Raw genomic sequence first — 56652 nt, forward strand, 5'->3', positions numbered from 1 at the left:
CGCCGCCGCTCTAGAAGAGCTCGAGGAGCATCGCTTTAATCACCAAGGCGAACTCATCGACCTGCTCCAGGAGAAGGGGCACCTCAGGGCAGACATCCCCTACGACCTGATCAAAAGAGGGTTCTGGCTGATGGCGGGACCCGAAACGGTCATTAAAGCCATCAAGGCCGGGTGGGATCTCGACACCTACAGCGCCTGGTTGCAGGCATCTCTGCCCAGCCTGTTACTCCCCTGCACCCACACGTCCTGACGATTGGCATACAAGACCGGTCCTGCCCGGACATACTCGGTAGCCGTCGCGCAGATGTGGGGCAGGGTTGTGGTTCTCTCGATCGCCCCTGGTCTGGTTCCAGTAATGACACGTACTCAAAGGCTCTCTATCTGACCTATGGGCACCAGTAGGGGACCAGCGAGCCTTTCAGGGCGTCCGCACAACGACCTCAAGAAAGCCGAAAACCCCTGCGCAGGAGGCTGTCGCAGCCACCCTGGCCATCGCCACCTGGAAGTCAGACCAGTCGGAGACGAATCAGGATAGCTGACCGAACGTCAAGGCCCCCCTTCGTCGGATTCTCGGCGGTCGAGAGACTCCAACGTTCGTATGAGTCGAACGTCCGGCCGTGATTGAATCGACGATCCGCTCGGCCGGGGTTTGGCCCTCTAGAGCAACCCGAGAAGTCAGTGACAAGTCGGAATCACGATGGCCGTGGCCAGGGCTGGTGCCCAACCGCCGAATCCTGATGCTGGAACCAACCCCGGACCCTCACGCCGAATCATGAGAACCACAAGGGATTCTGCGGGCACCGCCTCGGCACCAGTCCACTCTCCAACCCGACGAGCGGACGCGTTTGCGAAGTTCTCCCTAAGCAGAAAACCCCTGTTCAGCAGGGGTTTTCTGGTAGTAGCGGGGGCGGGATTTGAACCCGCGACCTTCGGGTTATGAGCCCTACGAGTGGCCCTCCAGGGAGGTTGATAGCTGTCGATCAGCGATAGTCAACGTCGTCATGCTGTCGAATGTCTGCCAACGGGTGATGGGCGGTGCCGGGCTGTGCCAGGGCGTTGGGCATCAGTCTGGCATCAGTCGACCCGCGCGTGCCTCCAACTCGTGGCCCTACTGGTCGGCCACTCTCCGTGACCTCGACATTTTCAACGACGGGTGGGGGTCGCAACGATCAGGTACATAGCGTGGCTCCATAGGTGCGGTTTCGCGACCAGAACTCCGATGGTCGACCCTTGGTTCGCCATCGACTTCTCTGGGTGTGGCGGTGACCAGAGGGGCGTCGTTCGGTTCGGTGCCCCGTTCGCTCAGGAGGATGGGCCACGGGATCCTGTGTCGATATGTTGAGGTGACGTGACAGCGGCGACGCATGAGGCACCACGGGGTGTGTCAGGCACCTGGTGCCGTGCAGCTCTTGAGGAGGTAGAGCTGACATTCCTCCTCCGTGAAAGTGCGAGTAAGACGTGACTTCGCGATCTCCATGAGCTCATCGGTGTCGAGCGTGTGGATGGCGACCTGGCTATCGCCAACAGTCACGTATAGCCACGGCTCGGTCGGATGGAAAGCGGCAGCCGGAGGTAAGTTGGTAGCGGGATCTTGTGTTCCGAACTCACCAAGCAGTTCACCGGTGTCGACGTCCCAGAGCTTGACCGGCTCATCCCAGGCGCGGCTGAAAATCTTGGACCCATCCGGTGAGACGACCGCGGAAACGACGAATGCTGTGTGGGCCGGGATGCGGCGCACAGCGGCCTGCTCTTCGTCGACGCCAGACCGGAGTTCTGCGAAGTCAAAAATCGTGACGTGACCTTCGTATCCTCCAACAATCAACTTGGTGCCGTCGGGGCTGAACACGCTCCTATACCCACCGAGCGAACCGATGCTCCCGAGAAGCCTTCCGCCGTCGACTTCGAAGATCCGGATACCTGGATAATCCGTGCCATTGTTATTGGTTACGACGAACCTCAGGTCTGAAGAGAAGACCGCCTCGTGAACCGGAAACCCTGCATCCATCTCGGCGACGAGAGTCCCGTCAGCGGTTCTGACGACTCGGGTGGAGGTACCGTCGATGACAGCCAGCGTCCCGTTGTCCGAGACACCAGGAATCCGCCAACCTTCGGGCGCCACGAGAAGGACACGTCCGTCTGAGTTCGACCAAAGAACCGACCGACCTTCCGCGTCGGTGCCTACAGCAAACCTCCCGTTTGTCGACCTGATCGATTCGGTTCCTGGAAAGCGCGCTTTTCTTTCACCGGTTACTGCGTCGATGAGGGCACCCGATTGTGAATCGCCTCCATCTACTGCCCATAGGTCGGCGCCGTCGTCGGTAAATCCCATGAAGTCGATTTGCGAAATCGAGGAGGTGAAACCTCCAACTTCGCCTCGTGCCGGTCCGAGATCGAACATGATGGTGGCGTTGTCGTCTTCTCCGGCGGAGACGATCGTCTCCGCCCCGGGGAGCTCGGCATACGAAAAGGTGCCCCCCCGGTGCCCGGGCAGGATTCGTATTACCTCGCCGGACATGGCGTCCACCAGTGCAGGCACACTCTCCCCCCCGACCAACAGACGAGTCCCGCCGGAGATCCAAAGGGGCGGGCCGACTCTGGAGAGGGCGCCGCTCCGCCACGCAGTGGCCCCGGTCGCCAGGTCGATCAACGCCAGTTTGGATTCGCCGGCGATTGCCAAGCGCGTGCCTTCTGGGGAAAATGCCAGCCACTCGGGTTCGAAGTCGACGTCGAGGCTTAATGCCCCCAGGTCGGCACCGGTATCGGCGGCCAGGATCCGCACCGACACCGATCCCTCGGAGCCATACTCGAAGAAGGCGAGCCGATCGTCCGAAGAGAAAGAAACGTTTCGAGGATCATGTTTCGGCAACGAGTACCGCATCTCGGCACGACCGGCCGACCAAACCTCGGAACCAATGGCAACCAGATCCCCATCCGGACTCGCATGCACCCATTCGCCGACCGCCGTCTCGAGGCCACGCTCCGGCCCAATGTCGACGAAGGATCCGGGATCCCTCCAATCTTTCCAGACCCGCAAGGGCTGACCGATGTCCACGTACGCCACTTCCAGCTGATGTCCACGGCCAAAGGCGGCTTGTATCGGGAATCCGCCCTCACGATCGAGGGTCACCAGGATCTCACCGGTGGCGATGCGGTACACCGCCACCCGACCCTCACTCCGGGTGGCGAGAAGGCTCCCGTCCCAGTTGACGGCCACGAATCCGCCGCCCGTGAACCTCTGCTGGACAGGGCTTGCCCGGAGCCCATCCCTCAGCACTGCCAACGCCGGGACGGGTGGCTCCTGACCCGCCGATCGATAGTGAGCGATCGCCTCCAAGGCGAGGAGCATGCTCAGCTCCGGGTCGACTTCGACGTTCTTCTCGGCTTCGAGAATCAACTCGCGAGCCTGCGCCAAAGCGGCGTTCTCCTCGGCCCGGTCTCGCTGGACGAAAGACACGATTGCAAGTGCCAGGGCGATCACCGTGGCGAGAGCGAATCCGGCCATGATGCCGCGGCGGCGATTGCGACGTTCGTGCTCGACGCTGGTGCGCTGTCCGATCGATGCCTGCAAGAAATCCCGTTCAGCGGCCGCCAGAGTCACGTCATCACCGGCTGCCCAATCCTCGTACTTGCCCAGCGTGCCTCCGGTGAGCAGATCGGACATCGCGTGGTCCGACTCCTCCCACTCTCCAAGAGCGACCTGGAAGCGACGCTGGAGAACAAGCGATTCACGACGGGAATCAACCCACCCGCGAAGCGTGGGCCACTCCCGAAGCAGCGCCTCGTGGGCCACCTCGACCGTTGCGCCCCGAGTCGTCGCGTCGATGTCAAAGGTGAGCAGTCGCTCCCTCCCGAAGGCTCCGATCACCGCCTCGAGATCGGATACGCCGATACCGAGTGACTCGAGCTCGGTCATCCGCACTCGTCGACGAATGTCGTCTGCCTCATCGGACACCGAGAGAAGACGCGTGAGAATCTGTTGCGCCGCTCCCATCTGGTTCAACGTCAACCCCTGAAACGTGGTCTCAGCCCGATCAGAGAGAGCGCCCATCACGCCGCCAAGTTGCTCGTAGTAGTGGTCGGCGATGAACCCATCGCCGGCGGCCAGCGCTAAGCGGTCGAGGGTGTACTGGAGCAGGGGCAAGCTGCCGGGCTGACCCTTCAGGTCGGCCACGATCCTCTCAGGGAGGCCTGGTTCGAACTCGAGACCGGCATCGGCGGCCGGTGCGACGATGGCTAGGCGGAGACCCTCGGCGTCCAGAGGAGCGAGGGCGAGATGGTCTCGACCGATGATCGGGCCCAGCTCAGGCTGAACCAGCACGTGGTGGAAGAAATCGGCTCGCAAGGTGAGCACGATCCGCACCCTGCTCTGCGGGTCGGTTGCTGTGGCGAGGAGGCAAATGATGAAGCGATCACGAACGGTCTCGTCGCCGACGAGGGTAAAGAGCTCTTCGAACTGATCGACGACTACTACAAGCTCGCACTCGAGTTCCCTTCCAATCCGTTTGGCGACCCGGAGCAGTCCCTCACCGTCCGCGGCGGCGAGTTCGGTGGCGAGCACTGACAAAGGTTCGGTGGAGATAGCACCCAGGGCGGTGGCCAGCTCGTCGAACGGATGGGCCCCGGGCACGGTCCGAACGCCGATCCAGGTCTCTGATCCGGTGATGGCGCCTCCAGCCAGGGCAGGGAGAAGACCGGCAAGGACTAGGGAGGACTTGCCCGATCCTGAGGGACCGACCACGGCCGATAGCCGATTCGCCTCGATCATCGTGACCATCCGGCTGATCTCCGCAGAGCGACCGAAGAAGTCAACAGCGTCGTTTTGGGTGAAAGCCGCTAGACCTTTGTAGGGGTTGCGACATGGGAGTGGAGTCCGCACCTGCGCCGTTGCCCCTGCCGCCTTCGACAATTGGTCGAGGAACTCATCAACACTGTCGAACCGAGCCTCCGGGTCCGTTGCCAGACCACGGGTGAGCACACCACGGATTGGCTCGTGGAGAGCACTCAGGTCGAAGCGCTTGGGTGGGGCTCCGGTCAGCAGGTTTGTCACCACGGCGGCCAGGCCGTAGAGATCGGAGCGAGCATCGAGTGTCCCGCCCTCGAGATCTTCCGGTGCCCGGTATCCGATCGATCTTGACTGAGCTCCCGTAGCCGCCTCGACGGCACGGGCCGAGATTCCGAAGTCAGCTAGGTAGGCGTTCCCCTCGGCGTCCATGAGGATGTTGGCCGGTTTCACGTCGAGATGAAGGACACCTTGACGGTGGGCGTACGACAGGGCTGTGCCGACCTGCACGGCGAGCTTGATCACCTGGGACTCGGATAACGTGGCCGGAATGCCGTCGGCGAGACTTCCCCTGGCCAGGTACGGGCCCACGACATAGGCGCCGTCGGCATCCCGCCAGTAGTCGTATATGGAGACGATGTGGGGATGCTCCAGAGATGCAACCAGCCGGGCCTCGGATTCGAACCGGCGAATGAAGCCCGGATGATTGGCGAACTCGGGCCTGACGATCTTGATTGCCACCTCTCTTCCGATCGTGGGCTGGTACCCCCGGTAGACGATGCCAAAGGCTCCCCGGCCTATCTGCTCACGAAGCTCATAGCCGCGTATGGAGTCACCGAAACTCCGGTCGAATCGGATCGACTGACCCGAGACATTCAACGGTGGAAAGCTGCTCTGCAGGTCGTCCGCGAGCAGTTGATGGAGCGCCTGCGGAGAGCCCACTCCTCGCAAACGGTGCTCCCCCAGGCTCTTGACCTGAGTTCCGGCATCTCGGGTGACGGCCTTTTGAGCTTCGTCCGAGATGACGATCTGACCGCCATGCGCGGCATCGAGAAGACGAGACCCCCGATTGATCGGCGGTCCAAACAGCTCGCCTCCCCTGCGTTCCACCTCTCCTGTATCAATCGCCATCCGGACCTTCAACTCGAGAGGCGCCCAATCGCCTGACACGATCGCCCTCTGAGATCTCAGCGCCGCCGAGGCCGCAAGCGATGGCTCGGAGAACGCGGCAATGAACCCATCCCCCACTCCCTTGATGACCGTGCCGCCTGCGGCCTCAATCGCAGACTGGACCAGGTCGTTGTGCCGGGCGACGGCAGATTGGGTTGCGATCGGATCGGTCTCCCAAAGGCGAGTCGAATCGACGATCTCAGTGAACAAAAGGGCAACTCGATCGTTTACGACTTCTCGACTGTGGATCAGCGTGTGGTCATGATTGAGAATTCGCTCCTCGAGCTCGGCTAGCTCAGTCGATGGGTCCACGCCCAGCTCCTCGCGCAGATCGTCGACTGTTCCTTGATAGGCGCGGAGGGCATCGGCTTGCCTGCCATCCCTGTAGAGCGCCAGCATGTGCTTGGCGCGAAGCGACTCTCGAAAGGGATGCTCGGCTGCCAACCCCTCCAATTCACCTACGACTGCTGCGTGCCGTCCCAGAGCCAGGTCGGCGTCGATGCGCAACTCGACAGCATCGAGGCGAAGGTCTGTCAGCCTGCGGGCTTCATATCTGAGTCCCGGGAAGTCGGCGACGTCCGCATAAGCGCGACCCCTCCACAGTCCAAGAGCCCTCCGCAGTCCCTCTGCCGTCGCCATGGGGTTGACGAGGTGATCCTTGCGGCCGGTCTCCAAGGCGCTCTCGAAAACGCTGGCATCGATCCGAGCATGGTCGACTCCGAGTGCATAGCCGGACCCGTGGCGTTCGATCGGCTGATCGATCACGGTTCGCAGCGTGGAGATGTAGCTGTGGATCGACGACGAAACCGCTGTCGGCGGGTCATCTCCCCAAATCCCCTCGACGAGCTCATCCGTAGTCACCACATGGCCTGCCCGTGCGGTGAGCATGCCGAGCACCGCCCGCTGCTTTGGCCCACCAAGAGGGGCGAGGCCACCTCCTGCAGCCACCTCTAGTTCGCCCAGGACCCGAATCAGCGAGTCGGATGGACCAGGCGCGGTCACTTTGGTTGATCCATCCGAATCTCGGTTCGTTGTCGAGGGTCTCCCCCGCCTGAAAGATACTCGCCGCCGCTCAAAAGAATCTTGGAACGACGGTTTCAGATCGCCCGGGGCCAGAGTCTTGCGGCTGTTTGCCGATCCAAGGATTCGTCAAGCCACTCGATGTACAGATCGCAGGTCACCACAAGGTGATAGCACCTGACCAAAGGAAGAAGATGAAAACGAAAAATCGAGTCGGGTGGCTCCTGACGCTCACCCTTCTGGTTGCCGCATGTGGAGGCACCGAGGGATCAGTCTCATCCACGGTGGCACCTGCGGGGACCACCGCTACCGAGCCTCCTGCTACTACCAATCCGAGCCCATCGACGACAACGGAGTCTGACGAACCAACGGTGATACGTCCTTGGGGCTACGACCCCGTTGCCCGCAATGTCGAGTTCAGCGTGATCGTGCCCGAGGGTTGGGACACTCAGGATGGCTTCATCGCGACGGGCGATGTCGACGATGGAACTCATATGAGACTGGGCGGCGGGATGGTCGGCAACCTTTTTGCCGATCGCTGTCAATGGAGTGACACAACATTCGACCCAGGGCCGACCGTCGAGGACCTGACCACTGGCTTCGCCACCATCTGGGGCTCCGACGCCACCACCGCCATCGAGGTCATGGTGGACGGTTTCGAGGGGAAATACATGGTGCTCACCGTGCCTGCCGACGTCAATTTCAGCGAGTGCGACGAGAAGCATTTCGTAGGATGGGCCGAGGCAGGCGTCTCGGACAGCTTTGGGCCATCCCGCTGGTACCAGGGACCCGGGCAAATCCTGAAGCACTGGATTCTCGATGTGAATGGCGTCCGCCTGGTGATCGAGGCGTCGCACTTTCCCCAACAGTCGAGCGAGGGCCTTGCCGAGCTCGATCGGATGGTCGACTCCATCCAGATCGTGACCGGTTGAGTGCACCGCCGACCTGACCTTGGAGGAAGCGAAAACCCACGAGGCGCTCTGCTGAGCGCGAAAGAAGAAGAGACATGATTCGGAAAAGAAACCATCGAAATCTCATGATCGGATTCGGCCTGGCGGTTCTGTTGGTAGCGGGGATCGCGTTGATCCCCACGGTCGCGGCCGCCGATCACGATGGGGAAGCACACATCCATACGGCACAGGCTGCTGGCGTCCAGGACGAGCTCGCACAGGTACGTCGGGTGACGGCTCGGTTCCACCGGGTCGAAGAGGCGCTCGAAGCCGGCTACGAGCTCGGGTGGGTGAACGGCGCCGGAGTGAGAATCATCACCAACTGCGTCTCCAACCCGACGGCCGGGGGGATGGGCTACCACTACTTCAACGCTGAGCTGATGGCCGATGACGAAGTTAACGCGCTCGAGCCGGAGGCCCTGGTCTACGCGCCGGATGCAGACGGGGGCCTTAAGCTCGTCGCCGTGGAGTGGGTCGTTCGGAGCGCACAGTCCAATCCCCCCGGGGTCTCGGAGCCGCCGTCGGTGTTGGGGATGGAGATGCACATCCTGGTCCCACCACCCGGGCCGGCCTTCTACCTCCTGCATGCCTGGGTATGGAGCCACAACCCGTCCGGGATGTTCGCGGACTGGAATCCGCAGGTCAGCTGCACCTAGGCGCTCGATGAGGCACATGCGAAAAACCCAGGCATTGCCTGGGTTTTTCGTGGTAGCGGGGGCGGGATTTGAACCCGCGACCTTCGGGTTATGAGCCCGACGAGCTACCAGACTGCTCCACCCCGCGTCGCTGTGGGGCTTCACTTTACGGCCGGGCAATGGCAACGCCAACCTGGGCTGCCGGGAGTCGAGGTCGACTTGGGGGCGATCGGGCTAGATTCGTAACGGATGGGCGTGACCCCCCTCGACGGGTATGGGCGCCACAAGGTGGTGCAGGTGGTGTCGTCGTTCTACGGCGACGTGCTGCGGTCGAAAGAGCTCGGACCGTATTTCGCGAACGTCCACATCGCGGGCCTCGTCGAGCATCAGGCGCTGTTCATGGCGATGATGATGGGTGGGCCTGCGAGCTTCACCGACGAGCAGATCCGCGAAGTCCACGCCAACCTCGGGATCTCGGACGAACACTTCGAGGAGATGCTGCGCCTCCTCGAACAGGCCTTGTTGCGCTACGACGTGACTGTCGAGGATGCCGCCGACGTGGTCGCCCGCTACCGGACGTACCTCCCGCACGTCGTCGGGTCATCCGCCGCCAACGGAGACTGACCGGCGATCACGAAGCGATCGCCACGAGCAGACCTGCGGCGACCACGACGAGCGTCGCCACGGCGGCCGCCGTCATCGTCCCGTACTGGCGCTGCCTCATCGCCGAGAGCAGCACGGCTGCCGGGACGACACCTGCGACGACGGCCCACGTCGCACCGGAGATCGCATCCGAACCGTCCGCGGCCACGCCGGTCGCTGCTGCTGCCGCCAGCAATCCGGACGCGAACGCCCTGGTGCGCTCCTCGCCGAGCCGCACCGCCAGCACCCGCTTGCCGACGAGAGCGTCCGACTCGAGGTCGGGCAACTCGAACACGAGCATCATCGCGACGTGGATCGGGACCAGGATGCCGACTGCCCACCACAACGCCTCGCTCGGCGACGACCCCATCGACGTGACGCCGATCAGTGGCACCAACCCGGCAACGGTGAGCGAGGTCGCCAGCTCGCCCCACCCGGTGCCGAGGAGCCTCACGGGAGGGATCGAGTATGCCCACGACACCGCCAACGTCACCAGACCGAGGCCTGCCGTCAGCGGGGCGCTCGCCCCCACCGCGACAGCAGCCGCCACGGAGAGCCCGGTCGTCACGAAGGCGGCCTGCAGCGCCACACCGGCACCGAGACCGCCGGACACCAGCACCCCGCTTCCCCCGGAGAACATCGTGCGGTTGGCCACCGCCTGGTCGGCGTCGACGTCTGCGTACTCGTTGACGTAGTGCGCCGTCAGTTGGGACGCCGTCACCATGACCTGCGCCAGGGCGTAGCGCGCCACGCCGATGCGGGCGGCGGCCGCGGCGCCCACGGCGAACATGAGGGCCCCGCCGAGCAGGAAGTGGGGACGGCTAAGGCGGGCTAACGCTCTCAGCCGGCCGATGGGCTCCGCCCTCTCACCAGATCGAGACGAGCACGGCGGCGACGACGATGCCGATGAGGTGGTACAAGCCTGAGATCCAGAACCACGTCATCGGCTCCTTCTTCTGCGGATCGAACACGGCCGTCACGTAGAACAGCGCCGCCGAGATCCCGACGCCGACCACGAGGCCGAGCACCAGCCCCTCGCCGAAGGTGTCCGACGCCGTCGCCAGCGCCAACATCCCAATGGCGATGGCGCCCACCAGGTAGGCGACGAACGGCCCGACGTACGACATCGTCGTCATGGCGGGCGGCGGCGCCTCCGGGTCCCAGTCGACGGAGCGCATCCAGGGCTTGCCGAGCACTGCCGGGTGGTACCAGGCGGCCCCGAGCGCGAACCAGAGGACCGCCGCGACGATCACGGCCAGCCAGTTGAGATCACCGAGCGTGTCGAAGCTCATCTTGCTCCTCCCAGAGCTTGCGGAGAGAACACCGTGCGGCGCGCCTGCGCACATCGGGCAGCCTCGCGGCGCCACACGTCTCGCCGTGATTCCCGCCCAGGCCCGCCACACGGACCCTTACGACGCCAAGCTAGCGAATGAGCGTCACGGGAGCTTGCGCCGCGGCGGCCGCTCGCTCGCCGCCGGCCCGAGACCGACATGGGTGGCTGCGATCCCACGCTTCACAGCCGGGTCGAACCTCCCCCTCGTCGGGTCTGGATCCGGGCTGGGAACGAACTCCATGTCGACGAACTCGGCTCTCAGATGCCTGGCGCCCCATCCCTTCACGTCGATCCTGCGGATCCCCCGGCCGCCATGTGCGAGAGGGCTCCCCTCCACATCGACCGCCTCCACCCACTCGACCTCGGCGAGCCCCCAATCGAGCATCCACGGCTCGGCGACCATGTAGTCGTTGAGGGCGTTGTCGAGGCGCACCGTCTGCACCGAGTAGAGCCGCATGACGACGGGGTCCCGCACGTCGTTTACGTCTTGGCGCAGCTTCCACGCCTCGGCCCACACGTTGTCGAACACGAGGTCGATCGTCGTGCCGAAGTCGCGCCACACGACGTCGTCGAGGATGCACTCCGTCAGGTTGAGGTAGCGCTCGAGCACCGCGTTGATCTCGTCGGTCGTCGTCAGCCGCGTCACTTGGGGAACACCTCGATGCCGTGTGTCAGGTCGCTCGGCGCGACGTTGCCCCACTCGTCCAGATCGTTGCCGAACCGGTTCCTCATCCGAACGTCCCACCCTCCGTTCCGTCGCATTATGCGCACCTCCTCCAATCCCTTCTCGAACAGGTATCCGGCTCCCCGAGCGGCGCGCCCAAGCGAGAAGCCGTCGTCGAGCAACACCTTGCGCAGGTTCGGGATGAACCGGCCCCGCACCGAGCCGCCGTCGAAGATCCGGCGCAACCCCTCGGAGGCGACCCGCAGCCCCGTCGGCCGGATCGCTCCCGCCTCGTCGATGACGAGGATGCGCCGCAGCGCCCGGGCGTCGAGAGCGACCTCGTCGAGCCACAGCATGGCCCCGTGGACACCGACGCCGAGCACGCCCCGCCGGGCGAGTTTGGCGGCGAGGCCTCCTCCGACGAACGACGCGATGGCGTCCGGCGTGAGCGAGCCGGCCCAGCGAGCCGGGTTGGCACGCAACTTCTCGACGTCGGCGACGATGCCGAAGAAGGCGGCGGGGTCGGCGAACAGAAGACTCCCGAGCCCGGCGACGCTCGACCAGTTCCTCCGGAAGTCCTCGCGATCCCACAGGCCGACGATGGTCAGACCGGCCAGCCCGGTGACGACGCCTGCCATCCCGTCCACCGCGCCTTCGAAGAGCTCGGTGAGGATCGATCCGTCCCGCCCCGGGTCGAGGCGGCGAGCCAGGTCGGCCGCCGCGGCCAGGAGTGGGTCGAGCGTGCCGGCGGCCGCCAGCTCGATGACCGCCACGGTGCGAAACGCCTCGTCGAGCCGTTCGAGCGCTGCGACGGCCGCCAGGAGCGCCTCGTCGCTCTCCGCCGCCTCGGTGGCCGCCAGCTCGACCCACCCGACCACGACGGGCGGTGGGGAGTCGGCAAGGACGGCCCCGGTGACCTCGGCGAGCTTCCCGGCGCCCTCCGACGTGACCAGGCGCCACAACGTCGCCGCCCCCGCCTTCCGGGCGAGCATCGTGAAGAGCCGGGTCTCCTCCGAGGCGTCGAGGTTGCCGCCGCGCACGCCGTCGAGCTCGTGCAGCCACCGAGCCAGCTCGGCTTCGCCGAGCGCCGCCACCACCAGATCGAGCTCGGGGCCCGCCAGGCCACCGAGCACTCGCTCGATCTCGAGCAGCTCGTCTCGGGACACGTCCCCGAACCACGACTCGTCGAGGAGCGACCGGATGACGGCGATCGATCGGGCGACGAGCTTCGGGTCCGCCGGTTGCGCAGGCGGCAGCGCCGTCAGCCGCCGGTCGAGGGCGGCGGCGAGCAACCTCAGCTCTTCCGGATCGAGTCGAGGGCCCGGCAAGACCATCGGTGCCGATGCGGCCAGGTCCGCAATGAGGCGGAGCCGGACGGCCTCCAGCTCGGCGAGCCGCCGCTCGTGGGTGGCAACCTCGTCACGCCCTTCGAGCCTCTCGAGGCGCTCGAGGATGCGGAGCTGCTCGGCGTGGAGGCGGGCGACCTGCTCGAGGCGCTCGTTCGGACGATCGCTCGGAAGACAGGTGCCTGCCCTGGCCGCCCACTCGACCCGTGCCTCGTCGAGCATCGTCGCCCGCATCCGCAGGTCACCCGATGCCGACCGGCACCATCTCGCAGCCACCACGAGGCGTCCGGCATCGATCGGAGGGGCGGCGCTCACGCCCGCCCGGGTGACATCCGCAGCAGCCCCGTCGAGGTTGGCAGCTCGATCGAGGAGCACTGCCGAAGTGGATCGCATCCCGTCGGTGTCCCACCCGACCCACACACTCTCCCCCTCACACGACGGGGCGTGATATTACGAGTGTTTACGATGTTTTACAATCGACCACACGCTCCGGCGCTGAAGTCGGGACGGCCGATCTGCCGAAGGAATGCGTTGAACGTGGTGGTCGACGAGAGCGAGGCGACACGATGCCCGCAGTGCACGCGAGGCGACGATCGAGCGTCAGGATCCTGACGTACGTCGCCGCGGCCGGTCTGGCGTTCCAGCTCGTGCACTTCACGGAGCACGTCGCCCAGCTCGGTTACTGGTTCATCCACCCCGAGCTGCCACCCTGGCTCACCCCGTGGGCGCTGGCGGGCCGCGGTCTTCTGTCGGACGCCCCGCTGGTCGGCAACGAACTGCTTCACCTCGTCGGCAACAACATCTTCCTCACCGGCCTCATCGCCCTCAAGGTGATCTCTCTGGCGTCCGGCGGGGCGCACGCCGGCCGCGCCAACCTCACGAAGGCGCTCTGGATCCAGGGATTTCACGTGCTCGAGCACCTGCTGCTCACCTTCACGCTGCTCCTCCTCGGCGAGGCCTCGGGGTTCTCGACGTTGTTCGGCGCCCTCTCGAACGCCACGCTGTGGACGTACCGCGTCTGGTGGCACTTCGCGATCAACCTCTTTGCGACGGTATACGCCACGCGGGCTGCCAAGGCGATGTACGACGAGGGTCTCGTGCTCAGTGGCCCCATGCGGCGAACTGCGATCCCGCAGATCTGAGTCCGTCCGTTCGCCCCTACCGCCGGGCGATGCCACACCCGATGGTGTCACCACGTCGCCGGGCCCCGCACCGATCGACGGCGCGGCGCGTCAGACCCCGCGGCGGCTGCGAACCTTGCATGATGTCCCGACGCAACGGAACGCCGAGTAGAACCGGGACGTAGAGGTCGCCCGGAGGAGAGACAGTGCGCGCCGAGTACCCGGCAAGACGCATGCTGATCGTGACGGCGGCCGCGCTCGTCGGCGGCGCCCTCTCGTCGGCGACCGGGGCAGCGACGGCCGCCAACGTCGCCTGGATCGCGGCCGCCGTCATCCCGCTGGGACGGCTCCTCCGCCAGATCGTCGCCGACCTCGTGGCCAGGCGGCCGGGTGTCGACATCATCGCCGGGCTCGCCGTCGCCGCGGCGCTCGCCCTCGGCGAGGTCCTCACCGCGGCGGTCATCGGCTTGATGCTCGCCACGGGAGACTTCCTCGAGGAGTATGCCGCCGGGCGGGCTGAGCGTGAGCTCGGAGCCCTCGTCGAGAGAGCTCCCCGTCTCGCCCACAGGCTGTCGAACGGCGAGGCGCACACGGTCGCCGTAGGGGAGGTCGTCCTCGGCGACCGGCTCCTCGTCAAGCCGGGCGAAGTCATCCCGGTCGACGGCATCGTCGTCGGCGACCCTGCCCTGGTCGATGAGTCTGCGATCACGGGAGAGCCGCTGCCGGTCGAGCGGACCCCGGGCGACATCGTGGCGAGCGGCGCGCTCAACGCCGCCGGGCCGTTCGAGATCCGAGCGACGGCCACGGCAGAGGCGAGCACGTACGCCGGGATCGTCAGACTCGTGGAGGAGGCGAGGGCGTCGCGTTCGCCTTCGGTGCGGCTGGCCGACCGATGGGCCGCATGGTTCATCCCCATGACGCTGGCGGTCGCCGGCGGCGCCTGGGTCGCCAGCGGCGACTCGACGAGGGCGCTCGCCGTGCTCGTGGTCGCCACCCCGTGCCCGTTGCTGCTCGCGGTGCCGGTCGCCATCGTCTCGGGCATCTCGCGGGCGGCACGGCGCGGCGTCGTGTTCCGCGGCGGAGGAGCGCTCGAGACGTTGGCTCGCGTCGAGAACCTCCTCATCGACAAGACGGGAACGGTGACCCTCGGCGAGCCGACGTTGCACGACGCCGTCTCGTTCGACCCCCGCTATTCGGGAGACGACGTACTGCGCCTCGCCGCTTCGATCGACCAGGCATCGACTCACGTCCTCGCCCGGGCGATCGTGGGGGCAGCCAGGGAGCGAGGCCTGCCGCTGGCGATGGCGACCGGCGTCAGCGAGAAGCCGGGCTCAGGCATCGTCGGCCGGCTCGACGGCCGCCGGGTCGGCGTCGGCAGCGCCCCGTGGCTCCTCGAAGGCAAGGCGATGCCCTCGGACGTCGCCGAGTATCGCCACCGCCTGCTCCGGGTCGCCCCGATGACCGTGTTCGTCGCCGTCGACGGCGCCATCGCAGGGGCGTTGGTGTTCGACGACGTCATCCGGCCCGATGCAACGGCGACGTTACGGGCACTGCGTCGCGCCGGCGTCCGGCGCATCGTCATGGCGACGGGCGATCACCCAACCGTGGCCCACTCCGTCGGCATGGCCATCGACGTCGACGAGGTGCTCGCCGAGTGCACGCCTGCCGACAAGGTCGACGCGGTGCACGACCTCAGAAAGAGGGGCGTGACCGCCATGGTCGGAGACGGGATCAACGATGCCCCGGCGCTCGCCGCCGCGGACGTCGGCGTCGCCATGGGCGCCCGCGGCGCGACCGCCTCGTCGGAGGCGGCACCCGTCGTGCTCATGGTCGATCGGCTCGACGGGCTCGTGGACGCCATCTCGATCGCCAAGCGCTCCCGGCTCGTCGCCCTCCAGAGCGTCGTGCTCGGGATGGGTTTGTCCGGCATCGCCATGGGCTTCGCCGCCGCGGGCGCCATCGCGCCCATCGTCGGCGCAGTCGTCCAGGAGGCCATCGACGTCGCCTCCATCGTCAACGCGTTGCGGGCCCTCACCGGCAAGGTGTCGGCGAGGCGCAAGGCGACCCTCCCGCCTGAGCTGTCCGCCCGGCTGCGCTCCGAGCACGAGGTGCTGCGCCCGAGACTCGACATGCTGCAGGCGACCGCCGATCGTCTCGACGTGTGGAGCAGGCAGGAGGCGAAAGCCGGCCTGCAACGGGTGGCCGAGTTCCTCACGGACGAGGTGCTCCCCCACGAATCGGCAGACGACCGGGACGTCTATCCGCAAGTGGCGGCGCTCCTCGGCGGCGAAGACCCGCTGGCGTCGATGAGCCGAACCCACCGCGAGATCTTCCGGCTCATCAGCCTCTACCAGCGCACCCTCGGTGAGCTGCCGCCCGACGGCCCGGACGAGGCCGACTTGCGCGACCTGCGGCGTCTCCTTTACGGCCTCCACGCCATCCTCCGCCTGCACTTCGCCCAGGAGGAGGAGCTCTACACCGCCCTCCACGACGAGGCTCCGAAAAGCGAAGAACGGGCCAGGACGCACCTGCCCGAGTCCGACCGTACGGTGTCGTGACGCTCGACCGCTCGGCGCAACGGCGGCTCACGCCGCCGAGTGGGCGGGACGGCGGTCGGCGAGCCGGGCGCCGATCGGCCCGAGCGTCGCCATCACGAGCACGTAACCCGCAGCCAGGGCCGGCAGCTCGGGGTCGGCGCCTGCCGCCACGGCCAAGCCCGCGATGACGATGGAGAACTCGCCACGCGCCACGAGAGCCGCTCCTGCCCTTGCCCTGCCTCGCCGTCCGATCCCGCCTCGCCAGGTCGCCCACCAGCCGGTGGCGAACTTGGTTGCCGCGGTGACGGCGGACAGGACGAGCACGGGAACGATGACGGACGGCAGGACGCCCGGGTCGGTCGTGAGCCCGAAGAACACGAAGAACACCGCCGCGAACAGATCGCGCAGCGGCGACAGCAACGCCCGCGCATGATCGGCCGCCTCGCCGGAGACGCCGATGCCGACGAGGAAGGCTCCGACCGCCGCCGACACGTTGAGCTGCTCGGCGATACCGGCAACGAGGAGCGTGACGCCCAGCACCGTGAGCAGGTTGATCTCGTCCGATCCGGAGAACGCCACCCGGCTGATCTCGTCGCCGTGGCGAGCCGCCACTCCGATGATGATGCCGACGACGACCAGGGCGGCAGCCACCGACTGGATGGCCCCCGCGACCGTGCCGCCGAGCGCCACCGCTCCGAGCACCGGCAGGATCACCGTCATCGCCAGGTCCTCGAACACCAGCACCGACAAGACGATCGGCGTCTCGCGGTTGCCGAGCCAGCCGAGATCGCCGAGCAGCTTGGCGACGACACCGGACGAGGAGATGTATGTGACGCCGCCGAGGAACAACGAGGACTCTGCGCTGAAGGACAAGAGAAGGCCGGCGAGAAACCCCGGCGTGAAGTTGAGGGCGAGGTCCAGGACGCCGGCACCAGCGGTCGAGCGCAGGCTGGCGACCAGTTCCCTCCCGCTGTAGTCGAGTCCGAGCATCAGCAACAGGAGGATCACGCCGAGGTCGGCCCCGGTGGCGATGAAGTCCTCCGACGTGACGACCGGGAGGAGCCCACCCTCGCCGAACGCCACCCCACCGAGGAGGTACAGCGGGATCGGCGACAACCGCATCCAGCGGGCCGCCCTGGCGAGGACCGCCAACGCCAGCACTATCCCGCCGATCTCCAGGAAGAGCTGGGCGCCCCCGTGCATCGCTCAGCCGGCGCGCAGGATCTCGGCGACCGTCTCGATTCCCTCGGCCGTCCCGACGACGACCAAGGTGTCGCCTGGCTCGATCCTGGCGTCCGGTCCCGGCGCCGGGTGGGCGGCCTCGCCGCGCAGGATCGCCACCACCGAAACGCCGGTGCGGGTTCTCACCCTGGCGTCTCCGATCGTCCGGTCGGCGTACGGGCTGGCCTCGTCCACGGTGAGCCAGTCGATCGCCAGGCCCTCGATCTCCTGGGTGCGGTGAACCACGTCTTCGACGAGCTCGGAGCCGCCGAGCATGTCGACGACGTCGTGGGTCTCGGCGTCGGTCAGTCCGAGGTTGAGAGCGACCGAGTCGGGGTCGTCGACCGGGCAGATGAACATCTCGCGCCTGCCCGTCTTGTGGTGCACCACGCCGACCCTCATCCCTGCTTCGGTCACCAAGTCGTAACGAACACCGACACCGGGGAGGATCGTCCTTTCGATGCGCGCCATGGGTCGACGACTCCTGAGAGCGGAGTGCGATTGTGCCACGAATCGCACTGCCGGGCCCTTCAGCCCTAGGCCGGGTCGGCTCGTTACGGTATGTAGTGAAGTGCCAGGGGGTGAGACACCCGGCTGGACAGCACCGAATGAAATCGGGCAAGCGAGCGGAGTTCGAGTCCCCGCCCTGGCACCAGCAGACTCGGAGGCGGCGATGAAGATTCACGAGATCATGACGAGGAGCCCGCTCACGGCTACGGCGAGCACGCCCCTGAAGGCGGCCGCGACGACGATGGTCGACGCCAGGATCAGCGGCCTCCCCGTGACCGACGAAGAAGGATCTCTCGTCGGCATCATCACCGAGACCGATTTCCTCCACCACGTCCCGGGCAAGCCGCGCAAACCGCGTGCCGGGCTGTTGCGGGCGATCTTCTCGTCCGGCAAGGAGGTGGCGTCGAACGCCACCACGGTCGGGGACGTCATGACGCGCGACGTGGTTGTCATCGGCCCGGGCGACGACCACTCCATCGCCGCCCGGCTCATGGAACGCCACCGCGTCAAGCGGCTCCCCGTCGTCGAGGACGGGAGGCTCGTCGGGATCGTCAGCAGGGCGGACCTGCTCGGCGTCCTGACGAGGCCCGATGAGGCGGTCGCCGCCGAGATCCGAGAGCACGTGGTCCACGACCTGCTGATGCTCGACCCCGACACAGTGGCCATCGAGATCGCCGACGGCGTCGTCCGCCTCGGCGGGAAGGTTCCGACCCGTACCGACGCCAGGATCCTCGAGGCCGTGACCCGCCACGTGGACGGCGTGGTCTCGGTCGAGTGCAGCGTGCAATACGAGGTCGACGACTACACGCCGGACTCGGAGCCCCGCCCGACGGGTGTGCCTCGCCCGAATTGGTGAGGGCGAGTGCCTCACCCGTAGCGGGGGCCCCCTAAGCGAAGAACCACGCCGCTTCGGCGAACCGCCGCTCGTCGAGCAGCCGCGGCTCGCCGCATGCCTCGCCCAGATCGACGGGGACGATCTCGTCGCCGCGCACGCCGACCATGACGCCCGAAGCCCCTTCGAGCGCCAGCTCGGCGGCGGCGAGCCCCATCCGCGTGGCGAGCACCCGGTCGAAGGCGTTCGGGGTGCCGCCTCGCTGGAGGTAACCGAGCGTCGTCAGCCTGCTCTCGAACCCGGTGAGCCGCTCCAGCTCGCTCGACACGTACTGTCCGATGCCGCCGATCCGGTCGAACCCGAAAGCATCGACACCGCGCGACGAGACGTCGCCCGCCGGTCCCGGCGTGCCCTCGGCGACCACGACGACCGAGTAGTCGTGGCCGGCTGCGTGCCTCCGGTTGAGGCGGGCGGCGACCTCGTCCAGGTCGTATCTCACCTCGGGAACCAGGACGATCTCGGCGCCCCCTGCCAGCCCGGCGTATGCGGCGATCCAGCCGGCGGTCCTCCCCATGACCTCGACCACCATCACCCTGTTGTGCGACTCGGCGGTCGTCGTCAGGCGATCGAGGGCGTCGGTGACGATCTGCACGGCGGTGTGGAACCCGAACGACACGTCCGTGCCGGCGATGTCGTTGTCGATCGTCTTGGGCACACCGACGATCCGCAGGCCGCCGTCCTGCAGCTGCACGGCCGTTCGCAGCGACCCGTCGCCGCCGATCACGACGAGGCTCTCGATGGCGTTTGCCTCGATAGCCGCCCGCACCGACTCGTAACCCTCGCCGTGGACGTACGGGTCACGCCGCGAAGTCCCCAGGATCGTGCCGCCGCGAACCAGGATCCCGCGGACGTCGTCCCGTGTGAGGGGCCGCGTCGTCCCGGACATGAGCCCGTCCCAGCCGTTCTCGATCCCGACGACCGCCTCGCCCTCGGCGGTGACTCGCGTGACGACCGCCCTGATCGCCGCGTTGAGCCCCGGGCAGTCGCCTCCCGCCGTGAGCACTCCGATCGCCATCAGCTCTCCTCCGATTGCACGCTCAGACGATAGAGCACACTCGCGACCGGCCTTTGTCCCCTAGCGGGAATTGCGCCGGTATCGCATGGTGGCCGGTGAGAGGAATTGTCACGAGGAGGCAGGAGATGCAGAAGATCTTGATCGCAGTCGCATCGAAGCATGGTGCGACCACCGGCATCGGAGCCGAGATCGGCCGCACGTTGGCCGACGCCGGGATGTCGGTCGAAGTGTCTCCGCCGGAGGAAGTCGCGTCGATCGAGCCCTTCGACGCCGTCGTCATCGGCAGCGCCGTGTACGCCGGGCATTGGCAGTCCGAGGCGCGCGAGTTCATCGATCGGTTCTCGGCGGACCTGAAGCGCAAGCCGGTGTGGCTCTTCTCGAGCGGGCCGATCGGCGATCCGCCGAAGCCCGAGGCCGATCCGGTCGACATAGCGGACTACGTGGCGTGGACCGGAGCGAGGGCTCACGAGGTCTTCGCAGGCAGCCTCGACAAGGAGGCCCTGAGCCTCCCGGAGCGGGCGATCGCACGGGCGCTGCGAGCCCCGTTCGGGGACTTCAGAGAGTGGGACGCAATCCACGCCTGGGCGGAGGAGATCGCCGCCGAGCTGGCTCCGGCGCCACACTGAGGCGTCGAGTCCCGGGAGCCGTCAGCTCGCCGCCGCCACCTCGGCTGCTGCCACCGCCGCCGCGGCGAACTCCTTGAAGGCCGCCAAGGCACGAGGCCCGTACACGGAGGCGGGGCCTCCCGCCATCAGGAGCGCCACCCCGAGCGCCTCGGCCGCTTCGGGCTCCGAAGCCCCGCGGCGCGCCGCGCCCTTGGCGTGATACGCGATGCATCCGTCGCAGCCGTCCGCGACGGCGATGGCGAGCGCCATCAGCTCCTTGACTCGGCCCGACAGGGCACCGTCGCGCATCGTCGCCTGGTGCAGGTCTGAGAATCCCTTCCACTCCTCGGGAATGGCGGAGCGCAGCTCCCTCGTCGGGATGCGCAGCTCATCGATCACGGTCTGGGAATCGGTCATGGCTCTCTCCAGCTCGGCTTGCCTCATCGACGGTAGGTCGCGATGGGCTGCCGTTACAGAGGCGATCGGCACTGATCCGGTCGCCCACTTGGGCCGAACGGCCCTTCCTCGTGGAGCCTGCGGCGGTCCATGATCGAGTGGAAGGAGGTCGATCATGCGCATCGTCGTCGGCGTCGATGAGTCGCCAGCGAGCATCGGCGTCCTCGAGGTGGCGATCCGCGAAGCCGCTGCCCGAGACTCCGAGCTCCATGTCGTCAGCGTGTTCCAGACTCCGTGGTCCGTAACGGCTCTCAAGCCGGGACACCTGGAGAGTGCCAGCGAGCGCACCGAGTATCACGAGCGCGTCTGGGGTCGCCTTCGCCCGTTGCTCGAGTCGTCGCACGTCGGTTGGGAGACGGTCGAGCTCAGCGGCGACCCCGGGCATCAACTGACCGACTACGTCCAGAACGTGCGAGCCGACCTGCTCGTCGTCGGGAGCAGAAGCCGCGGTGACCTCGCGTCGATGGTCCTCGGCTCGACGAGCCACGCCTGCCTGCGCCTCTCGCCGGTCAACGTGCTCATCATCAAGCCCGGCAGCTCAACCAAGCGGCCCGACCGTCCGCGGTCGATCCAGATGCCGATGGTGTGATCGATCCGTTCCGGCGTCCCCCGATCGCACAAATGCGATGCAGGGACGCAAGACGGGAGGGAGCACCCCTCGCCGGCCACCCGCCCGCCGACCAAGCCGTTCCGGCGTCCCCCGGTCGCACAGATGCGATGTAGGGACGCAAGAGCGGGAGGGCGCAAGAACTGGGTCAGCGTCTCCTGTCGAGCTCGTCGAGGGCGGCGACGAGCGCAGCAACCTCGGAGTCGGAGAGCTTGGCGTCGCGGTGGATCAACGTGTACCGGAGAGGCGGCATCTCCCCTTCGAGAGTGACCTCGATGGCGTCGCCGGCGCCTCCCCCGTCCCAATCGGAGAAGTTCAACTCGTCGCGCCCTTCCTCGACGTCGCTCCTGGTCAGCCACGAGAACGGCGCGACGAACGAATAGAACGGTCGCTCGGTCTCGTGGCTGTGGCAGTCGTAGCAGGCCACCCGGGCGATCCGCTCCGCCTCGGCGCTCGGCCACTCCACCGAGGAGACAGCCGGCGGGTTGGCGTCCCACCACCCGTAGGGCACCGCCTGAATTGCCAGGAACGCCACGACGAGTGCGATCACACCGATGCGCAGAGCGCGTCTCACGGAGGACAGTCTCGCCGACCGTCACACGAAGATGATCTGGGCGCCCTCTGAGAGCTCGATGAAGTCGGCGGCCGAGATGATCCCCTCGACCCGCGAGTACAGGTCGTCCTCGGTGAGGTGCATCATGTCGGCCGACATTCGGCACGCCCACAGGTGACCGCCGGCATCCGTGATCATCTCGAGGAACTCGGGGACGTCCGGGACGTCGATGCCCTCGATCTGCTTCTTCATCATGTGGGTGGCGAAGGCCGTCATCCCCGGAAGGCCCATGAGCGAGGGCGGCATGTGCGTGGCCGGGTTGCCGACGGGTGTGAACTTGAGGTGCGCCATCGTCTCCTTGTTGATGACGTCGAAGCCCCAGAACGTGAAGAACAGGTGCACGTCGACGCCCTCACCGAGGGCCGCGTTGGCGAGGACGAGGCCGGGGTACGCCATGTCGAGCGAGCCCTTCGAGCAGATGATGCAGAGCTTGCGTCCCGACTGCTCGTCCTCGAACGTCGGGATCGGGGCGCTTTCCAGCACGGTTGTCACGATCTCTCCTCTCTCACACGCAGCCGACCGGCTTCGGCAAGCCGGCGACGTACGCCATCTTCTTGGCTGGCTTCTTCGGGAACAGCGTGAACATGTCCTTGGTCGACACGCCACCGACCGTTCCCATGCGGCGCAGAGTGGGCGTCTCGCCGTTCGCCTCGTAATCGGCGCGGGCGAAGCGGATCGCCGCCCAATGGCCGTCCGTCAGCTCGAGGCCGATGTTCTCGGCGAGCGACGACGCCAGTGTCTCCGACCACTGGGACGGGTTGACGAGGAACCCCTCCTGGTCGACCTCCACCTCGTGCCCCGCGATCGTTGCAACCGTCATCGTTCCTATTCCTCTCTCTTCGGCTTCGGCACACGCTTGCCCGCCATCGACATTGCGTTCGGCACGGGGATGCGTCTGCCGGGGAGCAGCAGGTTCCAGTAGGTCGTCCGAAATGCCAGCTTCCCCAGATGGTTCAGCCGGGACTCGGCGAGCAGGCGGAACGGCCCGACCCTCGGCAACGGGTAAGTGCCCGGGAGCGGCTCCGTCTCGTAGTTGAAATCGATGAGCATGGCCTTGCCGTTCCCGCTCTCGACGAAGCAGTTGGCGTGCCCGTCGTAACTGCGGGTCATCGGCTCGCCGGCGACGTGCTCGAGGAAGTTGTCGACGAACACCTCGCCGCCGAAGTGAGCGGACGAGCCCGCCTTCGATGTCGGCAGGTTGGCGGCGTCGCCGACGGCCCATATGTCGTCGTACCCGGTGGCGAGAAACGTGTGCTGGTCGACCCGCACGTGGTTGAGCTCGTCTCCGAGCCCGGAACGGGCCACGAAGTCGGCGCCCATGTTGAGGGGCACCGTGACGAGCAGGTCGAACGGAATGCGGCGATCGTCGAACGACACGAGCTCGCTGCCGTCCACTCGCTCGACGTAGAAGTCCGCCTCGAGTGCGATGCCGCGATCGTCGAGCATGCTGCCGAGGCGCTCGGCCGCGATCGGCTTCGTGAAGGCGCCGGAGAGCGGGGTCACGTACGTGATGCGCGTCCGATCCCTGATCCCCTTCTCGGCGAAGTAGTCGTCGGCCAGGAAGGCGAACTCGAGTGGGGCAACCGGGCACTTGATGGGCATCTCGGTGATGTGCACGACGAGGTCTCCGCCGTCCCACGCCTCGATCGCACGCCGCAGCTCGACCGCGCCTTCGAGGGTGTAGAACTCGTGGACCGACTTGCGCCAGCCGGGCCCCACCATCCCCTCGGTTTGGTCGGGTCGCGGTCTCGTCCCGGTCGCGATCACGAGCTGGTCGTATGCGATGACTTCGCCACTCTCGAGCCGAACGATGTTCTCGTCGGGAACGACGAGGTCGACCTCGGATTGGATCAGCGTCACGCGTTCGGGCAGCAACGGATGCGTGGCGCGCACGAGGTCGGCCTCGTCGGCCTTCCCGAACGGGACGAACAGCAGGCCCGGTTGGTACACGTGCTGGGGCGACGGCTCGACCACGACGATGTCCCACGCTGGGAGTCGCTTCTCGAGCTTGTTCACGATCATGGTCCCGGCCGTGCCGGCACCGAGCACCACCAAGCGCTTCATGTGCCCGTCCTTTCTCTCCCTGCGAACGTATTCGGTTCTCCGGTTTCCCGGCAGGGCCGAAAGGCCTGGTGCGGCGGGGCGCCGCCGGGCCGGGTTTGACCCGACGCGGAGCGACGGCGACGATCCGGTCGATGGAGTCACCAGCAGATGCACGCACCGTATCGGTCTCGATCGAGCGGAGCGCCTCCGACGTCTACGAGCTCCTCAGGCACCCTGCCAGCTTCCCGTTGTGGGCGAGTGGGCTGGGCTCGACACTCGAGCCGGGCCCCGACGGCTGGACGATGGAAGGCCCCGAAGGGCCAGTGACGGTCCGCTTCAGCGACCGCAATGACTACGGCGTGCTCGACCACACCGTCGTCGTCGGACCGGGCGTCGAGGTGCACATGCCGATGCGGGTGGTTGCCAACCGCGGCGGCTCCGAAGTTTTGCTGACTGTCTTCAGGCAACCGGGCATGACCGACGAGATGTTCGAGCGGGACGTCGATTGGGTACGCCGCGACCTCGCCACCCTCGCTGGGCTGATCGAGGGCGGCGAGCTCCGATCCGATGGCACCCCACGACGAGAGGAGGATCCATGACGTCCGACCAAGACCGTGCCGATGGGCCCGCCGAGGAGATCCCTGTCAAGGGCGAAGAACTGATCGGCAAGGTGAAACAGCTCATCCACGAAGGCAACGTCCGGCGCGTGACGATCAAGAACGAGAAGGGTGAGACGATCGTCGAGCTCCCGCTCACCTTCGGGGTCGTCGGGGCTCTCATCGCTCCGACCCTGGCGGCAGTGGGCGCCATCGCGGCGTTGGTGACGGACTGCACCATCACGATCGAGCGCACGAACGCGGCAGCCGACTGAGGCGGACCGAACAGGGTCAAGAGACCGTGCGTGGGCGAGCCACGACGGTGGAGAGCCCGACGATCGCCGCGCCCCAGAGGAACAACACGGGCTGGAGCCATGAGCTGAGCCCGATGAATCCGATCTGCACCACGATCCAACCCATCAAGGCGGCACCGACGATCCGGTGACCGTTCATCGCCGATGATGCCTGCCGCACCGCGGCGACCACGACGACTGCCGGCACGACGGCGTTCACCGCGACGAGGGCGATGCCGGCCAGCACCGGCGACTCGAACGGCAGGTCGGATGAGAACGACGAGGCGTCGATCGCACCCGTGGCGAGTGAAACGCCGCCCGCCAGCGCTCCCACGGCCAGGAGGATCTCCAGCACGAAGACCAGCCATCCGCCGAGCGAGCGGATCGGCCGACGAACTCCAGCGGCATGACTTGTCGCGGCCCTCATCGCACACCTCGATTCTGGACGTAGCCCGGGCGGCCGGGTAAGAGGCGACGGGCCCCTCGAGAGAGGAGACGCCCGGGCTACGCCATACCTAAGACCTCACGCCATCCCGAAGCGCCCAGAGCACATCCTTGATGCTGACGATGCCGAGCAGCGTCTCTCCCTCCATGACGGGAAGGTGCCGGTGCCCTGTGGCGAGCATCCAGTCGGCGGCGTCCTCCACGTCGTCGACCGGGGCGATCACGTCGGGTGAGGCGGTCATCCACCGCTCGACCGAGGCGTCATCGACGTCGGCGCCTGCCGCTATCGCATGCACCAGGTCGCGCTCCGTGAGGATCCCCACGACCTTCGGACCGTTCATGACCGCCACCGATCCGATGTCCGGGTCGACCATGCGAACGGCTGCTTCTCGCAAGGTGGCCGCGGGTGCCACCGTGATGACTTCGCCGCCGAGGAGCGCTCTCACTTCCACGATCACCTCCGGGTCGCCTCTCGTGAGATCTACCTCACACGAGGCGCGGCCACCAGGGGCGAACGGACGTATGCGCACGGAGCCGGGAGGCGATCATCCAAGGCCGGGCTGCTGCGAGCCTGTCACGCGTCGGTTGAGCCACGGGTCCTCCCGGCCCGGCCGGAGGGTCCTGCCCGGCGCCCCTACCATTCGTAGGGCATGGAACAGGTCGCCCCCGCGCAGTCCGGATTCAACCCGGGCACGGAGTCGGCGTACCGGCTGCGGCGCGAGGCTCAGGTGACGCCATTCGAGAGGCTCGGGGCCGTCGCCGGGGCCGCCTCGTTCCTCGTGATGATCGTGTGGGACCACGCGGTGGCTCCCGAGTTCGCCACCCGGGTGATGCCGATCCGTCTCGGGGTAGCCGCCGTGCTCGTCTTCGGCCTTCTCCCGATCACGTTCACCAGGGCCGGCCGGAACCACCTGCTCGTCCAGGTGGCGGCGTTCACGGTCGTGCTCGGCGGCTTCTCGTGGGTGCTGGCCGTCCTCCCCGACGGATTCGACATCGGCCTGGCCGGGCTCACCATCGGCGTGGTGTTGATACCACTGGTCGCGATCGAGAGGTCCCAGGTCGCGGTGCTCGGGGCGCTGGCGTTGGTCGTCGCCAACGTGGCGATGGCGGCCTCGAACGAATCACGCCAGACGTTCACGAACGTCAACACGTGGATCGTGCTGTCGCTGGCGTTCGCGGCCGGTGTCTGGTTCGTGTTCGACAGGGTGAACCGCAGGCTCTTCCTCACGGAGCGGGAGCTCGACGCCGAGCGACGCAGAGCAGACGACCTGCTCGAGAGCATCCTCCCCCGCGCGGTCGCCGATCGACTGAAGTTGAGCCGCGAAACGGTGTCCGACCGCTTCGAGTCGGTGACGATCCTGTTCTCCGACCTCGTCGGGTTCACCGCTTTCTCGAAGACTCGAGAACCCGACGTCGTGGTCGGCCTCCTCAACGATCTCTTCTCCCGATTCGACGAGAACGCCGAGCGGCTCGGGGTCGAGAAGATCAAGACGATCGGCGACGGGTACATGGCGGCGGGAGGGGTCCCGAGCGCGCTGCCCGACCACGCAGCCAGGGTGTCCGAGCTGGCCCTCGCCATGCTGGACGTGATGGACGACTTCAGAGCAGTACACGGCGTCGACTGGCAGATTCGGATCGGCGTGCACACCGGCACGGTCGTGGCAGGCGTCATCGGCAAGCGGAAGTTCGCCTACGACCTCTGGGGCGACGCCGTCAACGTCGCCAGCCGCCTCGAATCGACGAGCGCCCCCGGCCGAATCCATGTCTCGGCCGACACCGTTGCACTCCTCCCGGACTCTTTCGAGGCCGAAGGGCGGGGGGTCATCGACCTACGCAACCGGGGGGAGCTGCCGACGTTCTTCCTCAACCGCAAGCAGCCGAGCCCGATCACCCCGGCGGCGGCGAGCAGCAGCTGACCCAGATCAGCCGGTCTCGGGGGCGGCCGCCACCCCGGCGAGCTCGGCCGCCAGGTCGACAAAGTCCTGCGCCTCGGCGATCTTGTCGGCATACGTCTGGAGGTCTCCGGCCCGCAATGCCGCATTGGCGGCGTCGAAGGCGGCCTGCGCCGATGCGAGCAACTCGGCTACCTCGTCCGGGACCTCACCGCCGGGAGGCGGCACACCGCCTCCACCGTCTCCCCCGCCGAAGATGGCGGCGAGCGCATCGTCGAGCGTCTCGCGCATGACGATCTGCCCGTTGAAGGACACCACGACCCGCTTGAACTCGGGAATGCCCGCCGTCTCGGCCTGGGCCTGGCCGAAGCCGGGGGCGGTCTGGTCGGCTTCCGCGCCGGCGGCGAGGTAGATGGGCTGCACGTAGAGGAGGGACTGCTCGATCGGGATGACGAGCATGCTCCCTTGGATGACGCGTGAACCGCCCTGACCGAGCAGCGTGAACTCGGGTGAGATCTCCTCGTCCTGGTTGATGAACTCGCCGACCTGTCCGGGGCCCTGCTGGGCGCTCTGGGCAGGGAACCTGAAGTCGATGAGCTCCCCGTAGTCGTCCTCGTCGCTCTTGGCGACGACGAAGGAGACCATGTTCGGCCGGTTGGCAGGCGTGAACGGCTGCATGATGATGAACGACAGGTCGCTCTCTCCGGGCAGCCGCATGAGCAGGTAGTACGGCAGCATCGGCCGGTTCCCCGGGTCGTCCGTGTTGAACACCGGATTGCGGAGGTCGACCCGGCGCTCCGACGTTGCCGGGTCTTTGGCGATCTGCCACGGGTCGACGTTCGAGTAGAACTGGCCGGGGTTCGTCATGTGATAGAGCGTGTAGACGTCGCTCTGGATCCTGAACTGGTCCTCCGGGTAACGGAGGTGTTGCCGCAGCTCGTCGGGCATGTCGTCCATGTCGGTGAACACACCGGGGAAGATCCTCTGCTGCGCCTGGATCAGCGGGTCGTCCTCATCGACCACGTAGAGGGTGATCGTCCCGTCGTATGCGTCCACCACCGCCTTCACCGGGTTGCGCAGGTAGTTGAAGGACGAGGTCGGCAGCCCGAGGACGCGATCGAGCCTGCCGGTGTCGGCGAACGTCGAATACGGGTAGCGATCGGAGACGGAGTAGAGGTCGACCACCCATTTGAGGCGGCCGTCGATCAACACGATGTACGGGTCTGCGTCCGGGAAGAGGAAGGGCGCCACCTTGTCGACCCTGCTGCGAACGTTGCGCTGGATGAGCACCCGGCTCTCCGGGGTGAGATTGTTCGAGATGAGCGTGTCGATGTCCCCGAACCGCAAGAAGAAGGCGACGCGACGAGCCAGTCCCCCAAGGCGGATCCCGCCGTCACCGTCGTAGTTGTTGTAGTTGATGTTGCTGTCGCCCTCGCCGACCGGGAAGTCGGCCTCGTCCTCGTTCGTATTGGCGACGAGGTACTCGTCGGTCGCCGTGTCCGAGAAGTAGATGCGAGGCTGTGCGATCGCCAACTCGGGCACTGCGGTGTCCGGTGGGATGTCCTTCACGAAGAAATCGGGCTGGCCCTCGACGGTGACGTCGTTGGCAGGGCTGATCACCGCTCCGAATCCGTGGGTGTAGACGAGGTGGCGGTTCACCCAACCGCCACCGGGGATGTTGGCCTCGTCGAGCTCCCTGGCCGAGGCGACGACCTGGGTGAGGCGCTGGTCTCCCGTCTCGGCGTCGGTGAGCGTGTACCGGTCGATGTCGACGTCGGCGATGTTGTAGAACGTCCTGATCTCTTGGAGCTCCTTGTATGTCGTCACGAGCACCGAAGGATCCCAGAGCCGGATGTTGTCGATCGTGTCCTGGTTCGCATCGAGGCCCGCCCGCGTCAGATCTGCTCCGGCGGGGAAGTTGCGCACCTCGATGTTCGTGAGGTCGTACGCCTCTCTCGTGAACTCGATGTTGTGGGCGACGAAGTCGATCTCCTTGGCGCGCTCGTCCGGAGCAACCCGGAACCGCTGGATGATCGCCGGATAGAGGCCTCCGACGACGATCGACGTGAAGAGCCACAGGCCGATCGCGACCAGCGGCAACGTCCAGCCGCGAAATCTCAGGTTGACGAGCATGATGATCGCGGCAACGACAGAGATCAGGATGAGCAGGTTGAGAGCGGGGCGCTGGGCGTTGAAGTCCGTGTAGGAGACCCCGACGACCGGGCCCCGAGTCGAGTACAGGAGCTCCCAGCGGTCGAGTGCGTATCCCACCGCCTTGAGGAGGGCGAGGAGGGCGAACAGCACCGAGAGGTGCACCTTGACGCCTGGTGTGACCCGGCGCGTCGTCTGCACCTGGATGCCGCCGTTCAAGTAGTGCAGCGCGGCGGTGACGAGCGCCACGACGAGCACCAGCTCGAACAGCCATCCGAAGACGGCCCGGTACAGCGGCAGGTCGAAGACGTAGAAGCCGACGTCCATGTTGTAGATCGGGTCGACGGTCCCGAAGCTGCCACCGTGACGCCAATAGAGGAACTCCTTCCAGAACGACGCGGCTCCCAACCCGAGCGTTATCCCGAAGAAGCCGGCAACCAGGAGCCGGACGCCTGCAGCCCGCGGGCTCATCCACCCCTGGAAACGCTCGATGATCTCCTCGTCTGCGCTTCCCGTGAACGCTGGGCGCCTCGGCGAGAGGCGGTCGGCGAGCGTGAGGTTCGCCCAGAACAGCCCGAACGCGACAACGGAGGCGACGACGACCATCCACACCCGCGTGAGGACGAGGGTTCTCCACACACCGGTGCTGGCGACGGAGTCGTACCAGAGATAGTCGGTCCAGAACGTCGCGATCGACCTAGCGGTGAAAAGGGCCACCAGCGCCACGATGGCGATGATCATGACGAGGCGACGAGCGCCGCTACGCGGCCGGATGTCGATCGGTTCCGGGTTGATCATCAGGGGATTCTATTGGCTGTGACGCCTGAACCTCTCGGCGAGGCGCCGGCGCGTCATAAACGGGGGTCCTTCTGACGGCGGGAACGACGAGGAAGGTGTCAGATGGGGACGATCGCGCTCTGGCAGCTCGGCGCCGCAGGGGGTAGGAGGATCCCGTCCGGGAGGGGACCCGACGGGTCCCACGTCGCCCCGGTCTCGGCAGGGCAGCCGTCCCGGCACACGGCGCCCGGGCAGACGGCGGTTACGGCAGCCACGCCGAGATCGGCCAGCGCCATGAGGAGTCCCTCGTGATATGCCCTGATGGCGGCGAGTCGCAGCCGCCGCTCTGCGTCGTCGGTGCGCCAGGCGCGAAAGACCTTGCTGGCCGCCGCAGACACCTGGCGGGCTCCGTCGCTCGAGGCCAACGCGCTGCTCACAGCCTCGTGGAGAGCGTCCACGAAACCGGCTGTCGCGATTCCGGGGCCCTCCGACCCGGGCTGCGGCGTCTTCTGCGAGCCGACCATCTCAGCGGCCGCGCTGTGGCCCGCGAGGTAGCTCTCCCGCTCCAGCTGGCGGATCTCGGGACCGAACGACGCTGCAACGAGCGGGCGGTCCGGCAACCAGCCGGGCTCACCGACGCGCACCTCCTCGAGGACCCGGTTCTGCAGGTCGACGATGTCACGTTTGACGGCCCGCAGTGCCCGATTGGCGATGGGCAGGAGCAGACGGTCCCGCAGCTCGAACGGATCGACGGCGGACTGCCGGGCAACCGCCACTGCAGTTCGACCGGCGTCGTCGCGACGCTCGGTGCCATCCTGCGCCGGCTCGGCGTTGGGTGTGGTGACACCGACCGCATCGTGCGGAGCCTCGGCTCCTGGGGCGCGCAGGCTGGCGAAGAGGTTTTCAAGCTCGTCGGGAGCCTCGGCGGGCTGTTCGGGCTCCTCGGGCTGCGCGAGCTGCTCGGGCGGCTCGGGCGCCTCGGGTGCCGCCTCGACGTGCAGGCCCGTCTCCGGGGCGGTCTCACCCGTTGCCGCCTCGTCGTCGTGCTCGTCGGAGGCGTCGATGCGCACGGTCTCCTCGGAAGGACCGATCTGCGGCTCCGGCGCGGCGACCTCCTTCAGCCGGGGAGCCATGCCTTCCGGTTCCACGATGGTGGGTTCCTCGGCCGTGCGGAGCCGCTCGACCTCCGCTGCCATCGCATCCGCGTCGACCGGCTCGACGCCTCTCATCTGGGCCGCCGAGATGATCCTGACGGAGCCGTCGTCCTCCAGCCAGGTGTGGTCGCCGGTGCCCCCCGGGTGGGTCACCGCTCCCGTGGATGCGATCTGCAGTGCCTCCCGCCTGGTGTCTATCTCCTGCTCGAGCTGGCCGATCGAGTTGCGAGCCGCCTCCAACTCCTCGAGAAGCTCGGCTCTGCGCTGCTCGAGCGCCCGAGCTCGCTCCTGGGCGGACTCCGCCGACTGCCTGGCCGATTCGAGGATGTCCTCACTCTCGGCCCTGGCAGCCATGAGGAAGCGCTCCGCCTCGACGCGCCCCGACCGTGCCGTCTCATCGGCTTCGCGTCGGGCCTCGCTGGTGAGGCGCAGCGCCTCTCTCTCGGCCTCGGCACGGATGAACAATGCGTCCTCGCTGGCCGACTCGGCGAGGGCTTCGGTCTCGGCTTGGGCAGCGGCGATCATCTCGGCGGCGGCGTCCCAGGCTTGGCCGCGCATCTGCTCGGCGTCGACCTCTGCCTGGGAGCGGAGCGATCGAGACTCCTGGTCGGCCTCGGCCCGCCACCGGGCGGCGTCGGCCGTTGCACGGTCACGCAAGCCCTTGGCAAAGGCGCGGGCCGCCTCGAGGATGCTGTCGACCTCGGCCCCGATGGCGCCCAGCTCGACCTGGAGCCCCGCCGGGTCGGTGACCCCCACGTCCGGGGGATGACTCTCCCCCTGCGCCAGCTGGGCCTCGAGGTCGGCGATGCGCGCCAAGGCCTTCGCCTTGAACTCGTCGACCTCGTCGCGGTCGTATCCCCTCATCGAGGACGAGAACTGGCGATCGCGCAGCGACGGCGTGTCGTCGGTCATGAGTCCAGATGACGATACCTGGATGAAGCCGCGTTACCGGGCACTTCGGCGTCGCGCCACCCACGGCTGGGCCCCCTCGAGTCGAGGGGCCTCGACTCGGTTTTTGGCGGGACGCTCGCCGATCCTCTGGCTCACGCCGGGGGATTGCGTATTGGGCGACCCACACCAGGGGACTGCATATTTGGGCGACCCACACCGGGGGACTGCGCATTGGGCGGCCCACGCCGGGAACTGCGCATTGGGGCGGGACGCTCTGTTCACCCTGCTTGGCCTGACGAGATGCCACACCTACACCCGACGGGGCGTCTTACGCCGTCTCCCGCTTTGCGGGGGACCGGCGAGCGCCGCAGGCCGAGCCGAGGGGGTGGCTGCGCCCGGGTGGCGGGACCGCTGGGCCCCCTCGACTCGGTCCCTGGCGGGACGCTCGCCGATCCCCCGGCTCACGCCGGGGGATTGCGTGTTGGGCGGACGCACGCCGGGGGCTTGCCTGTTGCCGGGTCAGGCTTGGGGGGTGGGGAGGGACTCGAAGAAGGCGAGCGCGTCCTCGATGGTGGCGACCTTGACGACACCGATGTCGTCGCCTGCCGCTTCGACTGCGTCGTCGTAGTTCGATGCCGGGACGAGGACGTACTCGGCGCCGGCATCGATGGCGGCAAAGATCTTCTGCTTGATACCGCCGATGGCGCCGACTTCGCCGTCCTGGTCGATCGTCCCCGTGCCCGCGATGCGGTGGCCTCGCGTCAGGTCTTCCGGTGTCAGCTGGTTGATGATCTCGATGGTGAACATCAGCCCCGCAGACGGTCCCCCGATGTTCTGCGAGTCGATCTCGATGTCCACCGGGAACTCGATGTCGACGCTGGCGTTCTGGAGGAGCACTCCCACCATGCCCCGCTCGGGATCCTCGGTGATCGTGCCGTCCTCCTCGACTGCCCGGTACGGGCCGAGGGTGAGCGTCACCTCGAACTGCTCGAACTCCGTGTTCGACTCGTCCGTCGGCCGGTCCACGAGCAGCGACACGGTGTCGCCGGGGCTGCGACCACTGATCAAGTCGACGGCGTCCGTCGAGAACTCCACGGGCAGGCCGTCGACGGCGACGATGACGTCGTTCTCCTCGAGTGTCCCCTGCGCGGCCGAGCCGTCGACGATCCCCTGCACGAGCGCTCCCGATCCATTGAACGTGACCTCGTAGCCGAGTCGGGTGAGGGCGACGTAGACGGCGTTCTGCTTCGACTGCTCCATCAGGTCGAGGTTCTGCTGGCGAAGCTCCTCGCTGGATACCCCAGCCGGCCTGATGTTCTCCCGGGGGCTGACGTCGACCTGGCTGTCGATGATGGCCGCCAGGTACTCGAACGCGTTGACTTCCTTGAGGGACACGGTGAGGAACATGAGCTCGCCCTGCTCGACGGACTCGTCGCCGACGACATCGATGAAGTCGCTGACGTCGTTGACCGGCCCGGGCGAGAGGGCGTAGTAGGGAACGTCCAGCCTGGCGACGATGCCCGCGGCGACGCCGAGGGCGAGCAACAGGCCGCCGAGGACGAACGGCCACTTGGGAATCTTTCCTGTCGGCCGGATCGAGGGCGGGACCCCGTCCCATGACGGGTCGATCAGGACGTCCGGTTGAACGGTGCCCGGCGCCAGCTCCGTGCGAGAATCCATCGGCAGCGATGGTACTCAGCGAAGCCGGCTAGCACGGCTGGGCGGCTCGGCCTCGCCGAGTCGGTCGATCGGACCCTCCCCTCCGGCAGGAATCCGGCTCGTGCGAGGTAATAGACTCCCGGCTCCGCTGATCCGGAGGCAGGACATGCAGGCGACGATTCCACGGCAGGTCATCACCGGCGCGGTCGTGCCGCACTCGGCGGTCGTCAGCGCGGTCCTCGTCGTCGGGTTCGCCCTGCTCACGGCGGCCGCGGCCCAGGTGGCGATCCCTCTCGGCTTCACCCCTGTCCCGATCACGGGGCAGACGTTCGCAGTCCTCTTGGCAGGAGCAGCGCTCGGCTCGACGCACGGCGCGGCAAGCCAGCTCCTCTACGTCGCCCTCGGGGCGGTGGGGCTTCCCTTCTTCGCCGAAGGCACCGGCGGGTGGAGCGTCGTCGCCGGCGCAACCGGCGGCTACCTCGTCGGATTCGTCGTCGCCGCCTGGGTGATCGGCTACCTGGCGGAACACAAACAGGACCGCAACGTCGTCGGGGCCGTCTCGACCTTCCTGACGGGCAGCGTGATCATCTACGCCGTCGGGGTCCCGTGGCTCTACTTCGCCGTGGACGCCATCGAGACAGGAGACCAGGCCATCGCGGCCGGCCTGCTTCCGTTCATCGCGGGAGACGTGACGAAGGTCGGGCTGGCCGCATTGGTGCTGCCGACGGCATGGCGGGCGGTCGACCGGGTCAGGCGTTGACGCCCGTTTCGAGCCAGGATCGCGTCCGGTCGCTCTTCGCCTCCGATCGCTACGCCGCCAGCCTGGGCGTCGAGCTGATGGCCGCCGATCCGGTCACCGTCGCCCTCGCTCTCGGCGACGTGCACCGCAACTTCGCCGGGTCGACCCACGGCGGGGTCGTCTTCTCGCTGGCGGACTGCGCGCTCTCGCTGGCCGCCAACGCCGCCGGCGTCCGTGCGGTCGCCATCGACACGCACCTCGTGTTGAGCGCGGCATCCGAGCCGGGCGACAGGCTCACGGCCGTGGCGCACGAGGTCACGAGGGGCGCCAGGATCGCCTCGTACCGCGTCATGGTGACGCGGGCCGACGGCAGGGTGTGCGGGATCTTCACGGGGACGGTGTTCATCGACGCCTCCGGCGCCGGCGACGACTGAGGCGGACGTCAGGAGACCTCGTCCGCCGCCCGCCTCAACTCGTCCGAGTCGAATTCCTCGCCGAGGTAAGCCTTGATGACTTGAGGATCGCGCTGGATCTCGAGCGGGAGGCCGGTTGCGATCGGGACGCCGAAGTCGAGCACCATGATCCGATCGGCGATGTCCATCACGAAACCCATGTCGTGTTCGACGAGAACCATGGCCATCCCGAGCTCTTCGCGCACGTCGAGGATGAACCGCGCCATGTCTTCGGTCTCCTCGAGGTTCATGCCTGCCACCGGCTCGTCGAGCAGCAGGAGACGGGGCTCCATGGCGAGCGCCCTCCCGAGCTCGACCCGTTTCTGGATGCCGTACGGGAGGAGCGCCACCGGGTATTTGCGCCATTGCTCGATCTCGAGCAGGTCGATGATGTCCTCGACGACCACCCTGTTGGCCACCTCCTCGCGCTTCGCCTTGCCGAACCAGAGCGATCCGGCCAGTGAGCCGACGCTCGTCCTGACATGCCTGCCCAGCAGCAGGTTCTCGAGCACCGTCATGTGGGCGAACAGCTCGATGTTCTGGAACGTGCGGGCGACCCCGAGCTCCGCCACCTTGTCGGGCCGCAGCCCGAGGATGCTCTCGCCCATCCAGAGGATGTCTCCCTGCTGCGGCTTGTAGACCCCGTTGAGGCAGTTGAACGTCGAGGTCTTGCCCGCCCCGTTGGGTCCGATGATGGCAAACAGCTCGCCTTCGCCAACGGTGAACGACACCCCGGTGAGCGCCTTGACCCCCTTGAAGGAGAGGCTGACAGCGCGGAACTCGAGGAGGTGCTCGTAGTCGCCGTCCTCCTGGTGGCGCTTCGACCACGACTCGAGCGTCCGCCGCGTCGGTATCTCGCCCCCGCTCACGAGAGCCAGCGCTTCCTGCGCTTGTAGTGCTTGACGTCGCGGAACGACTTGCGGGCCCCACCCTCGGAGTGCAACCCGAGGTAGAACTCCTGAACGTCCTCGTCCCTGAGCAGCTTCTGGGGGCTGCCGTCCATCACCATCTTCCCCGTCTCGATGATGTAGCCGTGGTGAGCGATCGACAGAGCCATGTTGGCGTTCTGCTCGATCAACAGCACGCTCGTCCCCTGCTCGTTGATGGCGACGATGATGTCTCGGATCTGCTGGACGAGCATCGGCGCCAGCCCGAGTGACGGCTCGTCGAGGATGAGGAGCTTGGGGCTCGTCATCAACGCCCTCCCGATGGCGAGCATCTGCTGCTCACCGCCCGAGAGGTAGCCGGCCGTGGACTTGCGGCGCTGCGCCAGCACCGGGAACAGGCCCATCACCCTGTCCTGAGCGGCCGTGACCGCCCCCTTGTTCCTGGTCGTGTAGGCGCCGGTGCGCAGGTTCTCGTCCACCGACATCTCGGCGAAGATCCGCCGGCCCTCCATGACCTGCGAGATCCCGTTGCGGACGATGTACGACGGATCCTTCCCGTCGATCCGCTCGCGTTCCCAGACGACGGATCCTTTCGTGATGTCGCCCTCGTGGACATCCAGGAGGCCCGTGATCGCTCTGATGGTGGTCGTCTTGCCTGCGCCGTTCGCACCGAGGAGGGCCACGATGTTGCCGTCCGGGACACCGATGGAGAGGCCGCGCAGCACGAGGATGACGTCGTTGTAGACGACCTCGAGATTCGATACCTGCAGCATGCCGCCCCTCGTTCGAGCTGGTGGGGGCGTGGCGCCATGCCGCGCCCCCACCGGCTCATCATCCGCTTATCCGGTTCCCGTCCTCCTGGGTCCAGCACGCCCCGTCGAACTGGAATCCTGCCGCGAGCTCGCCGGTGTAGGACAACTCGACGACGTCGGACCCGGTCGTGCCTGCGCCTCCGCTCAACGTCTGGCCTGCCCCGCCTGCCGCGGCGTATGCCTCGGCGTTCGGCTTGAAGATCGCGATCTCACGGATCACGTGGTCGTTCGGGCTGCCCAGGTAGTTGAGGTCGGGGCCTGCGCCGTCGAGCTCGATCCGCTCGATGCTGTTGGCGGCGTCGATCACACCCTGGCGGGTGAGATCGCCGTTCGCCGCAGCCAACCTCAGGATCTGCTCCATCTGACGAGCCTCGGTCCAGCCGATGATGAACGCATCCGATGGCCGCCTGTCGGCATAGCGGGCCGTCAGCACTTCGCGGATCTGCTGCATACCGGGGACGTCCGTGCCCCACGGTGCGTAGTAGCCGCTCTGCCAGAAGTAGGCCTGGAGGGCCGGCGCCAGCTCGGAGTCGAGCATCCGGAAGTCGTAGCTCGGCGACGAGCCGAACCACTGCGGCGTCACACCGTTCTGGATGGTCCCACCCATGATGAGGCTGGTCTCGCCGGGCGCTGACGTGAGCCACACCCAGTCGGGTGCCGTCGACACGATCTGCGTGACGATCGGGGCGGCATCGGCCGCGGTGTACTCCGCAGGGTTGGCCCTGACGATCTGTCCCTCACCGTCGTAGACGATCTCGACACCGAGTTGCTCGGCCGCGTACTTGACGCCCGCCGCGGCGTCCTGGCCATAGTCGCCGGCTCGGGTCACGACCGCCAGCGTCGGGGTGGCACCGTCGTTCTCCTCCTGGTGCTTGGTCACCGCCCACTCGAGAAGGTTTATCCCCTCGAGGCAGTAGTTCGTGCCCTGTTCGAACGTGAGCCCGCTGTCGTACTCGGGATCTGCCCAGCCGGAGTACCAGCTCAACGGGATCACGAGCACGTTGTCGCTGACGATCTCGGAGAGGATCCCGGCCGTCTGCGGCGAACCCGTCGAGTTCGAGAACGCAACGACCTCGTCGACGATCTCCGAGTACTTCTGGGCATGGATCGTCGGGTCGTAGACCGTGTCCTCGACGACGGCGTTCACCATCCGCCCGGCGATGCCCCCGCTGGCGTTGACGACGTCCTCCCAGTAGGCCACCTGGGCGTCGACGATGTCGATCGTCAGCCCCGAGAAGGGGCCCGTCAGGTCGGCGAGAACGCCGACGTTGATGGCGTCGTCGGTCACGCCGATGTCGGTGGCGATCTCCTCGGCGGGTGGTGCGATCGTGGTGGTCGGCCCGGCCGTCGTCGTCGGTCCCGCCGTGGTCGTCGGTGCCATGGACGTCGTCGACTCGGCCGGGGGCGCGGTGGTCGTGGTGTCGCCACCATCCCCCCCGCACGCCGCCACGACCAGTGCGAAGACGAACGCCAGAGCGACCGCCCTTCTCCTGGAACTCATGCTTCCTCCATTTCCTCTGTCTCGTTCACTCACGGCCGTGCCGTGCGGCCGGCCGGAGAACTGAGGTGATCTAGTACGTGAAGGGCCATCCCTTCCAATAGTTGCGGATCCTGATCCAGATACCGTAGAGACCGAGCGGCTCGAAGATCAGAAAACCCGCGATGAGCAGGCCGAACAAGATCTGGTTGGCTTGGAACACGCTGAACCCCGGGCCCTGGGCCTCCAATGAGAGCAGCCCGAAGTCGCCGCTGCCGGACTTGACGATGACGTCGGCGAGCGGAGCCAGCCACGTTCCGTCGGTGAGCTGCGTCCCGAGGAAGGCGGTGGCGTTCTCGACGACCCGCGGCAGCACCTCGACGAAGACGGTCCCGAGCACGACGCCTGTGATCGTCCCGACTCCGCCGATGAGGATGATGGCAACGAACGTGACGGACAGGAACAGGTCCCATCTCTCTGGTTGGAAGCTGCCGAGGAACGTGCCGTAGAGGGCCCCGGCGGCTCCGGCGAAGAAGGACGAGATGGCGAACGCCTGGGCCTTCGCCTTCGCCTCGGAGACCCCCATGATCTCGGCAGCCACGTCACGATCTCGAATCGCCGCGAATGCGCGGCCGATCCTCGTGCGGGCGATGTTCTTCGCTGCCAAGGCGAAGACCGCCGTCACGGCGAGGAGGAAGAGGTAGGCCTTGCCTTCACCGGGGATGAACACGCCGAACCACGAACCGTCCCGCTCGAGGTCGAGCACCGGCCCTTCGGGTGACCACAGCGCCAGCCGGAAGGGACCCCAGTCCCTGCCGAGCTCCGGGATCCCGGACACCTGGTTCCAGTTGCGGAACACGTGGACCCCGATGAACACGAGCCCGAGCGTGACAATGGCCAGGTAGAGCCCCCGCACCCTGACGGCCGTCGGGGCGACGAGGAGCCCGATGAAGGCCGCAAGGAGACCGCCCAGGATCACGGCGATCCACAGCGGCCACTCGAGCCCCCACAGCGCAGCAGTCGACGTCCCTCCGACCACCGCCGCGGTGTAGGCGCCGACACCCATGAAGAAGGCGTGGCCGAGCGACACCTGCCCGGCGAGGCCCGTGAGGATGTTCAGCCCGAAGGCGGCGATCATGAAGATGAGGGTCTCGCCGAGGAGCCTCAGCCACGAAGGGCCGCCGAGGAACTTCAACCCCGGTACGACATGGAAGGGAAGCGAGGCTGCAACGAGCAGGAACACCGCCATGGCGACCTTCTTGGTGGTGGTCGCCAGCACCTGCTGCTCTTCCTCGTACGACACGTAGAGGTTCGGCCTGCCCCTCATACCCTGCGGATCTCCTCCGTGCCGAAGATCCCATAAGGCCGCACGAGCAGGAACCCCAGCATGAGCAGGTACGGGACGATCCCGTTGAATCCCGCTCCGAGGGTTCCCGAATACTGCGCCAGGTAGTGGCCGGTCATGATCTCGGCGACGCCGATGGTGACGCCCCCGACGACTGCGCCGACCACTGAGTCGAGCCCCCCGATGATGATCGCCGGGAAGGCTCGGAAGGCCACAAAGGCGGTCCCGCCCGTCACGCCGAACCCTCGGGGGGCGATGCTCGAGAAGATCCCGCCGAGCGCCGCCAGAGCGGCGCCGAGGGCCCACGCCAGGGCGAAGATCCTCCCCGCCGAGATGCCCTGAGCCATCGCGGCCTCCTGGTCGAAGGCGGTTGCCCGCATGGCGACCCCGGTCCTCGTCCGGAAGAACACCGCCAAGCCGACGACGACGATCGCGGCCGTGACGATGGCGGCGACGAACACGTGGGGGACGATCACCCCGCTCAGGTTCGAGAGGCTCAGGAGACCCCATGGGCTGCCGACGGAGAGGTTGCTGCCCTGGCCGAGGAGGTCTCCGACCGTGGTGCGCAACACGATCTCGACGCCGATCGTGATCATCGCCACCGAGAAGATCGGCTCGCCGATCATCGGACGGATGAACACCCGCTCGATCGCCATCCCGACCGCCGCCGCTGCCAGCAGGGCGAAGAGCACCGAGATCGTCCAGCGCAGCGTCGCCGGGAGCCCCCCGAGGTAGCGGCCGGGCCAGTTGATGACGGTCACGAAGTAGGCGACGAGGTATGCGCCCACCGCGGCTACGGCGCCGTGGGTGAAGCTGAGCACCTGCGTCGACTTGAAGATGATCACGAAGCCGAGCGCCAGGAGTGCGTAGATCGCGCCGAGCGACACGCCGTCGATCAGCTTCGTCAGGAACACGTCGAGCGAGGACGGCGGCGACACCTGGGCCACGACGTGCAGAACGATCACCGGGCCGCTCCAAGCTCAGACGCGGCGGCCGGCGTCCCGATCCCCGGCCCGCGGCTCGGCATCAATACATCGACTCCACGAGATCGGAGAACATCTCCTCCATCGCCTTGCGCTTCAGCTTCTGGGTGGCGGTGAGCTCACCGTCCTCGTGGTCGAGCTCTTTCGGGATCAGCTGGAACCTCTTGATCTGCTCGACGGTGGCGTACTTGGCGTTCGTCTGGTTGACGATCCCCTGGATGAGCTCGAGCACCTCGGGCTTCTCGGTGAGGTCGCGATACGTGGTGTACGGGATCCCCTTGCGGGTCGCCCAGTTCCCGACCGTGTCGAACTCGATCGAGATCAGGGCGGTGACGTACTTGCGGCGGTCGCCGATCGCCATCGCCTCTTTCACGTATGGCGAGGTCTTCAGCGAGTTCTCGAGCTCTGACGGCGAAATGTTCTTGCCGCCGGAGGTGATGATGATGTCCTTGATCCTGTCGACGACCTTGATGTGGGTGCCGTCGACCCACTCGCCGCCGTCCCCCGTCTTCAGCCAGCCGTCGTCGGTGAAGGCTTCCAGGGTGGCCTCGGGCTTGCGCCAGTAACCCAGGAACACCCCGTCGTGCTTCGTCTGGATCTCGCCCGTCGCCTCGTCGATGCGAAGCCCGATGCCCGGAATGGGTTCGCCGACGGTGCCGACCTTGACCCGCCCGTGGAAGTTGTTCGTCGCCACGGCGGCGTTCTCGGTCATCCCGTACAGCTCGTAGATCGGCACTCCGAGTCCGAGGAAGAACTCGAGCACCTCCGGGGCGATCGGCGCCGCTCCGGATGCCGCCCACCTGACCCGCCGCAAGCCGATGCGCTCCTTGAGCGCTCTGAACATGAGCGGATTTCCCACGGCGTACGCCAGGCGGCTCAGCGGCGTGAAGAGTCCGCCATTGTCAACTCGCTTCTTGCCGATGTATCCGGCGAGCGCCAATCCCACCTTCGTGACCTGCCGTTTCAGCCAGGTTGCATCGTGCAGCCTGATGAGCACCCCGGCGTGGATCCTCTCCCAGATGCGCGGCACCGCGAAGAACAGGGTGGGCTGGACCTCGTGGAGGTTCTGCTGGACGGTCTCGATCGATTCGGCGAAGTTCAGCATCGTCCCGCCGCTCGCCATCGTCCACGTCGAGAAGATGCGCTCCGCGACGTGGCAAAGCGGCAGGTACGTGAGCACCAGGTCGTTCTCGTCGGGGTTCCTGCCGCCCTCGGTCCTTCCCTCGACGTTGATGAGCCTGTCCATGCAGAACGAGGTGTTCCTGTTGGTGAGCATGGCGCCCTTCGGCGGGCCAGTCGTGCCGGACGTGTAGACCAGGGTCATGACATCGTCTTCTCGAGCCTCCGCCATGGCGGCCTCGACGGCGTCGGGTGCCGTCTCCATGTGGTGCCGGCCGAGCTCGGTCAGCTCATCCCACGACATGAGGCGGTCGTCGTCGTACGACCGGACTCCGCGCGGCTCGACATAGATGATCGTCGTCAGGTGCGTGAAGGCGTCGCTGCCGGCGCCGAGCACCTTGTCGACCTGTTCCTGATCCTCGGCGAGATGGATCTTCGCCATCGAGTCGCTGAGCAGGTACTCGACCTCGACGGGCGGATTCGTCGGGTAGAGGCCGGTCGTGATGCCGCCGATGGCGACGGTGGCGAGGTCGAGGATGACCCATTCGGGACGATCCTCCGAGTGGATCGAGACGACCTCGCCCCGTCCTGCCCCGAGGCCGAGGAGACCGTGGGCGGTGACGTGAACCCGCTCCCAGAGATCCCGCCAGGTGATCTCCTGCCAGATTCCGTAGTCCTTCTCCCGCATCGCCACGCCGGCGGGTGTTCGCAGTGCCCTGTCCCTGACGAGCGCAGCGATCGTCGGGTAGCCGGTGGCGGCAGATGGGGTTCCTGGCCGTTCAACCGTGGTCGTCATGCCGTGCCTCCGTGCCTGTCGAGCCGCCTCCTCGGTCGGCGACCGTCCTGCGACCTGCGGCCCCAGCCGCAGAGCGGTGCCACGTTAGAGATTCGGTCCGGGCGATGCGCCGGATCGGCCAGGGCCCGGAGCTTCCGGACTCCCCTTCGTCACGCCGGTTTGCGCACGCCCACGACGCGGAAACGACCGGCGACGAAGGCCGGATCGGTGAGCGAGGCGTTCCCTGCCGGGTTGGCGCCGGTGACGTGGAAGTCGCTGAAGGCGGCCGACTGGTTCACGAAGAGCCCGCCCGTCAGGTTGAAGGCGATCGAGACCCCGGCCTCGACCGCGGCGTTCTCGGCTGCCTCGGCGACGTCCTCATCCGTCGTGTACACCAGCCAGGTGATGGCGCCCCGCTCCAGCGCAGACGTGGTCGCGATGTCGAGGCTCTGCTCGGTCGAGTCCGTGGCGACGACGTAGACCACCGGACCGAACACCTCCGTCATGTACGCCGCGGTGTCGGCGGCGTCCACCTCGACGACGACGGGTGTCTTCACCACGGCAGTGGGAAAGGCCGGGTTCTTCACCGACCGAGACTCGAGGAGGACTCGTCCGGTCTCGCCGGCCGCCGCGACTCGCTCCACGGTGGCGTCGCTCTTGATCGCTCCAAGGACGTCTGCTGCACGCTCGTCGTCGGCGAGCAGGCCCTCGATGGCGCCGGCCAGCCCCGTCGCCACCTCGTCGAACGAGACGTGCTCGCCCGCCACCGTGATCCCACCTCGTGGCACGAACACGTTCTGAGGCGTCGTGCACATCTGCCCCGAGTACATCGTGGTCGAGACGGACAGGTTGCGAAGCATGCCCCTGAGGTCGTCCGTCGAGTCGATCACGACCGAGTTGACACCCGACTTCTCCGTGAAGACGAGCGCCTGGTGGACGTTCTCCTCGAGCCATCGCCCGAACCCGGATCCACCCGTGTAGTCGACGATCCGCACTGCGTCGTGGCCGACCAACTGCTTGGTGATCGGCTCTTCGGGAGTGTCGACCGCCAGCAGCACCAGGTTCGGGTCGAGGCCGGCCACACTCAGCACGCTGCGGGCGGTCTCGACGAACAGCGCCAAGGGCAGGATGGTGGCTGGGTGGGGCTTGACGATGACCGGGTTGCCCGTGACCAGGCTGGCGAAGATGCCCGGGTACCCGTTCCACGTCGGGAAGGTGGACACGCAGACCGTGACGGCGACGCCGCGTGGCCGGATCCTCCAGGTCTTGTCGACCACGATCGGGTCCCGCTTCCCCTGTGGCTTCTCCCACCGGACGTGGCGCGGGAGCTTGGTCAACTCGACGCACGAGTACGCCACCGCTTCGAGCGCCCGATCGAGGGCATGCGGCCCTCCCGCCTGGAATGCCATCAGGAACGACTGACCCGTCGTGTGCATCACTGCGTGGGCCATCTCGAAGCTGGCGGCGGCGAGCCGCTCGAGGATCTCGAGGCAGACGCCGGCCCGGTCCGCCGGCGAGAGGCCGGCCCACGCAGGCATCGCCGCCCTTGCCGACTCGATGAGCGTCTCGACCTCGGCGGCGGGGTACGTGATCCCGAGGTCGAAGCCGTATGGGGAGGCCTCGGCCACCTCGATGTGCGTCCCGCCGGGCTGGTCCAGGCGGAACGGCTCGCCGAGCCTCGCCTGGAAGGCGGCTTCTCCTTCGGCGGGCGCCGACTCGGGATACGATCGAGGGCTCTCCGGGTACGGCGACCAGTAGGCGCGGGTGCGGGTCGTCTCGATCGCCTTGTCCAACGTCTCCCTGTGCTTGGCCGAGAGCTCGCTCGGATTCATCGTCACACCCTCTCCCACAACGTCGCGATCCCCTGCCCGACGCCGATGCACATCGTCGCCAGCGCGTAGCGCCCCGCTCGCCTGTCCAACTCGCGGAGCGCGGTCGACACGAGGCGCGCCCCGCTCATCCCGAGCGGATGCCCGATGGCGATCGCACCGCCGTTCGGGTTGACGTGGTCGGCGTCGTCCGGGAGCCCGAGCCGGCGGAGCACAGCCAATGCTTGCGCTGCGAAAGCCTCGTTGAGCTCGACGACGTCCACGGCGCCGAGGTCGACGCCGACCCGGTCGAGGAGCTTGCGCGTCGCGGGCACCGGACCGATCCCCATGATCCTGGGAGGCACGCCGGCCGCCGACATCCCGATGAAGCGCGCCATGGGGTTCAGGCCGTGGCGCTCCACCGCCCGCTCGGATGCGACGATCACCGCACACGCCCCGTCGTTGATGCCCGAGGCGTTGCCCGCCGTGATCGTCCCGTCTGCGAACAACGGCCGCAGCGCGCCCAGCGCCGCCAGGGAGGTGTCGGGCCGGGGGTGCTCGTCCGTGTCGACGACGACTGGGTCACCGCGCCGTTGGGGGATCTCGACAGGGACGATCTCCTCGGCCATCCGACCCGACTTGATGGCGTCGACCGCCCTCTCATGGCTCCGCAACGCAAAGGCGTCTTGGTCGGCGCGTGAGACCTCCAACTCGGCGGCGACGTTCTCCGCGGTGTGCGCCATCTCGTCCTTGCCGAAACGCTCCTCCATGAGCGGGTTGACGAAGCGCCAGCCGATCGTCGTGTCGTACATCTCCGTCGAGCGGGAGAAGGCAGTCGTCGCCTTCGGGATGACCTTGGGAGCCCGGCTCATCGACTCGACCCCTCCGGCGATCACGAGGTCGGCCTCGCCGGCTGCGATGGCCCTGGCCGCCTGCCCGATGGCCTCCATGCCCGACCCGCAAAGGCGGTTGACGGTGACGCCCGGCACCGTCACCGGGAGGCCGGAGAGCAGCACCGCCATCCTGGCGACGTTCCTGTTGTCCTCGCCCGCCTGGTTGGCGCATCCGAGAAACACGTCGTCCGTTGCCTCCCAGTCGACGGCGGGGTTGCGACCCACGACCGTCGCGATCACGTGGGCTGCCAGGTCGTCCGGCCGCACCGCCGACAAGGATCCACCGAACCGGCCGATCGGAGTCCTGACCGAATCGCAGACGAATGCCTCCATCAGGTACGCACGAGGTCTCGCATGGCAACTCCTTCGTATACCGAGCGTCTCAACAGCCGCGACACCCGGTACCGGTCCTCACCGTAGAACCATCTGAGGGACTCCGTGACGCCGAGCCAGCGGGCCGATCCACCGGCGTCGCACCACGAGAACGGGCCACCCGGATAATTGGTGCCGAGCCGCATGGCCACATCGATGTCATCCGGGTGGGCGACGCCGAACAGGGCGGCGTCCGCCGCCACATTGACGATCTGCGACACGATGCGGGCGACCACGAGGCCGGGGGCGTCGTCCACCACACACACCTCGAGCCCCGCCGCCTGGAGGGCTCCGGCCGCGGTGGCGACCACGTCGGGATCCGTCCTGGAATCCGCCGCGATGGCGACCCGCTCGGCCGACTCCCATTCGAGCACGGCGTCCATCACGACGATTCGCCTCTCCTCGCCGTCGACCGGGTACATCGAGGCCGGCCTGCCGTCCGTCGGGTGGATCGACACGTCACCGACGCGGATGGCGAACGAGTCGTCGTCGGCGCGCCTCACCCGCATGCCGGCCCGCTCCAGGCGAGCGACGAGCGCCTCCTCGTGTGCCATGAACGACGGCACGACCACCTCACTCGGTGTCGGGCCGGGCGGGGCGAGGCGGGGCGCGGGGACACCCGACGTGTGGTCGTAGAAGCCGCGCCCGGTCTTGCGACCGAGACGTCCGGCATCGACGAGAGCCTGCTGCATGGGGCTCGGGGTGAACCGGGAGTCGTGGAAGGTCTGCTCGTAGATGGACTTGGAGACGGCCAGGTTCACGTCGATTCCGATCAGGTCCATGAGCGCGAACGGGCCGAGCGGGAAGCCGCCGGCGCCGGTGACGATGGCGTCGATCGTGGCGGCGTCGGCGACGCCCTCGGTCAGGAGCCTGAGCGCCTCCAGGTAGAACGGCCTGGCGACGCGATTCACGATGAAGCCTGGCGTCGAGGCGCAATGCACGGGCGATTTGCCCCAGGCGGCAACCGTGGCGGCGACGACGTCTGCGACGGTGGACGCCGTCGCCGTTCCGTGGACGATCTCGACGAGCGGCATGACGGGCGCCGGGTTGAAGAAGTGCGTCCCGACGAGCTGCTGCGGCCGCGCAAGTCCCGCCGCGATCGAGGTGACGCTCAGCGAGCTGGTGTTGGTCGCCAAGATGGTGCCAGGTGCCACGACCTCCTCGACGAGGCGGAGCACTTCGAGCTTGACGTCGCGGTCCTCGACGACGGCCTCGACGACGAGCCCGGCGTCGCCGAAGGCGCCGATCGACGGCACGTCCTCGATCCTCGATCGCAGTGCGGCGGCCTCCGACTGCGACAGCCGTCCCCGCTCGACATCGCGAGCGAGCCGGACGTCGAGCTCGCCGAGAGCCCGGGCGACCGCCCCCGCGGCGCTGTCGTGGAGTAAGACGCGATGACCGGCGGCGGCGGCCACCCTGGCGATGCCCGCCCCCATGGTCCCCGCACCGACGACCGCGACCACGGTCTCGGCTGGGATTGCCCCTGCCACGTCAACGGCCCTCGAAGTGCGCAGGGCGCTTCTCGATGAACGCCGCCACCCCTTCTCGATAGTCGCGGGTGCGGCCCGCCGCTCGTTGCAGGTCTCGTTCCAGGTCGAGCTGGGCGTCGAGGCTGTTTCCGAGTGAGGCGTTCATCGCCTCCTTGACGGCCGCGAAGCCGGCCGTCGGGCCCTCAGCGAGGCTCAGCGCCTTCTCCTTGGCGGCCACCGCCAGCTGGTCGTCCTCGATGACATCCCAGATCAGCCCCCATTCGTGCGCCTTGTCGGCCGGCAACGGATCGCCGAACAGGGCAAGCCCCATCGCCCTGGCGGTACCGACGGCGCGGGGCAGGGTGTAGGTGCCACCGGAGTCGGGGATGAGACCGATCCGCGAGAAGGACTGGACGAAACGGGCGGAACGTGCTGCCAGCACCACGTCGCCGGCGAGTGCCAGGTTGGCGCCCGCCCCCGCCGCAACACCGTTGACCGCCACCACGATCGGCTTGGGCATGGCTCGCATGGCACGCACGATCGGGTTGTAGCGATCCTCGAGCGACGCTCCGAGGTCGGGACCGTCCTCGCCTGGTGACACCGTTCGATCGTTGAGGTCCTGGCCTGCACAGAACGCTCTCCCCGACCCGCTGATGAGCACCGCTCTCACGGTGTCGTCGGCGGCGGCATCGGCGAGGGCGGCGCCGAGTGCATCGAGCATGGCGGCCGTCATGGCGTTGAGCTTGTCGGGGCGGTTCAGTGTGATCCGCGCCACGCCCCGGTCCACCTCGTACAGGATGGTGTCGTCCATCTCGTCCCCTCTGCCGCGCTTCTCTGTCTACCAGGTGGCCGCAGGATCGAGCGAGAGGACCGCCGTCATCGTCTCGAGGAGGTCGCCGAAATGTTCCGACCTCACACCGCGGCGGCCGCCGGTCCCGGTCGGAGTGGCATCCCAGTCGAGCGCCACGCCGGATGCCGCCAGCTCCTCAGCGAGGGCGCCGCGCCAGATCTCCTCGAGAGAGGCGGCAGGCAGCCCGACCGCCCCCGACGAGATCGCATCGTCCTCATGCTCCGTCTGCTCGAAGATCGAGCGCCCGAGCGGGTAGAGGCGCCGGAGCGCCCCCACCATCCGGGAGCGAGACTCGTCGGTACCCATGAGCATGCGACGTACCAACGGCCCTGCATGGCGCAGGTGGTACTCCTCCTCGCGGAGGGCCTTCACCGCCAGGTCTCGGAGACCGGGCACCGTCGAGGTGAGGAGCGCCTGCCAGCGGACCGTCTCGGCGAGGTCGTAGAGGAAATGGCGGGCGAGGGCGTCCTCCCACATCGGGCACGGGAGCTCGACGATCCAGGCGCTGCGGAAGTCGCTTGCGGGACGCCCGAACGCCAGCCCATCGATGTCGTCGGTGAGCAGGCCGAAGAGGGCGCGGGCGTGTCCCAATTCGTCTTGGGCGATCGACGCGTACGCCAGGTCCTCTTCCAGAAAGGGGGCGATCCCGAGCCACTCGCTGTGGCGATGCCCGGTGATCAGCTCGTCGTCTGCCAGGGCCAGCAGCCACGCCCGGGCGCCAAGGTTCACTCGGTCGCCCCGTCCCGGCCCGAGCGCCTCCGCTCGGCGAGAAGTGCGCCGTCATTGTGGCGATGCGGCTTGTCTTGGTTCGGCTGGATGAACTCCGGAGGCACGTCGACGACCGCGCTGCGATCGACGATCCACATGTGCTCGCCCTCCGCTCTCCTGGCGTACGTCTCCCGTGCGAGGATCATCGCCATCTCGGGGTCGGGGGCCTCGAGCGAGCCGGCGTGCTCGAAGGGAGCCTTCCCGGGCTTCTTGAGGAACACCTCGTACGTCCTCATCTGATGCCATCCATCGCCAGCTCGAATATCGAGTCGGCGACCTCCCCCGGGCCGCTGCCCCCACCCGGCCGGTACCAGCGGTCGATGGCGTTGAGCATCGACAGCAAGAGGATCGACACTCGGGTGGCGTCGAGCGAGCCCGTGAACTCTCCGGTGCCGATCCCTTCGCCGAGCAGGTCGCGGTATACCTGCTCGTATCGGTTGCGCATCGCCAGCACGGCGTCCCGCTCGGCGTCCGGCAGGAACCGAGCCTCGTCGAGGAAGGTGCGAGCCTCGTCGAGATGATCGATGACGATGCCGACGTGCCCGACGACGAGACGATGGAGCCTCTCGGCGGCGGTGCCGTCCATGGCGACGACGTCGTCGGCGAGCGCCTGGAAGAGCCGGGCCCCGGTCCGGATCACCTCGATGAGCAGCTCGCCCTTGCCCCCGACATGCGAGTACAGCGATGAGCCCGTCAGTCCGACGGCGCTGCCCAGGTCACGCATCGACGTGCCGTGGAACCCGCGCTCGGCGAACAGGCGGCCGGCCGCCCGGACGACGTCGTCCTTCGTACGCGGGGCGGTCATCCCCGCATGACCTCGAGAGGATTGCGGCACGATTCGCAATAGGCGATCGCCCGGCACGCCGTGGGCCCGAAGGGTGACCGCTCTTCGACCGTGACCGATCCGCACAGTGGGCACGTCACGAACGCCGGGCCGGTCACGGCAACCGTGAACTCTTCGGCGAGGAGCCGGCGCCCTGCCGGCGTGATGAGGTCCGGTGACCATGGGGGGTCGTTGACGAACCGGACGGAGACGGCGCGGGCCCCGGCAGCCCGTGCCGCCGCGGCGACGTCGTCGGCGATCACGCCGAGGGCGGGACAGCCGAGGAATGTCGGCACGAGGTCGACGACGGTCCCGTCGGCGCCGACTCGCACGTCTCGCAGGATCCCGAGGTCTTCGATGGTGACGCCTGGGAACTCCGGGTCGTTCACTGCCGCCACCGCGTCGCGTATGTCGCCAACCGTCTGGGCGGTGCTCATGCGACCCTCGACTCGAGGCGGGCCGCCGAGGCGTCGAGCGCCTCACGCACCCAGCGAGCGCCGTCCCAACCGTGCCGGGCGGTTGCGATCCTGCGCTCACTGTCCGGCCCGGTGTTGAGCTGGGTCTGCTTCAGGGCGGTCCAGTCGATATCTCCGATGACCCACCGGCCCCGGGGTTCGTCGTAGCGGAGGTCGGGGTCGGGGATCGTGAACCCGTAGTCGAGGAGTTGGGGCACGAACTTCTGGACGTATCGATCCCGCAGCTCCTCGTTCGTCGCCGACTTGATGTGCCAGCGCAACAGCACGTCTCTCGAGCTGGACGGTGGTCCGAAGAAGTGCATGGCGGGCTGCCACCAGCGATCCAGGGCCTCCTGGAACATGGCGTGCTGCCGGGGAGTCCCGTCTGCCATGCGGAGCAGCATCTCCTCGCCCTGACGCATGTGGAAACCCTCCTCGGCGACGATCCTTCGCAGCACACGGCGGTAAGGACCGTACGAGCAGTCCTTGAACACCGCTTGCTGGGTCGTCAGCGCAGCCGCGTCGATCATGTAGGCGATCGCCACCTGGTCTGCCCACGTGTGGACCCGATAGTGAAAGACGTTGTGGAAGCGGCTGCGTCCCTCATAGAGGTCCTCGAGCATCTGATCACGGGTCTTGATGCCCAGGTCGGCGGCAACCATGTAGAGGAGGTGGGCGTGCCCGATCTCGTCCTGCGTCTTGGCGAGCGTCCCGAGCTTGCGTTGCATTCCAGGTGCCTTCGGTATGAAGTCACGTTCGGTGAGGCCTCCCATGAGCTCCGAGTTGGCGTGCATCTCGATGAACCGGAACACCTCGTCCCGGTACTCCTCCGGCATGTCGTCGACCGGCTCGACGATGCCACCCGCATCGAGGAAGGCCTCGAAGTCTTCGAGCGCCGCCCAACTCCTCATGACATGCCTCTTCTTGACCGTCGTGGCGAACAACCGTTCGTTCGTATGGTAGCGGACCCACCCGCCCATGCCACGTCTACGCTGCGCGGGTGGTCGACCTCTCCTCGCTGCTCGAAGATCCGATCGGGCACCTGGCGCATCGAGACGAGGAGGTGCGCAGGCTGGCCGTCTCGGTGTGCGCCGCCGCCGCCGACGCCCGCTGGTTCGATCCGCTGGTCACCGTCTTGGTGACGGACACCTCGCCGAGGGTGAGGGCCGAGGCTGCCGAGGTGCTGGCGGCGTTCGGGCCTGCGGCCGAGACGGTCCTCCTCGCCCGGCGCGCTGCGGAGGCGGAGCCGATCGTCGTCGAGGCCATCGTCACGGCCCTCGGCGAGCTCGAGAGCCACGCAGCGGTGGACTGGCTGGCCGGCCTGGCCCGGAGCGCCGACGACAGGATGGTGCGTGAAGCGGCGGTTGCGGCCCTTGGGGCGGTGGGCGACCCGGCTGCGCTTCCCGTACTCCTCGAAGCGGTCACGTCCGCTCCTCCCCAGGTGAGGCGGCGCGCCGTCGTCGCCCTGACGGCCTTCGACGAGCCGGAAGCCGAAGCAGCCATCGCAGGAGCCCGGGACGACCGCAACCCGATGGTGCGCGAGGTGGCCGAGATGATCGTCGGGCGCGTCGTGCCCGAATGGCAGCCGGTCGAGCCGTCAGACGAGGGCCACTGAGCGGCGTCGGGCCGGGAGGCCAGGCTGGTTCCCGGCCAAACTCCGAGTGATCACCCTTGTTCGACCGGCATGCGTTCGAGGCGGACCGCCAGAGCGACTTGGCGGCGCTCGATGTCGCGCACCGTCACGATCGCCAGCACGGCTGCTGCGATCCATAGGACGTCAACCACGATGTCTCCGAATGCGACGCCGCGGAAGTCCTCGAGCGTCTCCGGGTCGCCGGCATGGATCGCCCGCGTGAGGAACTCCGAGGACAGCAGAGCGCCCCACCACAGCCTCACCACATTCGGTGAACCGCCCCGCGGGAGCACTTCATCGGGCTCACTCCTCACCCAGAGGTCAGATGTCACCTGATAGGGCCGGATCAGATTGAAGATGGGCACGAACCATGACCACACGGCCGAAGCCGGGGAGTACTTCGGCGGACGACCGAGCGATCGCAAGTTCTGGTAGCGCCGGTGCAGCCAGACGAGCCACACGATCCCCGTGACGATGGAGGCGATCAGAAAGAGCAGGTTCGCCACGATGGCGGATTGCTCGAGCCGGTCGATGTCACGGGCCGTCCCCGTGAACGTGTCCCGGATGAGGTCGACGATCGAGCGGTAGTAGCTGATCTCGACGGTCAGGGTCCACACGGCGAAGAGCGCCGTCACGGCGAGCAGGAGCGTGACCGCCAATCCCACATTACCGGCGTCCTTGTAGCCGACGAGGCTCGGCTGAGCCGCTCGGGGCGGATCGTCGGGGAGCCGACCTTGCCCGGGGTCGCAGCTACGACATCTCGCCTCCGCCGTCCCGACGGACGAACCGCAGTCGCGACATGACGCATCGGTGCCCACAACGCCGGTTGTATCGGCCGTCCACGGAGATCCCTGAAGTCGCGCCGCCGCCGGGTGAGGCGCGCAAACGACCCCGACGCTATCTGCCTCGGTGCGACTGGTCCTCCCTGACCCACTCGGCGCCACCCGGCCAGTGCTCCTTCTTCCAGATCGGAGCCCGCCTCTTCAGCTCGTCAATGAGGTACCGGGCTGCCTCGAACGCCTCGGAGCGATGAGCGGAGCCGACTCCGACCGCAACGCTCACCTCTCCGACGTCGAGGTTCCCGACCCGGTGGACGGCCGCGACCCGGCCCACGTCCCACTTGACCCTCGCCTCGGCAACGATCTCCGAGAGCTTCGGTTCGACGACACCGTGGTAGGCCTCGTACTCGAGGTGGGTCACGCCGGACTTGCCTTCGGAGTGATCGCGCACCGTGCCCAGAAACACGACGATCGCTCCGCAGCCCGGCGCTGAGACATGTGCCTGAACGGCTGCGGGTTCGATCGGGTCCGAGGTCACCTCGACCCAATCGGGTCCCCGCCTCTGTACGGTCCCCGTCGCCATACAATCTCCTCGTGGACAACACTAACCAGGGCAGGGATGAGGACTCGCCGGACGAGCCTCTGGCCGTTCCGCCTGCCGACGAGGCACACGACGAGCCGGTGGACGGTGGCCCGGAGGCCGAGGTCGCCGGTCGTGAGTTGGGGAACGAACCTGACCTTTCACGTCGCAGGGCCGAGCCGTGGCAGCCCCCGGCCTTCTACGGCCCGATCGATCTCCCGCCCGTCATCGGTGAGCCTGACCGCCTGCCGCGGTACGGCTATCCGGTAGCCCAGGTGACGGCTCGGCAGATCCCACCGCCCGAGGCTCGTCGCAAGCCCGGCTTCGGGTTCCTGGCGATCGTCGCCGGCATCGTCGGCTCCCTGCTGACACTGGGCGTCGTGGCCGTCATGGGCGAGTTCGCCGACGACGCGACGGTCGCCACGACGACGCCCGAGACGACGGTGGTGGCGACGCCCGACACCGTCGTCCAGATCAGGGAGATCATCACGGAAGGCGACGACTCCGGCGTTGCCAAGGCCGTCGCCGCCAAGGTCGTGCCCTCGATCGTGACGGTCGAGATCGGAAGCGCGTCGAGCGACGGCGGATTCAGCGCATTCGGATCCGGGTCCGGCGTCGTGCTCACCGCCGACGGGCTCATCGCGACGAACCACCATGTCATCGAGGACTCCGACGACACCAGGGTCGTCTTCCAGAACGGCCGCATCTATGAGGCCACCGTCGTCGGCAGCGACAGGCTCACCGACCTGGCGGTGCTCCGGATCTCGGCGACCGACCTCATCCCGATCGCGCTCGGGGCGACCGAGGGTCTCGCCATCGGAGACCGAGCCATCGCCGTCGGCAACCCGCTCGGGCTGCGGGGCGGGGCGTCGCTCACGGTCGGGGTCGTGTCCGCTTTCGACCGCGAGGTCCAGGTCGGCGTCGAGGACGTCCTCGTCGGGATGCTCCAAACCGACGCCCCCATCACCCAGGGCTCGAGCGGCGGGGCGCTCGTCGACCGCGAGGGGCGACTGATCGGCATCACCTCGGCGATCGGTGTCAGCGAGGCGGGAGCGGAGGGCATCGGCTTCGCCATCCCGGTCGAGCTCGTGGAACGCATCACAAGCGAGATCATCGAGCTCGGCGAGGTGCGCCACGCTTTCCTGGGTGTCTCTCTCGACGACTCGTTCACGATGCTCGACGACGGGTCGATCATGCCGGACGGCGCCCTGATCACCGACTTCGCCGGGGCCGGTCTGGCGGCCGAGATTGCCGGCCTGGAACCCGGCGACGTCGTCGTCCGGTACGACGGGACCGCCGTGGAGACCAGAGACGATCTCATCATCGGCATCCGCCAATACCGCGTCGGCGAGACCGTCGAGCTCGAGGTCAGGCGCGACGACGCCTCCGTGATCGTCGCCATCGTGCTCGGAGAGAGGCCGACGGATGTGTGAGCTGCCATGAGCGACAACCTCTTCGATCGGCTCTTCGAGCTCTTCCAGTCGCCGGGTCCGGTGAATTGGAAGCTCGCCCGGGAGGTGTCCCGCTCCATGGCGGGAGCGAGACAGCCCGTCGATCCCCGCCTTGCGGAGGAGTACCTCGGACTCGCCCTCGCAGCCGAGCTGAGGCTCACCGAGATGCCCGGGCTCGGAACGCCATCGTCGCGCTCCATCGAGCCGGTCGACCAGGCCACCTGGGTCGAGGAGAACCAGCAGAGCTTCGGGTACATGATCGAGCCGCTCGCCGATCGCTTCGGAAGCCAACCTGGTTCGACGCCGATGACGGAGATCTTCTCGTCGCTCGCTCCTGCGCTCCTCGGAATGCAGGCGGGCACGATGGTGGGAACCCTCGGCCACACCGTCATGGGCCAGTTCGACGCGGGAATGCCTCCGCTCGAGCACGATCGGCGCTACGCCGTGGTGCCCAACATCGAAGGATTCGCCGCCTACGGCGGGCTCGACCCGCAACAGGTGAGGATGTGGGCGGTCCTCCACGAGATCGCCTTCCACACGATCATGGACGTGCCATGGCTGCGCGGCCACATCGTCTCCGTGGTGGGCGACCTCCTCTCGTCGATCGAGGTGGATCCGGAGCGGTTGGCGGGTCAGATCGGCTCGATCAGCTCTCCGGAGCAACTCGAGGAGATGCTCGGCGAGTCGACCGACCTCTCCTCGCTGATGGGCATCGAGGTCGACAGGAGCCGATCGGCCCCGGTCGAGGCGCTGGTCGCCTTCATCGAGGGCTATGGGGACTTCGCCGTTGCGGGAGCCTCGCGTGGACTCCTCCCCGACCACGACCGCATCGCCGCGGCAGCCGCGGCCCGTCGCTCCGGCGATGAGGCGACCCGCTCGCTCGAGATCGCCGGGGTGACGCTCTCGCGATCGGGGGCGGCAGACGCGGCGCAGCTCTGCACCGAAGTCGCCGAGCGTTGGGGAACGGATGCGCTTGCCCGCGTCTGGGAGGCGCCGGAACACCTCCCGACGATCGAAGAGCTGGCGGACCCGGTCGGATGGGCGGCCAGGGTGCTGCTCCCGCTCGGTGACCTGGGGCTCGACACGTGAGACCGGGCCACCGCGGTCGGGTGTACCCATGACGGTCGCCGTGGGCAGCCCGGCCCCTCAGTTCGAGCTGAGAGATCAGCATGGCCAGAAGGTGAGCCGCGACAGCCTGCTCGGCGCCAAGTCACTGGTCGTGTTCATCCCGTACCCATTCACGCGCGTCTGCACGAGCGAGCTGTGTGAGATCCGGGACAACACCGCCTTGTTGAACGACATCGATGCCAAGGTCGTGGCGATCACGGTCGACACCGTCGGTGCGATCAGGCGCTGGGCCGAGGAGCAGCGATACGAGTTCCCCGTGCTCAGCGACTTCTGGCCCCACGGCGGCGTCGCCCAGGCATACGGCGCATTCGACGACACGTACGGCTACGCCAAGCGGTACACCTTCGTGCTCGACGAAGACGGGATCGTCCGTGACGTCGTCAAGTCGGACGAGCTGAGTGCAGGCCGCGAGTTCCAAGCCGTTGTGGAAGCCCTCGAGGCGATCTGAGCCGGACGCTCGGCTCGCCCGTGCCGCGGCGTGCGCCGGGCGGATCGGGCCTCGTCAGGTCTCGAGGCGGTAGCCGACCCCTCGGACCGTCTCGATCGTCGGGCTGCTCGGAACCTGCTCCAACTTGCGCCGCAGGCGCCTGATGTGCTGGTCGAGCGTCTTCGAGTCGCCCCAGGTCACACCCCACACCTCGTCGAGCAGCTCCTCGCGGGTGACGATCCGGCCGGGCCGCCTCATCAGCAACCGCATCAGCTCGAACTCCTTGCGCGGCAGCTCGAAAGCCGTCGAGTCGAGTCGCAGCTCGTACCGCCCCTCGTCGAGGACGGCGCGGCCGGCGGCGATCACGTCCGGCTCGTCCGGCGCTGCGGTCGAGCGCCGCATGGCTGCATGGATACGGGCGACCAGCTCGCGCACCGAGTACGGCTTCGTGAGGTAGTCGTCGGCTCCCAGCTCGAGTGCAGTGATGACATCGGCCTCGCTGTCCTTGGCGGACAGCACGATCACGGGAACCTCCGACTCGGTCCGCATCCTCCTGAGCACGTCGAGGCCTGCCATGCCTGGAAGCATGAGATCGAGGAGCACTACGTCG

54 protein-coding genes and 1 tRNA gene (1 of these 55 only partly in view) are annotated in these 56652 nt (G+C 67.4%); 18 read left to right on the top strand and 37 right to left on the bottom strand.

Features of this window, described 5'->3' with window-relative positions; all coding sequences use genetic code 11:
• A partial coding sequence (locus VGC47_12985) for a hypothetical protein (protein HEX9856221.1) occupies positions 1-250 on the top strand: 250 nt, incomplete at its 5' end.
• Between the two features lie 1134 nt (positions 251-1384).
• Here the strand turns inward: VGC47_12985 and VGC47_12990 are convergent.
• Positions 1385-6838, bottom strand: a complete 5454-nt coding sequence (locus VGC47_12990; protein HEX9856222.1) for a BTAD domain-containing putative transcriptional regulator — start codon at positions 6836-6838, stop codon at positions 1385-1387.
• A gap of 554 nt (positions 6839-7392) precedes the next feature.
• On the opposite strand from VGC47_12990, the gene VGC47_12995 reads away from it, so the two are divergent.
• Both VGC47_12995 and VGC47_13000 read left to right on the top strand, forming a co-directional pair.
• Positions 7393-7902, top strand: coding sequence for a hypothetical protein (locus tag VGC47_12995; GenBank protein ID HEX9856223.1), 510 nt, complete (start codon positions 7393-7395; stop codon positions 7900-7902).
• A 104-nt stretch (positions 7903-8006) separates the two neighbouring features.
• Positions 8007-8576 (top strand): hypothetical protein, encoded by a 570-nt coding sequence (locus VGC47_13000; GenBank protein HEX9856224.1) that lies wholly within the window; start codon positions 8007-8009, stop codon positions 8574-8576.
• A gap of 50 nt (positions 8577-8626) precedes the next feature.
• On the opposite strand, the gene VGC47_13005 is transcribed toward VGC47_13000, so the two are convergent.
• Positions 8627-8703: transfer RNA gene (locus tag VGC47_13005), tRNA-Met, on the bottom strand.
• 101 nt (positions 8704-8804) lie between these two features.
• Between VGC47_13005 and VGC47_13010 the strand changes: the two genes are divergently transcribed.
• The gene (locus VGC47_13010) at positions 8805-9179 is read left to right on the top strand and encodes a group 1 truncated hemoglobin (GenBank protein HEX9856225.1); all 375 of its coding nucleotides are present in this window, start codon (positions 8805-8807) and stop codon (positions 9177-9179) included.
• Between the two features lie 7 nt (positions 9180-9186).
• On the opposite strand, the gene VGC47_13015 is transcribed toward VGC47_13010, so the two are convergent.
• From VGC47_13015 to VGC47_13030, 4 genes are all read right to left on the bottom strand, one after another.
• Positions 9187-9987: a UbiA family prenyltransferase gene (locus VGC47_13015; GenBank protein HEX9856226.1), complete on the bottom strand. Its 801-nt coding sequence runs from the start codon at positions 9985-9987 to the stop codon at positions 9187-9189.
• A gap of 76 nt (positions 9988-10063) precedes the next feature.
• Positions 10064-10489 carry a DUF1761 domain-containing protein gene (locus VGC47_13020; protein HEX9856227.1) on the bottom strand — a complete coding sequence of 142 codons (426 nt, stop codon included), beginning with the start codon at positions 10487-10489 and terminating at the stop codon, positions 10064-10066.
• A 144-nt stretch (positions 10490-10633) separates the two neighbouring features.
• Complete coding sequence (locus VGC47_13025) at positions 10634-11176, bottom strand: hypothetical protein (GenBank protein ID HEX9856228.1); 543 nt, start codon at positions 11174-11176, stop codon at positions 10634-10636.
• On the bottom strand, positions 11173-12933 hold the full coding sequence (locus tag VGC47_13030) for a hypothetical protein (protein HEX9856229.1): 1761 nt from the start codon (positions 12931-12933) through the stop codon (positions 11173-11175). The genes VGC47_13025 and VGC47_13030 overlap by 4 nt, the downstream gene beginning before the upstream one ends.
• A 173-nt stretch (positions 12934-13106) precedes the next feature.
• Here VGC47_13030 and VGC47_13035 point away from each other — a divergent pair, with 173 nt between their 5' ends.
• The gene (locus VGC47_13035) at positions 13107-13682 is read left to right on the top strand and encodes a DUF6008 family protein (GenBank protein ID HEX9856230.1); all 576 of its coding nucleotides are present in this window, start codon (positions 13107-13109) and stop codon (positions 13680-13682) included.
• A gap of 185 nt (positions 13683-13867) precedes the next feature.
• Positions 13868-16219, top strand: a complete 2352-nt coding sequence (locus tag VGC47_13040; GenBank protein ID HEX9856231.1) for a heavy metal translocating P-type ATPase — start codon at positions 13868-13870, stop codon at positions 16217-16219.
• Between the two features lie 27 nt (positions 16220-16246).
• Here VGC47_13040 and VGC47_13045 read toward each other — a convergent pair whose 3' ends face one another.
• Positions 16247-17401 carry a cation:proton antiporter gene (locus tag VGC47_13045; GenBank protein HEX9856232.1) on the bottom strand — a complete coding sequence of 385 codons (1155 nt, stop codon included), beginning with the start codon at positions 17399-17401 and terminating at the stop codon, positions 16247-16249.
• Positions 17402-17404: 3 nt separating this feature from the next.
• Positions 17405-17890: a TrkA C-terminal domain-containing protein gene (locus tag VGC47_13050; GenBank protein ID HEX9856233.1), complete on the bottom strand. Its 486-nt coding sequence runs from the start codon at positions 17888-17890 to the stop codon at positions 17405-17407.
• A 202-nt stretch (positions 17891-18092) separates the two neighbouring features.
• Here VGC47_13050 and VGC47_13055 point away from each other — a divergent pair, with 202 nt between their 5' ends.
• Complete coding sequence (locus VGC47_13055) at positions 18093-18785, top strand: CBS domain-containing protein (protein HEX9856234.1); 693 nt, start codon at positions 18093-18095, stop codon at positions 18783-18785.
• A 31-nt stretch (positions 18786-18816) separates the two neighbouring features.
• On the opposite strand, the gene VGC47_13060 is transcribed toward VGC47_13055, so the two are convergent.
• The gene (locus tag VGC47_13060) at positions 18817-19836 is read right to left on the bottom strand and encodes an ATP-dependent 6-phosphofructokinase (protein HEX9856235.1); all 1020 of its coding nucleotides are present in this window, start codon (positions 19834-19836) and stop codon (positions 18817-18819) included.
• Between the two features lie 125 nt (positions 19837-19961).
• Between VGC47_13060 and VGC47_13065 the strand changes: the two genes are divergently transcribed.
• Complete coding sequence (locus VGC47_13065) at positions 19962-20462, top strand: flavodoxin domain-containing protein (GenBank protein ID HEX9856236.1); 501 nt, start codon at positions 19962-19964, stop codon at positions 20460-20462.
• 21 nt (positions 20463-20483) lie between these two features.
• On the opposite strand, the gene VGC47_13070 is transcribed toward VGC47_13065, so the two are convergent.
• Positions 20484-20858 (bottom strand): carboxymuconolactone decarboxylase family protein, encoded by a 375-nt coding sequence (locus VGC47_13070; GenBank protein ID HEX9856237.1) that lies wholly within the window; start codon positions 20856-20858, stop codon positions 20484-20486.
• A 154-nt stretch (positions 20859-21012) separates the two neighbouring features.
• On the opposite strand from VGC47_13070, the gene VGC47_13075 reads away from it, so the two are divergent.
• Positions 21013-21486: a universal stress protein gene (locus tag VGC47_13075; protein ID HEX9856238.1), complete on the top strand. Its 474-nt coding sequence runs from the start codon at positions 21013-21015 to the stop codon at positions 21484-21486.
• A gap of 166 nt (positions 21487-21652) precedes the next feature.
• On the opposite strand, the gene VGC47_13080 is transcribed toward VGC47_13075, so the two are convergent.
• The 4 genes from VGC47_13080 to VGC47_13095 are packed head-to-tail and all read right to left on the bottom strand — an operon-like array spanning position 21653 to position 24181.
• Complete coding sequence (locus VGC47_13080; protein ID HEX9856239.1) at positions 21653-22078, bottom strand: heme-binding domain-containing protein; 426 nt, start codon at positions 22076-22078, stop codon at positions 21653-21655.
• Positions 22079-22099: 21 nt separating this feature from the next.
• Positions 22100-22609 (bottom strand): DsrE/DsrF/DrsH-like family protein, encoded by a 510-nt coding sequence (locus VGC47_13085; protein HEX9856240.1) that lies wholly within the window; start codon positions 22607-22609, stop codon positions 22100-22102.
• Between the two features lie 13 nt (positions 22610-22622).
• Positions 22623-22937 (bottom strand): TusE/DsrC/DsvC family sulfur relay protein, encoded by a 315-nt coding sequence (locus VGC47_13090; protein ID HEX9856241.1) that lies wholly within the window; start codon positions 22935-22937, stop codon positions 22623-22625.
• 5 nt (positions 22938-22942) lie between these two features.
• Positions 22943-24181: an FAD/NAD(P)-binding oxidoreductase gene (locus VGC47_13095; GenBank protein HEX9856242.1), complete on the bottom strand. Its 1239-nt coding sequence runs from the start codon at positions 24179-24181 to the stop codon at positions 22943-22945.
• Positions 24182-24312: 131 nt separating this feature from the next.
• Here VGC47_13095 and VGC47_13100 point away from each other — a divergent pair, with 131 nt between their 5' ends.
• Positions 24313-24759 (top strand): hypothetical protein, encoded by a 447-nt coding sequence (locus VGC47_13100; protein ID HEX9856243.1) that lies wholly within the window; start codon positions 24313-24315, stop codon positions 24757-24759.
• Positions 24756-25031, top strand: coding sequence for a DUF4342 domain-containing protein (locus VGC47_13105; protein ID HEX9856244.1), 276 nt, complete (start codon positions 24756-24758; stop codon positions 25029-25031). The genes VGC47_13100 and VGC47_13105 overlap by 4 nt, the downstream gene beginning before the upstream one ends.
• Before the next feature lie 16 nt (positions 25032-25047).
• On the opposite strand, the gene VGC47_13110 is transcribed toward VGC47_13105, so the two are convergent.
• Both VGC47_13110 and VGC47_13115 read right to left on the bottom strand, forming a co-directional pair.
• Positions 25048-25476: a hypothetical protein gene (locus tag VGC47_13110; protein HEX9856245.1), complete on the bottom strand. Its 429-nt coding sequence runs from the start codon at positions 25474-25476 to the stop codon at positions 25048-25050.
• Positions 25477-25564: 88 nt separating this feature from the next.
• Positions 25565-25945 carry a CBS domain-containing protein gene (locus tag VGC47_13115; protein ID HEX9856246.1) on the bottom strand — a complete coding sequence of 127 codons (381 nt, stop codon included), beginning with the start codon at positions 25943-25945 and terminating at the stop codon, positions 25565-25567.
• A 198-nt stretch (positions 25946-26143) separates the two neighbouring features.
• On the opposite strand from VGC47_13115, the gene VGC47_13120 reads away from it, so the two are divergent.
• Entirely contained in the window at positions 26144-27409 is a 1266-nt protein-coding gene (locus VGC47_13120; protein HEX9856247.1) for an adenylate/guanylate cyclase domain-containing protein, read from the top strand.
• Positions 27410-27415: 6 nt separating this feature from the next.
• Here VGC47_13120 and VGC47_13125 read toward each other — a convergent pair whose 3' ends face one another.
• From VGC47_13125 to VGC47_13135, 3 genes are all read right to left on the bottom strand, one after another.
• The gene (locus VGC47_13125; GenBank protein HEX9856248.1) at positions 27416-30334 is read right to left on the bottom strand and encodes a UPF0182 family protein; all 2919 of its coding nucleotides are present in this window, start codon (positions 30332-30334) and stop codon (positions 27416-27418) included.
• Positions 30335-30432: 98 nt separating this feature from the next.
• On the bottom strand, positions 30433-32379 hold the full coding sequence (locus tag VGC47_13130; GenBank protein ID HEX9856249.1) for a DivIVA domain-containing protein: 1947 nt from the start codon (positions 32377-32379) through the stop codon (positions 30433-30435).
• A 498-nt stretch (positions 32380-32877) separates the two neighbouring features.
• Positions 32878-34038 (bottom strand): PDZ domain-containing protein, encoded by a 1161-nt coding sequence (locus VGC47_13135; protein ID HEX9856250.1) that lies wholly within the window; start codon positions 34036-34038, stop codon positions 32878-32880.
• A 145-nt stretch (positions 34039-34183) separates the two neighbouring features.
• On the opposite strand from VGC47_13135, the gene VGC47_13140 reads away from it, so the two are divergent.
• Together VGC47_13140 and VGC47_13145 are read left to right on the top strand one after the other, a co-directional pair.
• Positions 34184-34777: a biotin transporter BioY gene (locus VGC47_13140; GenBank protein ID HEX9856251.1), complete on the top strand. Its 594-nt coding sequence runs from the start codon at positions 34184-34186 to the stop codon at positions 34775-34777.
• Complete coding sequence (locus VGC47_13145) at positions 34774-35190, top strand: hotdog fold thioesterase (GenBank protein HEX9856252.1); 417 nt, start codon at positions 34774-34776, stop codon at positions 35188-35190. Before VGC47_13140 ends, VGC47_13145 begins: the two co-directional genes overlap by 4 nt.
• Before the next feature lie 8 nt (positions 35191-35198).
• Here VGC47_13145 and VGC47_13150 read toward each other — a convergent pair whose 3' ends face one another.
• The 15 genes from VGC47_13150 to paaA all read right to left on the bottom strand — a co-directional run bounded on the left by VGC47_13150 (position 35199) and on the right by paaA (position 50988).
• Positions 35199-35939, bottom strand: a complete 741-nt coding sequence (locus VGC47_13150; GenBank protein ID HEX9856253.1) for an ABC transporter ATP-binding protein — start codon at positions 35937-35939, stop codon at positions 35199-35201.
• A gap of 134 nt (positions 35940-36073) precedes the next feature.
• Positions 36074-36868 (bottom strand): ABC transporter ATP-binding protein, encoded by a 795-nt coding sequence (locus VGC47_13155; protein ID HEX9856254.1) that lies wholly within the window; start codon positions 36866-36868, stop codon positions 36074-36076.
• A 58-nt stretch (positions 36869-36926) separates the two neighbouring features.
• On the bottom strand, positions 36927-38408 hold the full coding sequence (locus VGC47_13160; protein HEX9856255.1) for an ABC transporter substrate-binding protein: 1482 nt from the start codon (positions 38406-38408) through the stop codon (positions 36927-36929).
• 70 nt (positions 38409-38478) lie between these two features.
• Entirely contained in the window at positions 38479-39711 is a 1233-nt protein-coding gene (locus tag VGC47_13165; GenBank protein ID HEX9856256.1) for a branched-chain amino acid ABC transporter permease, read from the bottom strand.
• A complete protein-coding gene (locus VGC47_13170) occupies positions 39708-40694 on the bottom strand; it encodes a branched-chain amino acid ABC transporter permease (protein ID HEX9856257.1) in 987 nt (328 codons plus the stop codon). The genes VGC47_13165 and VGC47_13170 overlap by 4 nt, the downstream gene beginning before the upstream one ends.
• A gap of 61 nt (positions 40695-40755) precedes the next feature.
• On the bottom strand, positions 40756-42627 hold the full coding sequence (locus VGC47_13175) for an AMP-binding protein (protein HEX9856258.1): 1872 nt from the start codon (positions 42625-42627) through the stop codon (positions 40756-40758).
• 149 nt (positions 42628-42776) lie between these two features.
• Positions 42777-44438, bottom strand: coding sequence for a phenylacetic acid degradation protein PaaN (paaN, locus tag VGC47_13180; GenBank protein ID HEX9856259.1), 1662 nt, complete (start codon positions 44436-44438; stop codon positions 42777-42779).
• 2 nt (positions 44439-44440) lie between these two features.
• A complete protein-coding gene (gene pcaF / locus VGC47_13185) occupies positions 44441-45643 on the bottom strand; it encodes a 3-oxoadipyl-CoA thiolase (protein HEX9856260.1) in 1203 nt (400 codons plus the stop codon).
• Positions 45640-47169: a 3-hydroxyacyl-CoA dehydrogenase gene (locus VGC47_13190; GenBank protein HEX9856261.1), complete on the bottom strand. Its 1530-nt coding sequence runs from the start codon at positions 47167-47169 to the stop codon at positions 45640-45642. The genes pcaF and VGC47_13190 overlap by 4 nt, the downstream gene beginning before the upstream one ends.
• A 1-nt stretch (position 47170) precedes the next feature.
• Complete coding sequence (gene paaG, locus VGC47_13195) at positions 47171-47959, bottom strand: 2-(1,2-epoxy-1,2-dihydrophenyl)acetyl-CoA isomerase PaaG (GenBank protein HEX9856262.1); 789 nt, start codon at positions 47957-47959, stop codon at positions 47171-47173.
• Between the two features lie 27 nt (positions 47960-47986).
• Positions 47987-48727: a 1,2-phenylacetyl-CoA epoxidase subunit PaaC gene (gene paaC, locus VGC47_13200; GenBank protein HEX9856263.1), complete on the bottom strand. Its 741-nt coding sequence runs from the start codon at positions 48725-48727 to the stop codon at positions 47987-47989.
• On the bottom strand, positions 48724-49002 hold the full coding sequence (gene paaB, locus VGC47_13205) for a 1,2-phenylacetyl-CoA epoxidase subunit B (GenBank protein HEX9856264.1): 279 nt from the start codon (positions 49000-49002) through the stop codon (positions 48724-48726). The genes paaC and paaB overlap by 4 nt, the downstream gene beginning before the upstream one ends.
• Complete coding sequence (locus VGC47_13210; GenBank protein HEX9856265.1) at positions 48999-49571, bottom strand: TetR/AcrR family transcriptional regulator; 573 nt, start codon at positions 49569-49571, stop codon at positions 48999-49001. The genes paaB and VGC47_13210 overlap by 4 nt, the downstream gene beginning before the upstream one ends.
• Positions 49568-50026 (bottom strand): 1,2-phenylacetyl-CoA epoxidase subunit PaaD, encoded by a 459-nt coding sequence (gene paaD / locus VGC47_13215; GenBank protein ID HEX9856266.1) that lies wholly within the window; start codon positions 50024-50026, stop codon positions 49568-49570. Before paaD ends, VGC47_13210 begins: the two co-directional genes overlap by 4 nt.
• Entirely contained in the window at positions 50023-50988 is a 966-nt protein-coding gene (paaA, locus tag VGC47_13220; protein ID HEX9856267.1) for a 1,2-phenylacetyl-CoA epoxidase subunit PaaA, read from the bottom strand. The genes paaD and paaA overlap by 4 nt, the downstream gene beginning before the upstream one ends.
• 56 nt (positions 50989-51044) lie before the next feature.
• Here paaA and VGC47_13225 point away from each other — a divergent pair, with 56 nt between their 5' ends.
• Positions 51045-51659 (top strand): HEAT repeat domain-containing protein, encoded by a 615-nt coding sequence (locus VGC47_13225; GenBank protein HEX9856268.1) that lies wholly within the window; start codon positions 51045-51047, stop codon positions 51657-51659.
• A gap of 50 nt (positions 51660-51709) precedes the next feature.
• Here VGC47_13225 and VGC47_13230 read toward each other — a convergent pair whose 3' ends face one another.
• Both VGC47_13230 and VGC47_13235 read right to left on the bottom strand, forming a co-directional pair.
• The gene (locus VGC47_13230) at positions 51710-52336 is read right to left on the bottom strand and encodes a DUF4328 domain-containing protein (protein HEX9856269.1); all 627 of its coding nucleotides are present in this window, start codon (positions 52334-52336) and stop codon (positions 51710-51712) included.
• 238 nt (positions 52337-52574) lie between these two features.
• The gene (locus tag VGC47_13235) at positions 52575-53039 is read right to left on the bottom strand and encodes a molybdenum cofactor biosynthesis protein MoaE (GenBank protein ID HEX9856270.1); all 465 of its coding nucleotides are present in this window, start codon (positions 53037-53039) and stop codon (positions 52575-52577) included.
• Between the two features lie 11 nt (positions 53040-53050).
• Between VGC47_13235 and VGC47_13240 the strand changes: the two genes are divergently transcribed.
• The 3 genes from VGC47_13240 to VGC47_13250 are packed head-to-tail and all read left to right on the top strand — an operon-like array spanning position 53051 to position 56063.
• Positions 53051-54469, top strand: a complete 1419-nt coding sequence (locus tag VGC47_13240; GenBank protein ID HEX9856271.1) for a trypsin-like peptidase domain-containing protein — start codon at positions 53051-53053, stop codon at positions 54467-54469.
• Positions 54470-54475: 6 nt separating this feature from the next.
• Positions 54476-55576 (top strand): zinc-dependent metalloprotease, encoded by a 1101-nt coding sequence (locus VGC47_13245; protein HEX9856272.1) that lies wholly within the window; start codon positions 54476-54478, stop codon positions 55574-55576.
• Positions 55577-55604: 28 nt separating this feature from the next.
• Positions 55605-56063, top strand: a complete 459-nt coding sequence (locus tag VGC47_13250; GenBank protein ID HEX9856273.1) for a redoxin domain-containing protein — start codon at positions 55605-55607, stop codon at positions 56061-56063.
• A gap of 54 nt (positions 56064-56117) precedes the next feature.
• On the opposite strand, the gene VGC47_13255 is transcribed toward VGC47_13250, so the two are convergent.
• Positions 56118-56652, bottom strand: the 3' portion of a protein-coding gene (locus tag VGC47_13255) for a response regulator transcription factor (protein HEX9856274.1). Its footprint extends 137 nt past the window's final position; only the last 535 of its 672 coding nucleotides appear in the window; the start codon falls outside the window, past its right edge; the stop codon is at positions 56118-56120.

This window comes from Acidimicrobiia bacterium (assembly GCA_036396535.1).
Taxonomy (GTDB): domain Bacteria; phylum Actinomycetota; class Acidimicrobiia; order Spongiisociales; family UBA5794; genus DASWKR01.

Excerpts from the sequence above, each read along its gene's own strand:
- VGC47_13045 (HEX9856232.1), bottom strand. The coding sequence starts at position 17,401 with ATGCACGGGGGCGCCCAGCTCTTCCTGGAGATCGGCGGGATAGTGCTG.
- VGC47_13120 (HEX9856247.1), top strand. The coding sequence starts at position 26,144 with ATGGAACAGGTCGCCCCCGCGCAGTCCGGATTCAACCCGGGCACGGAG.
- VGC47_13070 (HEX9856237.1), bottom strand. The coding sequence starts at position 20,858 with ATGACCGATTCCCAGACCGTGATCGATGAGCTGCGCATCCCGACGAGG.
- VGC47_13095 (HEX9856242.1), bottom strand. The coding sequence starts at position 24,181 with ATGAAGCGCTTGGTGGTGCTCGGTGCCGGCACGGCCGGGACCATGATC.
- paaD (HEX9856266.1), bottom strand. The coding sequence starts at position 50,026 with ATGAGCACCGCCCAGACGGTTGGCGACATACGCGACGCGGTGGCGGCA.
- VGC47_13020 (HEX9856227.1), bottom strand. The coding sequence starts at position 10,489 with ATGAGCTTCGACACGCTCGGTGATCTCAACTGGCTGGCCGTGATCGTC.
- VGC47_13235 (HEX9856270.1), bottom strand. The coding sequence starts at position 53,039 with ATGGCGACGGGGACCGTACAGAGGCGGGGACCCGATTGGGTCGAGGTG.
- VGC47_13035 (HEX9856230.1), top strand. The coding sequence starts at position 13,107 with ATGCCCGCAGTGCACGCGAGGCGACGATCGAGCGTCAGGATCCTGACG.
- VGC47_13010 (HEX9856225.1), top strand. The coding sequence starts at position 8,805 with ATGGGCGTGACCCCCCTCGACGGGTATGGGCGCCACAAGGTGGTGCAG.
- VGC47_13000 (HEX9856224.1), top strand. The coding sequence starts at position 8,007 with ATGATCGGATTCGGCCTGGCGGTTCTGTTGGTAGCGGGGATCGCGTTG.
- VGC47_13050 (HEX9856233.1), bottom strand. The coding sequence starts at position 17,890 with ATGGCGCGCATCGAAAGGACGATCCTCCCCGGTGTCGGTGTTCGTTAC.
- VGC47_13110 (HEX9856245.1), bottom strand. The coding sequence starts at position 25,476 with ATGAGGGCCGCGACAAGTCATGCCGCTGGAGTTCGTCGGCCGATCCGC.
- VGC47_13105 (HEX9856244.1), top strand. The coding sequence starts at position 24,756 with ATGACGTCCGACCAAGACCGTGCCGATGGGCCCGCCGAGGAGATCCCT.
- VGC47_13055 (HEX9856234.1), top strand. The coding sequence starts at position 18,093 with ATGAAGATTCACGAGATCATGACGAGGAGCCCGCTCACGGCTACGGCG.
- VGC47_13125 (HEX9856248.1), bottom strand. The coding sequence starts at position 30,334 with ATGATCAACCCGGAACCGATCGACATCCGGCCGCGTAGCGGCGCTCGT.
- VGC47_13015 (HEX9856226.1), bottom strand. The coding sequence starts at position 9,987 with ATGTTCGCCGTGGGCGCCGCGGCCGCCGCCCGCATCGGCGTGGCGCGC.
- VGC47_13075 (HEX9856238.1), top strand. The coding sequence starts at position 21,013 with ATGCGCATCGTCGTCGGCGTCGATGAGTCGCCAGCGAGCATCGGCGTC.
- VGC47_13250 (HEX9856273.1), top strand. The coding sequence starts at position 55,605 with ATGACGGTCGCCGTGGGCAGCCCGGCCCCTCAGTTCGAGCTGAGAGAT.
- VGC47_13065 (HEX9856236.1), top strand. The coding sequence starts at position 19,962 with ATGCAGAAGATCTTGATCGCAGTCGCATCGAAGCATGGTGCGACCACC.
- VGC47_13130 (HEX9856249.1), bottom strand. The coding sequence starts at position 32,379 with ATGACCGACGACACGCCGTCGCTGCGCGATCGCCAGTTCTCGTCCTCG.
- VGC47_12990 (HEX9856222.1), bottom strand. The coding sequence starts at position 6,838 with ATGCTCACCGCACGGGCAGGCCATGTGGTGACTACGGATGAGCTCGTC.
- VGC47_13160 (HEX9856255.1), bottom strand. The coding sequence starts at position 38,408 with ATGAGTTCCAGGAGAAGGGCGGTCGCTCTGGCGTTCGTCTTCGCACTG.
- paaG (HEX9856262.1), bottom strand. The coding sequence starts at position 47,959 with ATGGACGACACCATCCTGTACGAGGTGGACCGGGGCGTGGCGCGGATC.
- VGC47_13155 (HEX9856254.1), bottom strand. The coding sequence starts at position 36,868 with ATGCTGCAGGTATCGAATCTCGAGGTCGTCTACAACGACGTCATCCTC.
- VGC47_13210 (HEX9856265.1), bottom strand. The coding sequence starts at position 49,571 with ATGACCGCCCCGCGTACGAAGGACGACGTCGTCCGGGCGGCCGGCCGC.
- VGC47_13140 (HEX9856251.1), top strand. The coding sequence starts at position 34,184 with ATGCAGGCGACGATTCCACGGCAGGTCATCACCGGCGCGGTCGTGCCG.
- VGC47_13030 (HEX9856229.1), bottom strand. The coding sequence starts at position 12,933 with ATGCGATCCACTTCGGCAGTGCTCCTCGATCGAGCTGCCAACCTCGAC.
- VGC47_13090 (HEX9856241.1), bottom strand. The coding sequence starts at position 22,937 with ATGACGGTTGCAACGATCGCGGGGCACGAGGTGGAGGTCGACCAGGAG.
- VGC47_13165 (HEX9856256.1), bottom strand. The coding sequence starts at position 39,711 with ATGAGGGGCAGGCCGAACCTCTACGTGTCGTACGAGGAAGAGCAGCAG.
- paaB (HEX9856264.1), bottom strand. The coding sequence starts at position 49,002 with ATGAGGACGTACGAGGTGTTCCTCAAGAAGCCCGGGAAGGCTCCCTTC.
- VGC47_13135 (HEX9856250.1), bottom strand. The coding sequence starts at position 34,038 with ATGGATTCTCGCACGGAGCTGGCGCCGGGCACCGTTCAACCGGACGTC.
- paaN (HEX9856259.1), bottom strand. The coding sequence starts at position 44,438 with ATGAATCCGAGCGAGCTCTCGGCCAAGCACAGGGAGACGTTGGACAAG.
- VGC47_13245 (HEX9856272.1), top strand. The coding sequence starts at position 54,476 with ATGAGCGACAACCTCTTCGATCGGCTCTTCGAGCTCTTCCAGTCGCCG.
- VGC47_13175 (HEX9856258.1), bottom strand. The coding sequence starts at position 42,627 with ATGACGACCACGGTTGAACGGCCAGGAACCCCATCTGCCGCCACCGGC.
- VGC47_13100 (HEX9856243.1), top strand. The coding sequence starts at position 24,313 with ATGGAGTCACCAGCAGATGCACGCACCGTATCGGTCTCGATCGAGCGG.
- VGC47_13060 (HEX9856235.1), bottom strand. The coding sequence starts at position 19,836 with ATGGCGATCGGAGTGCTCACGGCGGGAGGCGACTGCCCGGGGCTCAAC.